Annotated in this window: 35 protein-coding genes (1 of these 35 running past the window's edge); 28 read left to right on the top strand and 7 right to left on the bottom strand. The window is 70.5% G+C overall.

The window, feature by feature from the left end:
* From ED92_RS17200 to ED92_RS17085, 24 genes are all read left to right on the top strand, one after another.
* Positions 1–15,397 carry the 3' portion of a non-ribosomal peptide synthetase gene (locus tag ED92_RS17200; RefSeq protein WP_255355337.1) on the top strand. Its footprint begins 2,291 nt before the window's first position, so the window shows 15,397 of its 17,688 coding nt (coding positions 2,292–17,688); its start codon lies off the left edge, out of view; the stop codon is at positions 15,395–15,397.
* Between the two features lie 10 nt (positions 15,398–15,407).
* Positions 15,408–30,242 (top strand): non-ribosomal peptide synthetase, encoded by a 14,835-nt coding sequence (locus tag ED92_RS17195; protein WP_037339130.1) that lies wholly within the window; start codon positions 15,408–15,410, stop codon positions 30,240–30,242.
* The gene (locus ED92_RS17190; protein ID WP_037339128.1) at positions 30,239–31,471 is read left to right on the top strand and encodes an MFS transporter; all 1,233 of its coding nucleotides are present in this window, start codon (positions 30,239–30,241) and stop codon (positions 31,469–31,471) included. Before ED92_RS17195 ends, ED92_RS17190 begins: the two co-directional genes overlap by 4 nt.
* Before the next feature lie 11 nt (positions 31,472–31,482).
* Positions 31,483–31,680, top strand: coding sequence for an MbtH family NRPS accessory protein (locus ED92_RS17185; RefSeq protein ID WP_037339126.1), 198 nt, complete (start codon positions 31,483–31,485; stop codon positions 31,678–31,680).
* A 434-nt stretch (positions 31,681–32,114) separates the two neighbouring features.
* On the top strand, positions 32,115–33,083 hold the full coding sequence (locus tag ED92_RS42500) for a BtrH N-terminal domain-containing protein (RefSeq protein WP_161791112.1): 969 nt from the start codon (positions 32,115–32,117) through the stop codon (positions 33,081–33,083).
* Positions 33,080–34,552 carry an amino acid adenylation domain-containing protein gene (locus ED92_RS17175; protein WP_052120629.1) on the top strand — a complete coding sequence of 491 codons (1,473 nt, stop codon included), beginning with the start codon at positions 33,080–33,082 and terminating at the stop codon, positions 34,550–34,552. The genes ED92_RS42500 and ED92_RS17175 overlap by 4 nt, the downstream gene beginning before the upstream one ends.
* On the top strand, positions 34,549–34,830 hold the full coding sequence (locus ED92_RS17170; protein ID WP_037339123.1) for an acyl carrier protein: 282 nt from the start codon (positions 34,549–34,551) through the stop codon (positions 34,828–34,830). The genes ED92_RS17175 and ED92_RS17170 overlap by 4 nt, the downstream gene beginning before the upstream one ends.
* Positions 34,827–36,290 (top strand): class I adenylate-forming enzyme family protein, encoded by a 1,464-nt coding sequence (locus tag ED92_RS17165; RefSeq protein ID WP_037339120.1) that lies wholly within the window; start codon positions 34,827–34,829, stop codon positions 36,288–36,290. Before ED92_RS17170 ends, ED92_RS17165 begins: the two co-directional genes overlap by 4 nt.
* On the top strand, positions 36,287–37,510 hold the full coding sequence (locus ED92_RS17160) for a hypothetical protein (protein ID WP_037339117.1): 1,224 nt from the start codon (positions 36,287–36,289) through the stop codon (positions 37,508–37,510). Before ED92_RS17165 ends, ED92_RS17160 begins: the two co-directional genes overlap by 4 nt.
* An 11-nt stretch (positions 37,511–37,521) precedes the next feature.
* Positions 37,522–37,776 (top strand): phosphopantetheine-binding protein, encoded by a 255-nt coding sequence (locus tag ED92_RS17155; protein WP_037339114.1) that lies wholly within the window; start codon positions 37,522–37,524, stop codon positions 37,774–37,776.
* Positions 37,776–38,954 carry an acyl-CoA dehydrogenase family protein gene (locus ED92_RS17150; RefSeq protein ID WP_081975822.1) on the top strand — a complete coding sequence of 393 codons (1,179 nt, stop codon included), beginning with the start codon at positions 37,776–37,778 and terminating at the stop codon, positions 38,952–38,954. The genes ED92_RS17155 and ED92_RS17150 overlap by 1 nt, the downstream gene beginning before the upstream one ends.
* A gap of 7 nt (positions 38,955–38,961) precedes the next feature.
* On the top strand, positions 38,962–39,447 hold the full coding sequence (locus tag ED92_RS17145; RefSeq protein ID WP_052120627.1) for a flavin reductase family protein: 486 nt from the start codon (positions 38,962–38,964) through the stop codon (positions 39,445–39,447).
* Positions 39,444–40,064, top strand: coding sequence for a 4'-phosphopantetheinyl transferase superfamily protein (locus ED92_RS17140; protein ID WP_052120625.1), 621 nt, complete (start codon positions 39,444–39,446; stop codon positions 40,062–40,064). The genes ED92_RS17145 and ED92_RS17140 overlap by 4 nt, the downstream gene beginning before the upstream one ends.
* Entirely contained in the window at positions 40,061–41,047 is a 987-nt protein-coding gene (locus tag ED92_RS17135) for a hypothetical protein (RefSeq protein WP_052120623.1), read from the top strand. Before ED92_RS17140 ends, ED92_RS17135 begins: the two co-directional genes overlap by 4 nt.
* Positions 41,048–41,067: 20 nt before the next feature.
* Positions 41,068–41,307, top strand: coding sequence for an acyl carrier protein (locus tag ED92_RS17130; protein WP_037339108.1), 240 nt, complete (start codon positions 41,068–41,070; stop codon positions 41,305–41,307).
* Entirely contained in the window at positions 41,304–42,083 is a 780-nt protein-coding gene (locus tag ED92_RS17125) for an enoyl-CoA hydratase-related protein (protein WP_037339105.1), read from the top strand. The genes ED92_RS17130 and ED92_RS17125 overlap by 4 nt, the downstream gene beginning before the upstream one ends.
* Positions 42,080–42,601, top strand: coding sequence for a diaminobutyrate acetyltransferase (gene ectA / locus ED92_RS17120; protein ID WP_052120621.1), 522 nt, complete (start codon positions 42,080–42,082; stop codon positions 42,599–42,601). The genes ED92_RS17125 and ectA overlap by 4 nt, the downstream gene beginning before the upstream one ends.
* A 120-nt stretch (positions 42,602–42,721) precedes the next feature.
* Positions 42,722–43,357, top strand: coding sequence for a LysE family translocator (locus ED92_RS17115; protein WP_037339102.1), 636 nt, complete (start codon positions 42,722–42,724; stop codon positions 43,355–43,357).
* A 72-nt stretch (positions 43,358–43,429) separates the two neighbouring features.
* Entirely contained in the window at positions 43,430–44,413 is a 984-nt protein-coding gene (locus tag ED92_RS17110; RefSeq protein WP_152610941.1) for an NAD(P)-dependent oxidoreductase, read from the top strand.
* Between the two features lie 9 nt (positions 44,414–44,422).
* Positions 44,423–45,661, top strand: coding sequence for a DegT/DnrJ/EryC1/StrS aminotransferase family protein (locus ED92_RS17105; protein ID WP_037339100.1), 1,239 nt, complete (start codon positions 44,423–44,425; stop codon positions 45,659–45,661).
* Positions 45,661–47,031: a serine hydrolase gene (locus tag ED92_RS41385; RefSeq protein WP_052120617.1), complete on the top strand. Its 1,371-nt coding sequence runs from the start codon at positions 45,661–45,663 to the stop codon at positions 47,029–47,031. The genes ED92_RS17105 and ED92_RS41385 overlap by 1 nt, the downstream gene beginning before the upstream one ends.
* A 4-nt stretch (positions 47,032–47,035) precedes the next feature.
* Positions 47,036–48,382 carry an MFS transporter gene (locus ED92_RS17095; RefSeq protein WP_152610940.1) on the top strand — a complete coding sequence of 449 codons (1,347 nt, stop codon included), beginning with the start codon at positions 47,036–47,038 and terminating at the stop codon, positions 48,380–48,382.
* Positions 48,383–48,524: 142 nt separating this feature from the next.
* Positions 48,525–48,842, top strand: coding sequence for a hypothetical protein (locus ED92_RS17090; protein WP_037340209.1), 318 nt, complete (start codon positions 48,525–48,527; stop codon positions 48,840–48,842).
* Between the two features lie 31 nt (positions 48,843–48,873).
* Complete coding sequence (locus ED92_RS17085) at positions 48,874–49,401, top strand: hypothetical protein (protein ID WP_052120732.1); 528 nt, start codon at positions 48,874–48,876, stop codon at positions 49,399–49,401.
* On the opposite strand, the gene ED92_RS17080 is transcribed toward ED92_RS17085, so the two are convergent.
* The 4 genes from ED92_RS17080 to ED92_RS17065 all read right to left on the bottom strand — a co-directional run bounded on the left by ED92_RS17080 (position 49,356) and on the right by ED92_RS17065 (position 50,860).
* The gene (locus ED92_RS17080; RefSeq protein WP_037339097.1) at positions 49,356–49,640 is read right to left on the bottom strand and encodes a J domain-containing protein; all 285 of its coding nucleotides are present in this window, start codon (positions 49,638–49,640) and stop codon (positions 49,356–49,358) included. The two genes, ED92_RS17085 and ED92_RS17080, sit on opposite strands and share 46 nt — an antisense overlap.
* A gap of 27 nt (positions 49,641–49,667) precedes the next feature.
* Positions 49,668–49,871, bottom strand: a complete 204-nt coding sequence (locus ED92_RS17075) for a hypothetical protein (RefSeq protein WP_037339096.1) — start codon at positions 49,869–49,871, stop codon at positions 49,668–49,670.
* Positions 49,872–49,951: 80 nt separating this feature from the next.
* The gene (locus tag ED92_RS17070) at positions 49,952–50,383 is read right to left on the bottom strand and encodes an Hsp20/alpha crystallin family protein (protein ID WP_037339093.1); all 432 of its coding nucleotides are present in this window, start codon (positions 50,381–50,383) and stop codon (positions 49,952–49,954) included.
* 63 nt (positions 50,384–50,446) lie between these two features.
* The gene (locus tag ED92_RS17065; protein WP_037339090.1) at positions 50,447–50,860 is read right to left on the bottom strand and encodes a hypothetical protein; all 414 of its coding nucleotides are present in this window, start codon (positions 50,858–50,860) and stop codon (positions 50,447–50,449) included.
* Positions 50,861–51,765: 905 nt separating this feature from the next.
* Here ED92_RS17065 and ED92_RS17060 point away from each other — a divergent pair.
* From ED92_RS17060 to ED92_RS17050, 3 genes are read left to right on the top strand one after another with little or no spacing between them, the layout of a single operon-like run.
* Positions 51,766–51,975 (top strand): hypothetical protein, encoded by a 210-nt coding sequence (locus tag ED92_RS17060; RefSeq protein ID WP_037340202.1) that lies wholly within the window; start codon positions 51,766–51,768, stop codon positions 51,973–51,975.
* Positions 51,962–53,254 carry a cupin domain-containing protein gene (locus ED92_RS17055; RefSeq protein ID WP_235213301.1) on the top strand — a complete coding sequence of 431 codons (1,293 nt, stop codon included), beginning with the start codon at positions 51,962–51,964 and terminating at the stop codon, positions 53,252–53,254. The genes ED92_RS17060 and ED92_RS17055 overlap by 14 nt, the downstream gene beginning before the upstream one ends.
* Positions 53,251–54,129 carry a sucrase ferredoxin gene (locus ED92_RS17050; RefSeq protein WP_037339087.1) on the top strand — a complete coding sequence of 293 codons (879 nt, stop codon included), beginning with the start codon at positions 53,251–53,253 and terminating at the stop codon, positions 54,127–54,129. Before ED92_RS17055 ends, ED92_RS17050 begins: the two co-directional genes overlap by 4 nt.
* 213 nt (positions 54,130–54,342) lie before the next feature.
* On the opposite strand, the gene ED92_RS17045 is transcribed toward ED92_RS17050, so the two are convergent.
* Both ED92_RS17045 and ED92_RS17040 read right to left on the bottom strand, forming a co-directional pair.
* On the bottom strand, positions 54,343–54,852 hold the full coding sequence (locus ED92_RS17045) for a hemerythrin domain-containing protein (protein WP_235213300.1): 510 nt from the start codon (positions 54,850–54,852) through the stop codon (positions 54,343–54,345).
* A 147-nt stretch (positions 54,853–54,999) separates the two neighbouring features.
* Entirely contained in the window at positions 55,000–55,344 is a 345-nt protein-coding gene (locus ED92_RS17040; RefSeq protein ID WP_200882711.1) for a hypothetical protein, read from the bottom strand.
* A 281-nt stretch (positions 55,345–55,625) separates the two neighbouring features.
* On the opposite strand from ED92_RS17040, the gene ED92_RS42785 reads away from it, so the two are divergent.
* Positions 55,626–57,218, top strand: coding sequence for a hypothetical protein (locus ED92_RS42785; protein WP_052120611.1), 1,593 nt, complete (start codon positions 55,626–55,628; stop codon positions 57,216–57,218).
* Positions 57,219–57,249: 31 nt separating this feature from the next.
* On the opposite strand, the gene ED92_RS17030 is transcribed toward ED92_RS42785, so the two are convergent.
* Positions 57,250–57,671: choice-of-anchor P family protein (locus ED92_RS17030; RefSeq protein WP_235213299.1), on the bottom strand; the 422-nt coding region annotated here is incomplete at its 5' end.

Below are 57,671 nucleotides of genomic sequence, written 5' to 3'. Positions count from 1 at the left end.
CACCGACGGCCGGTCGATCGGGATCCTGACCTGCGAGCTGCTCGACTTCTACGCCGGTGTGACCCCGCCGCCGCTGGAGTCGGGTTACCGCGATTACACGCACTGGCGCCGTCAGACCGACAACGACGCCCAGCTCGGCTACTGGCGTGCGGCGCTCGACGGACTCGAACCGCTGGCTTTCCCGACCGACCGCCCGAGGCCCGCCCGGCGCGGTACGGCAGGCGCGGTGCACCACCACGATCTGCCCTCGGAACTCGTCCGCGGCCTCACGGACGCGGGACGTCCGCACGGGGCGACGTTGTTCATGACCCTGACCGCGGCCGTGCAACTCCTCCTGTCGGCCTACGGCGGTCAGCGCGACATCGCGGTCGGCACCGCGGTCGCCGGGCGCGACCGGCCCGAATGGGAGCCGCTGACCGGGTTCTTCGTGAACACCCTCGTACTTCGCTCGCGAATCGATCCCGCTCGCCCTTTCCCCGCTTTCCTGGCCGGGTTCCGGGAGACGGCGCTGGAGGCGTTCGCGCACGCCGACGTCCCCTTCGACCGGGTCGTCGAAGCGGTGCAGCCGGAGCGCGATCCGTCGCGGACGCCGCTGGTTCAGGCGGTCGTCGTCCTGCAGAGCCCGCTGGTCCGCCCGCGTGAGGTCGCCGGTCTGCGGGTTTCGGAGTACGACCTGCCCCGGCCGTCGGCCAGGTTCGACCTCGTCGTCGAGTTCTGGCCGAGGGAAGACGGACTGAGGATCACCGTCGAGTACGCCACCGCGCTTTTCGACAGCGCGACGATCGAGCGGCTGGCCGCGAGCCTGGAAGCCCTCCTCACCGGGATCGCCGCCGATCCGGATCGCCCGGTGGGCGAGTTGCCGCTGCTCACCGAGGCCGACCACCGGCTCCTGCCGTCGCCGTACCCCGCTCCGTCGATGACCATCACGCGCCTGTTCGACCACCACGCCGAGCAGCATCCGCAGGCTCCCGCGGTGGTCTCCGGTGCGGACCGCCTCGACTACGGCGAGCTGCGCGCCCGGGCCGACCGCCTGGCGGGACGGCTGATCGAACTCGGTGTGCGTCCGGAAGACCGGGTCGGCGTGCTGATGGACCGCTCGGCGGACCTGGTGGTGGCGCTGCTGGCGATCCTCAAGGCCGGCGCCGCCTACCTGCCGCTGGACCTGCGTGCGCCGGCCGACCGCCTGCGCCTTCTGCTCGACGGCACGTCGCTTCTGCTCACCGACGAGACGTGGCACGGAACCGCCGCCACCGTCCACAACGGACGGATACTGACGCTGCCGTCCACCGGGGACGCGGCCACGGTCACGGTCGAGCCCGCGAACCTTGCCTATGTCGAGTACACCTCGGGCTCCACCGGCGTACCGAAAGGCGTGGCGGTCCGGCACGCCGACGTGGTCGCGCTGGCCACGGACCCGCGGTTCAGCGGCGGAGCGCACGAGCGGGTGCTGCTGCACTCGCCGCTGGCGTTCGACGCCTCCACCTACGAGCTGTGGGTCCCGCTCCTCAACGGCGGCACCGTGGTCGTCGCACCACCGGGGGACGTCGACGCGGAGGTGGTGCGCGAGCTGACCGAGCGACACGGTGTGACCGCCCTCTGGCTCACCGCCGGACTCTTCCGGCTCTTCGCCGGTGACACGCCCGAGTGTTTCCGCGGCCTCCGGGAAGTCTGGACCGGCGGCGACGTCGTCCCACCCGAAGCAGTGCGCCGCGTGCTCGGCAGCTGCCCCGGTGTCGCGGTCGTCGACGGCTACGGGCCGACCGAAACCACCACGTTCGCGACCTCGTTCCGCATGACGTCCGCGGACGCGGTCCCCGAAACAATCCCGATCGGGACTCCGCTGACCGGGATGCGCGTCTACCTGCTCGACGACGGACTGCGGCCGGTCCCACGCGGCGCGCTCGGCGAGATCTGCGTCGCCGGCCCGGGGCTCGCCCGCGGGTACGCTGGCCGGCCGGGCGCGACGGCCGACCGGTTCGTCGCCTGCCCGTACGGCGCCCCCGGCGAACGCATGTACCGCACCGGTGACCGCGGGCGGTGGCGTGCCGACGGGACCCTCGAATTCGCCGGCCGGGCCGACGACCAGCTCAAGATCCGCGGCTTCCGGGTCGAACCCGGTGAGGTGGAACGTGCCCTCACCGCCCGGCCCGAGGTCGCGGAGGCGGTGGTGACCGCGCGCACCGGGTCCGGCCGCAAACACCTGGTCGCCTACGTCGTGGCCGCGGACGGGTCCACAGTGGACACCGGGGCATTGCGCGAGAGCCTTGGCCGGACCCTGCCGGACTACCTCGTGCCGTCGGCGTTCGTTGTCCTCGACGCGCTTCCCCTCAACGCCAACGGGAAGGTCGATCGGCGCGCACTGCCGGAGCCGGGCTTCGAGCCCGCGTCGAGCGGGAGAACGGCGCCGCGGACCGAGCGGGAAGCGGTGCTCGCGGGGATCTGGGCCGACGTGCTGGGACTCGACCGGGTCGGGGTCGAGGACAACTTCTTCGCCCTCGGCGGCGACTCGATCCTCGGCATCCAGGTCAGCGCGCGGGCACGGAAGGCGGGGCTGTCGATCACGACGGCGGACCTGTTCCGGTATCAGACCATCGCCGCCCTCGCCCCGGCCTTGACCGACGTCTCCACGGTCCCGGATCGAGGTCCCGTCACCGGGGACGTCGTGCCGACGCCGATCCAGCGCTGGTTCTTCGACACGATCTCCGGGCCGGCCCGGTTCGATCAGGAGATCGAGGTCGAGCTGGCGAACGGCACCGACGAGGCCGCGCTCGCCGCGGCCATCGGCGCGCTGATCGAACACCACGACGCCTTGCGCACGACTTTCACCCGCGACGGAGACCAGTGGCGGCTGCGCATCGCCGGTGCCGAGGACGGGCATTCGCTGCTGCGCTGGAGGTTGTCCGGTCCTCCGGAGCGGCGTGTGCTGCATCTGTCCGCGCATCATCTCGCCGTCGACGGCGTGTCCTGGCGGATCCTGCTCGAAGATCTCGACCAGGCCTACCGGAAGGCCGATCTCGGCCCGAGGACGACCTCGTTCCAGGAGTGGGCGGCACGTCTGTCCGCCCATGCGGAAGAGGGTGGCTTCGACGACGAACTGGAGCATTGGCGCTCGATTCCCGAGGTCACTCCGATCCCGGTCGACGGGATCGGGGCGAACACAGTGGACCGGGCCCGCGCCGTGACGGTGCGGCTGACCGCCGGGGAGACGCGGTCACTGCTGCGGCAGGTCCCCGAGGTCTACCGGACCCAGGTCAACGACCTCCTGCTGGCCGCGCTCGGCCGCACGCTGCGGGACTGGACCGGCCGGGTTCCGGTGATCGACCTGGAGGGCCACGGCCGCGAGGACCTGTTCGACGGCGTGGACCTGTCGCGCACGGTGGGCTGGTTCACCAGCCTGTTCCCGGTGGCGCTGGACGTCCCGGACGACTGGGGCGCCGCGATCAAAGCGGTGAAGGAGCGGCTGCGTGCGGTCCCGCGCCGCGGCATCGGCTACGGCGCGCTGCGCTATCTGTCCGGCACCGCGCCCGCCATCGATCCCCAGATCAGCTTCAACTACCTCGGGCAGTTCGAGCTGACCGGTGAGCTCTACACGGGCTCGCCCGGCGAACTGTCCTTGGCCGCCGACCCCGGCGGCGTCCGTCCCCATCTGCTCGACGTGGTGGGCCAGGTCACCGGCGACACGCTGGAGTTCACCTGGCACTACGCGGAAGGCGTGCACGAAGAGGCCACCGTGACCCGGTTGGCCGAAGGCATGCTGGAGAACCTGCGTGGACTCCTCGGGCACTGCGCCGAACCCGGTGCGGGCGGGCGGACGCCGTCGGACTTCCCGCTGGCGGGGCTCGACCAGTCCACTGTGGACGAGCTGGTGGGCGACGGCCGGGACGTCGAGGACGTGTACCCGCTGACGCCGATGCAGGCGGGCATGGTGTTCCACAGCCTGGCCCGGCCCGGCGATCGCAACTACTTCGAACAGATCACCTTCACCGTCGACGACGTTCCCGATCCCCGTGCGCTCGTCGCGGCCTGGCGACGAGTGGTCGAGCGGACCCCGGTCCTGCGCAGCCGGATCGTCTGGGAAGGGGTACCGCGTCCGCTGCAGATCGTGCTGCGGACGGCGGAGATCCCGGTGAGCTGCCCGGACTGGTCCACAGTGGACGCCGAGGAGGCGCTGCGGCGGGAGCTGGCCGAAGACCTCGCCGAAGGGCTCGACCTGACCCGCGCCCCGCTGACACGGCTGGTCGTCGCCAAGGAGTCGGCGGCCTCGGTCCGGGTGATCTGGACGTTCCATCACGTGCTGCTGGACGGTTGGAGCGTCTTCGGTGTCCTGTCCGACGTCCTCGCCGTGCTGCGTGGTGAAGAGCCACCGGTGCGTCGTCCGTTCCGCGACTACGCCGGATGGCTCGCCGAGCAGGACGACGAAGCCGCCGAAGCCCATTGGCGGGCCGAACTCGCCGGGGTGACGCCGACCCCGCTGCCCGGTGATCGCGGCGCTCGCGCACACGCCGCCAGCTCGTCAGCCCGGGTACCGGTGGACTTCGACGACGCCACGACCGCCCGGATCCACGCGTTCGCGCGACGGCACCACCTGACACTCAACACGATCGTCCAGGGCGCCTGGGCGGCGCTGCTTTCCCGCTACAGCGGCGAATCCGAGGTGTGTTTCGGCGCGACGGTGTCGGGCAGGCCGGTCGAGCTGCCGGGAGCGGACGACATCGCGGGTCTGTTCATCAACACCCTGCCGGTGCGGGTCCGGCTCGACGCCGGGCACGGTCTCGTCGACTGGCTTCGCGAACTGCAGGCGGCGCAGGCGGAATCCCGCCGGTACGGCCATGTCGGCCTGCCGCGGTTGCAGTCCTGGAGCGACACCGGCGGCAGCCTGTTCGACAGCATCGTCGTCTTCGAGAACTATCCGGTGGCGGACGTCGCGGGGATGGCGGACGTCCGCGCGGCCGAACGCACCAACTACCCGCTCGGGGTCGTCGCGTATCCGGGCCGCCGGTTGTCGCTGATGCTGACCCACGACCCCGAGCTGATCGGACCGGATCTCGCCCGGCGGCTCGCCGGCCACCTCGAAACGTTGATCCGTGGCTTCGCGGACGCGCCGTACGAGCCCGTGACACGGGTGCCCATGTTGTCGGAGCGGGAGATCCGGCACCTGCTTCGCGAGCGCGATGCCACCGCCCGGCGGATACCGGAGGGGTCGGTACCGGAGCTGTTCGAGGCTCGCGCACGCCGGGATCCCGGCGCCGTGGCGCTGGTGACCGATGAGGAGACCGTCACCTACGGCGAACTCGAAGTCCGGGCGAACCGCCTGGCGAACCGGCTGCGGGAGCTCGGCGTCCGCGCCGAGAACCGGGTCGCGCTCCTGATGGACCGCTCGCCCGCGCTCGTGGTGGCCGAACTCGCGATCCTGAAGGCGGGCGGCGCCTACCTGCCGTTGGACCTGCGCGCGCCCAGCGAGCGGTTGCGGCTGCTGCTGAGCGAAGCCGGGGCGGACGTCCTCGTCGCCGACGAGGCTTGGCTGTCCACCGCCGAGGAGATCCACGACGGCGTGATCGTCACGGACGCGGGTGACGCCCCGGAGGCCGCGCCCGTGGTGCCGGTCGACCCCGAGCAGCTCGCCTACGTCATCTACACCTCTGGCTCGACGGGCAAACCGAAGGGTGTCGCCGCCCGGCATCGCGACGTCCTCGCTCTCGCGGCCGAGCAGCGCTTCGTGGCCCATGACCGGGTGCTGCTGCACTCACCGCAGGCCTTCGACGCGTCCACCTACGAGCTGTGGGTGCCGTTGCTGAACGGTGGCACGGTCGTCCTGGCGCCGCCGGGGGAACTCGACGTCCACACGCTCGGCCGGGTGATCACCGCGCACGCCGTGACAGGGGTCTTCATGACGACCGGGCTGTTCCGGCTCGTCGCGCAGGAGGCCCCGGAGATGTTCGCCGGCGTGCGCGAGGTCTGGACCGGCGGCGACGCCGTTCCCGCCGTCGCGCTGCGCCGGGTCCGGGCCGCTTGCCCGCGGACCCTGGTCGCCGACGTCTACGGCCCCACCGAGACCACGACCTTCGCCACCGTGCACCCGCTGCCGGGCGAGGTACCCGACGTCGTGCCGATCGGGGCACCGCTGGACAACACCCGTGCCTACGTCCTCGACGACGACTTGTGCCTGGTGCCGCCGGGTGCGCCCGGCGAACTGCATCTCGCCGGGGCAGGGCTCGCGCGGGGCTACCTCGGACGGCCCGGGCTGACCGCGGACCGGTTCGTCGCGGATCCGTTCGGCCCGCCGGGGGAGCGGATGTACCGCACCGGTGACGTGGTGCGCTGGAACGACGAGGAGGCCCTCGAATTCGTCGGCCGGGTGGACGAACAGGTCAAGATCCGCGGCTTCCGTGTCGAACCGAGCGAGATCGAGGCCGCGCTGGGCGAGCACCCCGGCGTCGAGCAGGCGGCCGTGCTGGCGCGCGCGGACGGCGGGGTGAAACGGCTGGTCGCCTACATCGTCGGCGAGACCGAAGGGCTCGGGGAATTCCTGGGGCGGACCCTGCCGGACTACATGGTCCCGGCGGCGTTCGTCCGGCTGGAGGAATTCCCGGTCAACGTCAACGGGAAGCTCGACCGCACCGCCCTGCCCGCTCCGGATTTCGGGGCGCGTGACCACGTCGCGCCACGCACCGATCGCGAGCTCGTGCTCGCCGGGATCTGGGCGGAGGTGCTGGGTGTCGAACGGGTCGGCGCGACCGACGACTTCTTCGAACTGGGCGGCGACTCGATCCTCAGCATCCAGGTGGTGTCGAGGGCCCGGCGTGCCGGGCTGGAACTGCTGCCCGGCGACCTGTTCGCCCATCGGACCCCGGCGGCGCTCGCCGCCGCGGCCCGCAGCGCCACCGAAGCCGTCCGCCGTGGCCCGGTCAGCGGCGAGGTGCCACTCACCCCGATCCAACGGTGGTTCTTCGCGACCCAGACGGCCGATCCGGAACATTTCCACCAGTTCGTCCATTTAGGACCTAAGCGGATCGACCGCGCCGCCGCGCGCAAGGCCGTGGACGCGCTGCTCGAACACCACGACGCGCTGCGGATGCGGTTCACCCGCGGCGACGGCTGGAAGCAGGAGAACGGTCCTGTCGGCGCCGAGACACCGCTGATCCGCCTCGACCTCTCCGAGCACGGTGTCACCCTCGCCGTGCACCACCTCGTCGTCGACGGTGTCTCGTGGCGGGTGCTCGCCGAGGACTTCGACCGCGGTTACGCCCAAGCGCTGCGGGGCGAGGCGATCGACCTCGGGCCGCGCCCCACCTCCTTCCGGGAGTGGGCGATCAGGCTCGCCGAGCACACCGCCGGCGGCGGATTCGACGACGAACTCGACCACTGGCACGGCCTGCCGACGGACACCTCGATCCCGGTCGACGGCGAGGGTGCGGCCACGGTCGCCTCGATGCGCGAGGTCACCGTGCGGCTCCCCGCGGCGGAGACCGAGGCGCTGCTGAGGGAAGTGCCCGCCGCCTATCGCACGCAGGTCAACGACGTGCTGCTCACCGCGCTGGGCCGGGTGCTGCGGGACTGGACGGGCAAGATGCCGGTCATCGACCTGGAAGGACACGGGCGCGAAGACCTGTTCGACGACGTCGATCTGTCCCGCACGGTGGGCTGGTTCACCAGCGTCTTCCCGGTCGCGCTGGACGTGCCCGAAGGCTGGGGTACGGCACTGAAGTCGGTGAAGGAGCAGCTCCGGGCCGTGCCACGGCGAGGGATCGGCTACGGCGCCCTGCGTCACCTGGCCGGGACCGTGCCGCCGATCGACCCCGCGGTGAGTTTCAACTACCTCGGCCGTTTCACCTCGGGCAGGCTGGAATCGGACGAGAGCGAGCTTTCGGCGCGAGCGCATCTGCTCGACGTCGTCGGCCGCGTCGAGTCCGGCGAACTCGAACTGACCTGGTACTACACCGAGGGCGTCCATCGCAGGTCCACAGTGGACAGGCTCGCCGAGGCGATGCTGACCGCCCTGCGGGAGATCATCGCGCATTGCACCGAACCGGAGGCCGGTGGGCGCACCCCGTCCGACTTCCCGCTGCTCGCGCTTGACCAATCCACAGTGGACGCCCTCGTCGGGGACGGCAGGGCGGTCGAAGACCTCTACCCGCTCACGCCGATGCAGGCGGGGATGGTGTTCCACTCGTTGTCACAGCCGGACGAGCGGCTCTACTTCCAGCAGGTCGGTTTTGTCGTCGAAGGCGTCGAGGACGTCGACGCGCTGGCCGAAGCCTGGCAGCACGTCGTCGATCGCACGCCCGTGCTGCGCACGACGATCGCCTGGGAGGGTGTGCCGGAGCCGGTGCAGGTGGTGCGGCGACGGGTGACCGTCCCGGTCAACCGGCTCGACTGGCGTGCCCACACGGCCGGAGGGCAGGAGCGGTTCTGGCAGGAGGTCTTGGCCGCGGACCGTGCCGAGGGGCTGGACCTGGACGGCGAAGCCTTGCTGCGGCTGACTCTGGCGCGGCTGTCGGACACGGAAGTCCGGGTGCTGTGGACGTTCCACCATGTCCTGCTCGACGGCTGGAGCGTCTTCGGAGTGCTGTCCGACGTCTTCGCCGCCTATGCCGGGGACGAACCGTCCGAACGGCCACCGTTCCGGGATTACGTCGCGTGGCTGGACCGCCAGGACGACACCGAGGCGGAACGCCACTGGCGTCGCGAACTCGGCGACTTCACCGCACGTGGCCGGCTCACGGCGCAGGACCACACGAGCCGGTCGGCCGAGTGGCTGCGGGTCCCGGTCGAAAGCTCGGCGCGGCTCGGGGAAGCCGCGCGCAAGGCGGGCCTCACGATGAACACCGTCCTGCAGGGCGCGTGGGCGCTGGTGCTGTCCCGGCTGACAGGGGAGCGTGACGTCTGTTTCGGCACCACCGTTTCCGGTCGCCCGGTCGACCTGACCGGCGCCGACGACATCACCGGGATCTTCATCAACACGCTCCCGGTCCGCGTCACCACCGATCGGTCGCCGGTCGCCCCATGGCTGGCGGCGTTGCAGGACCGCCAAGTGGAGTCCCGCAGGTACGGGCATCTGCCGCTGACGAAGCTGCAGGCGTGGAGCGGGACGGACGGCAGCCTCTTCGACAGCCTCGTCGTCTTCGAGAACTATCCGATCGCTTCGGCGACGCGCGACGGGCTGCGGTTGCGGGACGTCGACGCCGCCGAAACGACGAACTACCCGATTAGCGTCGTCGCGTCGCCGGGGGAACGGCTGAGCCTCGACGTCGGCTACGACCCCGATCTGTTCGACGCCGCGACGGCCGAGCGGATCACGGACCAGCTCGTGGGTGTGCTCGACGCCTTCGCCGAGGACCTGAACCGTCCGCTCGACACCATCGACCTGCTCACCGACGCCGAACGTCTCCAGATCCTCGGCGACTGGAACGACACCGCGCGTCCGCTGCCGGAAGGAAGTCTCGCCGAGCTCTTCGGACGGCAGGTCGCGCACGCGCCCGGCGCGATCGCCCTCGTCGGCGACGGAGTCCGCCTGACCTACGCGGACCTGGACGAGCGCGCGGACCGGCTCGCCCGCCGTCTGGTGTCACTCGGCGCCGGCCCCGAAACCGTCGTCGGCGTGCTCATGGACCGCTCGCCGGAGCTGGTCGTCGCCGAACTCGCCGTCGTCAAAGCCGGTGCGGCGTACCTCCCGCTGGACACGAGGGCGCCCGGGCCACGGTTGAAGACACTGCTGGACGGTGTGCCGATCCTCGTCACCGACCGGGTCCGCGCCGACGCGTCTGTCTACAGTGGACAGATTGTCGTCCCCGACGGCCGGACCGCGGACGTCGCGCTCCCCGAGGCGGCGCCGGACAACCTCGCGTACGTGATGTACACATCTGGTTCGACGGGCAGGCCGAAGGGCGTGGCCGTACGTCAGCGTGACGTCGTCGCCCTCGCCGCCGACCGGCGCTTCGCCGCGCACGAGCGGGTGCTGCTGCACGCTTCGCCCGCCTTCGACGCCTCCACCTACGAGCTGTGGGTCCCGCTGCTCAACGGCGGCACCGTCGTCGTGGCCCCTCCGGGAGACCTGGACGTGGACACCCTCCGCCGGATCATCGCCGAGTACGAGGTCCACGGGGCGTTCTTCACCGCCGGGCTGTTCCGGCTGCTCGCGCAGGAGGCTCCGGAGACCTTCCGCGGGATGCGCGAGGTGTGGGCAGGCGGCGACGTCGTCCCGGCCGCCGCGGTCCGCCGGGTACAGGAGGCGTGCCCGTGCACGGTCGTCGTCGACGGCTACGGTCCGACCGAGACGACGACCTTCGCCACCTCGCAGCCGATCCCGGACGACGTCGCCGGTGCCGTCCCGATCGGGAAACCGCTCGACAACATGCGGACCTACGTCCTCGACGCCGAACTACGGCTCGTGCCGCAAGGAGTGCCTGGTGAGCTGTACATCGCCGGGGCCGGGCTCGCTCGCGGGTATTTCGGTGATCCGGCGCTGACCGCCGACCGGTTCGTGCCCGACCCGTTCGGCCCGCCGGGGGAGCGGATGTACCGCACCGGCGACCTCGTCCGCTGGAACCCGCTCGGCGAACTGGAGTACACCGGGCGCGCCGACGAGCAGGTCAAGGTCCGCGGTTTCCGGATCGAACCGGCCGAGATCGAGGCCGCGCTGACCGCGCATCCGGGCGTCGGCCAGGCCGCGGTGCTGACCAGGGAGGACCACGGCGTCAAACGGCTCGTCGCCTACCACACGGGCGACGCGGACGGCCTCGCCGGATTCCTCGGCCGGACCCTGCCCGACTACATGGTGCCCGCCGCGTTCGTCCGGCTCGACCGCTTCCCGTTGACCGCCAACGGGAAGATCGACCGCCGCGCCCTGCCGGCGCCGGATTTCGGCGACAAGACGGCCCGGACCGCGCCCGCGACCGAGGCCGAACGCGCGCTCGCCGCGATCTGGTCCGACGTGCTCGGCGTCGCGGACGTCGGCGCCGAGGCCAACTTCTTCGCACTGGGCGGCGACTCGATCGTCAGCATCCAGGTCGTGTCGCGCGCCCGCCGCGCCGGGTTGAGCCTGCTGCCCCACGACGTCTTCCGGCATCCGACCCTCGCCGCGCTGGCCGCCCACGCCGGTGGCGACGCCGGGCCGCGCGCCGAACAGGGGCCGGTCACCGGGACGGCGCCGCTCACCCCGATCCAGCACTGGTACTTCGACGGTCTGCCGGACCGGTTCGACCAGCGAGTGGTGCTGGAGTTCACCGAGGACATCGATGAAGCCGCGCTTCGCCGCGCGCTGGAAGCCGTGTGGGCACAGCACGACGGGCTGCGACTGCGGTTCGAGCGTGACGGCGTCCAGTACGGCGAACCGGTGTGGCCGGCCGAACTGCTCACCGACGAGATCGCCTTCGACCTGGAGCGCGGTCCCTTGTTGGCCGCGGTGCTCGACGGGCGGCGGCTGACCCTGGCCGCGCACCACCTCGTCGTCGACGGCGTCTCCTGGCGGATCCTGCTGGAGGATCTGGAAACCGCCTACCGCGGTGGCGAACTCGGGCCGAAGACGACGTCGTACCTGGAGTGGGCCCGGCGGCTGGCCGAGCACGCCGAGTCCGGCGGATTCGACGACGAACTGGCGTACTGGCGTGGGATTCCGGCGCCGTCGGCCGATGATGAACCGGCCACGATCGCCGACACGGGCGAGGTGACGGTCCGGCTCACCGCCGAGGAGACCCGGGCACTTCTCCAGGACGTTCCCGAGGTCTATCGCACGCAGGTCAACGACGTGTTGCTCACCGCGCTGGGCCGGGTTCTCCGGGACTGGACCGGGCAGACCCCGGTGATCGACCTCGAGGGCCACGGACGCGAAGACCTGTTCGACGACGTCGACCTGTCCCGCACGGTCGGCTGGTTCACCAGCGTGTTCCCCGTGGCGCTCGACGTCCCGGACGGCTGGGGTGCCGCGCTCAAAGCGGTGAAGGAACAGCTCCGGGCGGTGCCGCGGCGGGGAATCGGGTACGGCGCCCTGCGGTATCTCACCGGTACCGCGCCGGCCATCGATCCCCGGATCGGCTTCAACTACCTCGGCCGGTTCGACGACACCGAGGCGGGCGCGTTCCGGACCGGCGCCCTCGACGCCGACGTCGACCCGGCCGCTCCCGCGAGCCACACGCTCGACATCGTCGGCCGCGTCGTGGCCGGGACACTGGAGCTGACCTGGGCGCACGTGGAGACCCGGCACGATCGCGGCACCGTCGAAGAGCTGGCGGAGCGGATGCTGACCGCCCTGCGCGAGATCATCGCGCACTGCGCGGCACCGGAGGCCGGTGGCCGCACGCCGTCGGATTTCCCGCTCGTCACCCTCGATCAGTCCACAGTGGACGCATTGGTCGGCGACGGCCGGGCGGTCGAAGACGTCTACCCGGTGACGCCCATGCAGGGTGGGATGCTGTTCCACGGCCTTTCCCAGACGGCGCAAGGCATGTACGTCGAACAGGCGATGTTCGTCCTCGAAGGCGTCACCGACCTCGACCGGCTCGCCGCGGCGTGGCAGCGGGTCGTGGACCGCACGCCGGTCCTGCGGACGGCGTTCGTATGGGCCGGCGTCGAGGAGCCGCTGCAGGTGGTACACCGCGAGGTACGGCTGCCGATCCGCGTGCTGGACGGGACCGGTCACGATCTCCAGCGGCTCCTGGCCGAGGACCGCGAACAAGGGCTCGATCTCGCGGAGGCGCCGCTGATGCGCGTGGCGTTCGTGCGGTTGTCGGAGACCGAGGTCCAGGTGCTGTGGACGTTCCACCACGCACTGCTCGACGGCTGGAGCGTCTTCCACGTCCTGTCCGACGTCTGTGGCGCGTACGCCGGGCAGACGCTGCCCACGAGGCCGCCGTTCCGGGACTACCTCGCGTGGCTGGGCGGCCTCGGCCGGGCCGACGCCGAACGCTTCTGGCGTCGCACGCTTTCCGGGATCGACGGGCCGACACCCGTTCCCGGCGACCGGGCGCCCGCGGCCGGGCATATCGCCTGTTCGTCCGAATGGCTGCCCGTCCGCCTGGACGAGGCGGCGACGAGCGGGCTCGACGAGTTCGTCAAACGCCACGGCCTCACGCACAACGCGGTCCTGCAAGGGGCATGGGCCTTGCTGCTGTCGGCGTACAACGGTCACGACGACGTCGTGTTCGGGTCCACCGTCTCCGGCCGTCCGCCCGAGGTGCCCGGCGTGGACGCGATCACCGGCATTTTCATCAACCCGCTGCCGGTCAGGGTCGGGATCGACCGGGGTGCCCGCGTCGCCGAGTGGCTCGCGGATCTTCAGGCGGGCCAGGCCGAAGCCCGCCGTCACGGACATCTTCCGCTCGCGCTGGTCCAAGGCTGGGCGGAGCTGCCGGGGGGAGTGAACCTCTGCGAGAGCCTGGTGGTGTTCGAGAACTATCCGATCACCGGCGCCGAGGCCGGGCACGGGTTGACCGTGCGCGATCTGTCGGCACGAGAGACGACGAACTTCCCGCTGACGGTCGTCGCGTCGCCCGGTCGTGAGCTGAACGTCGACCTCGGCTACGACCCGGCCTTGTTCGACGCGGAAACCGTGAGCCGGCTGGCCGGTCACCTGCTCACGCTGCTCCGGGAGCTGACCGTGGACGGCGCTCGGGCGATCACCGACGTGCCGATGCTGACTCCGGAGGACGAACTACTCCTGGCGGAATGGACGGAAACCGGTACGGTGGCCCCCGCCCGGTCGCTGCCGGACCTCTTCGCCGAGCAGGTCCGCACTCGGCCCGACGCGGTGGCTGCCGTTCTCGACGGTGAACAGGTCACCTATGCCGAGCTGAACCGGCGGGCGAACCGGCTGGCCAACCGCCTGATCGGGCTCGGCCTGCGCCCGGAGGAACCGGTCGGCCTCGCGACGAGCAGGGCGGGCACCGTGGTGGCGGAACTGGCCGTGGTCAAGGCGGGCGGCGCGTATCTGCCGATCGACACGCGAGCCCCGGCGGAACGACGGCGGGTATTGCTCGAAGGTGTGCGGCTCGTCGTGTCCGACACCGGGTACCCGGACGCCATCCGGCTGTCCTCTGTGGACGAAGAGCCGGACGGTGATCCCGCCGTCGTCGTCGATCCCGACCAGCTGGCGTACGTCATGTACACCTCGGGGTCCACCGGAACGCCGAAGGGCGTCGCCGTGCGGCACCGCGACGTCGCCGCCTTGGCTGGGGACAGCCGGTTCCGGAGCGGAGCACACGAAGTGGTCCTGCTGCATTCCCCGGCGGCCTTCGACGCGACCACCTACGAACTGTGGGTACCGCTGCTCACCGGAGGCCGTGTCGTCACCGCCCCGGACGGCGACCTCGACGCGCACCGGCTGCGGACCTTGATCCGCGAGCACGGGCTGACCGGGATGTGGGTCACGGCGGGCCTGTTCCGGGTGCTGGCGCAGGAAAGCCCGGACTGCTTCGCCGGACTGCGGGAGGTGTGGACCGGCGGTGACGTCGTGCCCGCCGAAGCGGTGCGGCGAGTGCTGAGTGCCTGCCCGGGCCTGCGGGTCGTGGACGGCTACGGCCCCACCGAGACGACGACGTTCGCCACCGCCCATCCGATGGACGAGACGGTTCCGGACCGGATCCCCATCGGCACGCCGCTGGACGGCATGGTCGCCCGCGTCCTCGATCCGGATCTGCGCCCGGTGCCGCCGGGAATGCCGGGCGAGCTGTACCTCGCCGGTGCCGGGCTCGCCCGCGGCTACCGCGACCGGCCGGGGCTGACCGCTGACCGGTTCCTCGCGGCCCCGGGCGGGCAACGGATGTATCGCACCGGCGACGTCGTCCGCTGGACCGGAGCGGGCACCCTCGAATTCCTCGGGCGGGCGGACGACCAGGTGAAGCTGCGCGGATTCCGCGTCGAACCCGGCGAGGTCGAGGCCGTGCTGGCCAGGCATCCCGCAGTGGCGCAGGCCGCGGTCGTCGTCCGCGAGGATCAGCCCGGCCTGAAGCAACTCGTCGCCTACGTCGTGTCGGAAGCCGGGCAGGACACGCTCCGGGACTTCCTGGCCGATCGGCTGCCGGACTATCTGGTGCCGTCGGCGTTCGTCGCGCTGGACCGGATCCCGGTCAGCGCCAACGGAAAGCTCGATCGCAAAGCCTTGCCCGCGCCCGCCGCGCCGGAGACCGGGTACGTCGAGCCGGAAACCGAAACCGAACAGGCGCTGGCCGCGATCTGGGCCGAAGTGCTCGGCGTGGAGCGGATCGGCGTCGAGGACAACTTCTTCGCCCTCGGCGGGGATTCGCTGCGAAGCCTGCACATCGCGGCCAAGGCAGGTGCCTTGTTCGCGGTCCGGCTCACCCCGGCCGACGTCCTGACCGCGCGCACCGTCGCGGGGCTGGCCGGAACGGTCGAAGAACTCATCTTGGGCGAGCTCGAAAGCCTCGCCTCCGAAACGGAAGCGTGAGGACGCCACCATGACCTCGTCCCGACAGGACCGCATCGCGGCACTGCCCGCCCACCTGCGGGAGGCGCTGCGCGCGCGGATGGCGGGAACGGCAGGACCGGCGCCGGAGATCCCGGCCGCCGCCGACCGTTCCCGCCCGATCCCGCTCTCGTCCGCTCAGCGGCGGCTCTGGTTCCTCAGCAGGCTGCGGCCGGACGATCCCGAGTACAACAGCGCGTTCGCCCTGCGCCTGACCGGACCGCTCGACCGCACCGCGCTGGCCACCGCGTTGCGGCTGCTGGTCGCTCGCCACGAGCCGTTGCGCACCACCTTCGAGGAGATCGACGGCGAGGGCTTCCAGATCGTCCGGCCGCCCGATGAGGTCGCGTTGCCCGTCGTGGACGTCGAGCCGGGCGACCTCGAGGACGTCCTGCGCGCCGAGTACACGCGGCCGTTCGACCTGGTCCACGGGCCCCTGCTGCGCGCGGTGCTGCTGCGGCTCACCGGGACCGAGCACGTGCTGCTCGTGTGCGTCCACCACATCGCCACCGACGGCGCGTCGATGGGCGTGCTGACCGGGGAACTCGGCCTGCTCTACCGCGACGGAGACCGCGCCCGGCTGCCCGCCCAGCCGGTGCAGTACGCGGATTTCGCCGTCTGGCAGCGAAACCGGCCGCTCCGGGGCGCGGGTCTCGACTACTGGAAATCGCACCTCGACGGCGTCGCCCCGCTTGAGCTGACCACCGACCGGCCGCGGCCACTCGTCCGGAGCACCGACGGTGCGACACGGGAGTTCACTGTGCCTGGGGAGGTCGCGGGACGGCTGGCCGAGCTGGCGCGCTCGTCGGAGACGACGCTGTTCACGGTGCTCGTCGCCGCGTGCCAGGCGCTGTTCGCCCGCTACACCGGGCAGGAGGACATCGCGCTCGGAACGGTCGTGCAGGGCCGCGAACGGCCGGAACTCGAACGGGTCGTCGGCTTCTTCGTCAACACCGTCGTGTTGCGCTCGGCCGTCGACCGGTCCGTGCCCTTCACCGAGCACCTGACCCACGCCCGCCAGACCGTTCTGGACGCCTTCGCCCACGACGACGTGCCGTTCGACGCGGTCGTCGACGCCGTGCGGGCGGACCGCGACGCCGGTCGGAACCCGCTGTTCGACGTCATGGTGCTGCTGCATTCCGCTTCCGGCGACGGTCCCGAATTCCCCGGCCTGACGGTGGAACCGGCGGACGTCGCGCGGGACGCGGCGAACTTCGACCTCTCGATCGAATTCGAGGAATCCCGGGGCGGGCTGGCCGGACTCGTCGAATACAGCACCGAACTGTTCGACGCCGCCACGATCGACGGCCTGATCGGACATCTGCTGCGGCTGCTGGCCGGGATCGCCGCCGAGCCCGGACGCCGGATCGCCGACCTGCCGCTCACCGACGACGGCGAAGAACGCCGCCTGCTGTCGTGGGGGAGCGACGAGCTGGAGGTCCCGGCGACGACCATCGTCGGCCTTCTGGACCACCAGGCGAAGACGCGGCCGGACGACACCGCGCTCGTCTGCGGCGACACCCGGCTGACCTTCGCCGAACTCGCCGCCCGCACCGACGGCCTCGCCGCGGAACTGGCCGCCCGCGGTGCCGGTCCCGACCGGATCGTCGCGGTGCTGCTGCCGCGTTCGGCCGAGGCGATCGTCGCGTTGTTCGCCGTGCTCAAAGCCGGTGCCGTGCACCAGTCGATCGACCCCGGCCTGCCGGCCGAGCGGATCCGGACCTTGCTGGCCGACACCCGGCCGGTCGTCGTCCTCGACGACACCTTCACGGTCACCACCGGTCAGCCGCGACCGGCGCCGCCGCAGCCGGAGGACGCCGCGTACGTCATCCACACCTCGGGTTCCACGGGCACGCCGAAGGGTGTCGTCGTCGGCCACGCGGCCCTGGTCAACCTGCTCGCCGACCATCGCACCGTGTTCGGCCGCGACCGGATGCGCGTCGCGCTGACCGCGACCCTGTCGTTCGACACGTCGTGGGAAGGCCCCCTGCTGCTGGCGGACGGCCACGAACTGCACGTCATCACCGAAGAGACCCGGCTCGACCCCGACGGGCTGACGCGCTACGTGCGGGACGAGCGCGTCGATTTCCTCGACGTCACTCCGTCGTACCTGCGGCAACTGCTGCCCGCCGGACTGCTGGAGGGAGAGCACCGGCCGAAGTTCCTCATGGTCGGTGGTGAGGCCCTCGACAGCGACCTTTGGCGCGCCCTCGCCGCTTCCGGAACGGAGGTCCACAACTACTACGGGCCCACAGAGTCCACTGTGGACGCGACCCGCGCGCCGGTGACCGGTGACCGTCCGGTGATCGGCAGGCCGCTCGGCAACGTGACCGCCTACGTCCTGGACGAACGGTCGAGGCTCGTGCCCGCCGGGGTGCCCGGCGAACTGTGTCTCGCCGGCGCCCAGCTCGCCCGGGGCTATCTGGGCAGGCCGGGACTGACCGCGGACCGCTTCACCGCCGACCCGTTCGGCCCGCCCGGCACCCGGCTCTACCGCACCGGCGACCGTGCCCGCTGGACCGCCGACGGGAGGCTGGAACACCTCGGCCGCCTCGACGACCAGCTCAAGGTCCGCGGCTTCCGGATCGAGCCCGGCGAGGTCGAGACGGCACTGCGCGCGCAACCGTCGGTCACCGACGCGGCCGTGGACGCGCGGGACGGCAAACTGGTCGCCTACGTCGTCGGCGACGCCGACCCCGCCTCGCTGCGGACGGCGTTGCACCGCGTCCTGCCCGCCCATCTCGTCCCCTCGGCCTTCGTCGGCGTGGACGCACTGCCGTTGACCAGACACGGAAAACTGGACCGGCGCGCCCTGCCCGATCCCGGACACACCACCTCGACGCCGTACGTGGCTCCCCGCGACGACCGCGAGCGGCTGGTGACCGCCATCTGGTCCGACGTCCTCGGTGTCGAACGCGTGGGCGTCGACGACGACTTCTTCGAACTCGGCGGCGACTCCCTCCTCGGTATCCGTGTGCTCGCGCGGCTCCGGGACACGCTCGGTGCCGACGTGCCCGCGCGGCTCGTCCTCACCGCGCCCACCCCGGCGCGGCTCGCCTTGCGGTTGCCCGAGATCACCGCACCGCAGGCGGCGATTCCCGTGCTGCCCAGGGACGGCGGCCGGTTCGAAGCACCGCTTTCCTTCGCGCAGCAGCGGTTGTGGTTCCTCGACGAATTCGAACCGGGCAGCACCGAATACGTGTCGCCGACGGCCTTGAGGCTGCGCGGTGAACTGGACACGGACGCGCTGAATCGCGCACTGACCACGTTGGTCGCCCGGCACGAATCCCTGCGGACCACCTTCGCGACCGTCGACGGCCGTGGGGTCCAGGTGATCCACCCGCCCTACGCGGTCGACGTGCCCGTCACCGAGGGCGACCTGGACGGCGCCCTCGCCGCCGCGACCGGCCCCGTCGACCTGCGCAGCGGGCCGTCGCTGCGGGTCGCGCTGACCAGGCTCGCGCCCGGCGACCACGTGCTCACGCTCGTGCTGCACCACATCGTCACCGACGGATGGTCCTCCGGCGTGCTGCTGGCGGAGCTGGCCACGTGCTACAGCGCGTTCCTCCGCGGCGAAGAGCCGGTCCTTCCACCGCTGCCGGCGCAGTACGCGGACTACGCCGTCTGGCAGCGGGAACGGCTGCGCGGTACCGACTTCGACGCCCAGCTCAGCTATTGGCGCAACCGCCTCGACGGCGTGCCCGCGCTCGATCTGCCCACCGACCGGCCCCGCCCGGCCGTGCGGACCAAGAACGGTGCCCTGTACGAATTCAGTGTGCCCGCCGGGACCACGGCGCGGCTCAAGGAGCTGTCACGGCATCAGGGCGGCACCCTGTTCATGACGCTGCTCGCCGCGAGCGAACTGCTGTTCGCCCGCTGGTCGGGGCAGGACGACATCGCCGTCGGCACCGTCGTCTCCGGCCGCGAGCGGACGGATCTCGAAGGCCTGATCGGGTTCTTCGTCAACACCCTCGTCCTGCGGTCCACAGTGGACTTGAAACTCGGGTTCGACGTCTTCCTCGACGACGTGCGGGACACCGTCCTGGACGCGTTCGCGCACCAGGACGTGCCTTTCGACCGGGTCGTCGACGACCTGCGGCCCGAACGCGACACCAGCCGCACACCGCTGTGCCAGGTGCTGGTGGTACTGCACAACACCCCGGACACCCGGCCGTCGATGGCGGGCCTGGAGGTCGAAGAGCTGGCCCCGCCCGTCGTGACCGCCGGTTTCGACCTCACGATCCACTTCCAGGAGACCGACGGCCGGCTCGACGCGCTCGTCAACTACAACACCGATCTGTTCGATCCCGCCACCATCGAGCGGCTGACCGGCTGGCTTCGCCGCCTGCTCGACGGCATCGCGACGGCTCCGGAACTGCCGCTCGGACAGCAGCCCTGGATCAGCCCGGCCGAACGCGACCGGGTGCTGCTGGAATGGAACGGCAAGGCGCAGGCGGAACCTTCGCCCGTCCTGCACGAACTCTTCGCCGAACGCGCCGCGCGTACTCCGGACGCCATCGCGGTGACGAGCGGGAGCACCGAGCTGACCTACGGCGAACTGGACCGGCGCGCCAACCGCCTCGCCCACCGGCTGATCGAGCAGGGCGCGGGACCGGAGCGGCTGGTGGCGCTGCGGCTACCGCGTTCGGCGGACCTCGTCGTCGCGGTGCTCGCCGTACTGAAGACGGGCGCCGCGTACCTGCCGATCGACCCGGCGTATCCGGCGGCGCGGATCGAGGCGACGCTGGCCGACGCGCGACCGGTGTGCGTGGTCGACTCCGTGGAGGCCGACGGCCGCCCGGACACCGCTCCGGAAGTGCGGGTCGAGCCGGACAACACCGCCTACGTCATCTACACCTCCGGCTCCACCGGCGTGCCCAAGGGCGTGCTGATCCCGCACTCCAACGTCACCCGACTGTTCTCGTCGACCGCGCACTGGTTCGGCTTCGACGAGAACGACGTCTGGACGCTCTTCCACTCCTACGCCTTCGACTTCTCGGTCTGGGAACTGTGGGGCGCCCTGCTGCACGGCGGCAGGCTCGTGGTCGTCCCGCAGGACGCGGTCCGCGAACCGGAGGAGTTCCTGGCGCTGCTCGCGGAGCAGCGGGTGACGGTCCTGAACCAGACCCCGTCGGCGTTCTACCGGTTGAGCACGCTGCCGACTCCGGAGCTCAGCCTGCGATACGTGATCTTCGGCGGCGAAGCCCTGGATCCGGCGCGGCTGGCGGAGTGGTACCGGCGGCATCCGGACGGCCCGCGGCTGGTGAACATGTACGGCATAACCGAGACCACGGTGCACGTCACGTACCGGGCGCTGGAGGCGGACGGGACGGCCACCGTCGGGGTCCCGATCCCGGACCTGCGGACCTACGTGCTCGACGCCGATCTCGCGCCCGTGCCCCCCGGAGTGACCGGTGAGCTGTACGTCGCCGGGGCGGGCCTGGCTCGCGGCTATCTCGACCGGCCCGGCCTCACCGCGTCGCGGTTCGTCGCGGACCCGTTCGGCGGATCCGGCACCCGGATGTACCGCACGGGCGATCTGCTGCGGTGGACCGGCGACGGCGAACTGGACTACCGCGGCCGCGCCGACCACCAGGTCAAGATCCGCGGATTCCGCATCGAACCCGGTGAGATCGAAGCGGCGCTCATCGCCCATCCCGACGTCGACGCGGCCGCCGTCGTCGCCCACGGGACCGGCGACGCGCGAAGGCTGGTCGCGTACCTGACCGGACCCGTTCCGGGGACGACGGCGCTGCGGGAGTTCCTCGGCCGCTCCCTGCCCGCGCACCTGGTGCCCGCGGTGTTCGTCCCGCTGGAGCGGTTGCCGCTCAACGCCAACGGGAAACTCGACACCCGTGCATTGCCGGAGCCCGGCGCCCGGACCGAGAACCGTTACGTGGCACCGCGCACCGACGTCGAGGCCGTACTGGCCGGGATCTGGTCCGAGGTGCTCGGCGTCGACCGGGTCGGGGTCGAGGACAACTTCTTCGGTCTCGGTGGAGATTCGATCCTCAGCATTCAGGTCGTCGCGGCGGCCCGGCAGGCGGGGTTGACGCTGTCGTCGAAGGACCTCTTCCGCAACCAGACCATCGCCGAGCTCGGTCTCGTCGTCCGCACCGAAGCGCCGGTGGAACAGGTCGAGGTGGACGACGCCGGACCCGCGCCGCTCGGCCCGATCCAGTCCTGGCTGTTCGAGCGGCTGGACGAGCCGTGGCGGCTGACCATGTCCGTGCACGTCGTCCTGTCCTCTGTGGACATACCTAAGCTGATCTCCGCCCTGAACCGCGTCAGCGAGCACCACGACGCGTTGCGCATGCGCTTCTCCCGCACGGACGAGGGCTGGGTACAGGAACCCGCCCCCGCCGAACCGGCCGACCTGCTGAGGCACGTCGATCTGTCCGAAGTGGACGATGTCTCCGCCGCCATGCGGACCGAGGCCGTGCGGGCACAGACGTCGCTCGACGTGGTCAGCGGGCCACTGTGGCGTGCGGTGCTGTTCACTTTCCGGGACCGGGCACCGCAGCTGTTCCTCACCGCCCACCATCTCGTCATGGACGGGGTGTCGTGGCGGATCCTGCTGGCCGACCTCGAACGCGCGTACCGGGGCGAAACCCTGACCCCGGTGCGAACAACATTCACGTATTGGGCGCGTTCTCTGCGCGAACACGCGAAAATGGGACAGCTCGACAAGGAAATCGGGTACTGGGAAACTGCGTTCCGCGGAGCTCGGACGGACATTCCGGTTGACCGCCCGGGTCGCAACACCGCGAAGTCGGAGCGCGGTGTCTCGGTGTCACTTGGCCGGGCCGAGACCACCGCGCTCCTCCGCGACGTACCCGGCGCGTACCGCACGGAGGTCAACGACGTGCTGGTGAGCGCGCTCGGCCGGGCGCTCGTCCAGTGGACGGGGCGGTCGCGAGTGGTGATCGCCATGGAGGGCCACGGCCGCGAGGAGATCGCCGGCCCGCTGGATCTTTCGCGCACGATCGGCTGGTTCACCGCGCAATACCCGCTCTCGCTCGCCGTGCCCGAAGGCGATTGGGGCGACGTGCTCAAATCCGTGAAGGAACAACTGCGCGCGGTCCCGTCGAAAGGCGCGGGATTCGGGGCGTTGCGCTACTCGAACGCCGGAGAAACGCCGGGTTCCGCTTTACGAGCGGCCCCCGAACCGCGGATTTCCTTCAATTACCACGGCCGCTGGGACATGGGGAGCCCTGACGGCGGATGGATCCGGGGCAGAGGCGAGACCCTCGGACACGACAGCGATCCGGAAAGCGTCCGCCCGTATCTGCTCGACGTCGTCGGCGTCGTCGAAAGCGGCGAATTACATCTCACCTGGCAGTATTCCGACGAGGTGCACGACGAGGACACCGTGCGCGGGATCGCCGGCGCCATGCTCGGCGCGTTACGCGGGATCATCGCGCACTGCGCCGAGAACGGTGGGCGCACGCCGTCGGACTTCCCGCTGGCGCGGCTCTCGCAGGCGGACGTCGACCGCTTCGCCGGTGACGGCCGGGACATCGAAGACATCTACCCGCTCACGCCGTTGCAGACGGGCATGCTGTTCCACAGCCTGGTCGACGCCGGATCGACGGCCTATTTCGACCAGTTCCGGCTTCGGCTGGCCGGGGTGAGCCGTCCGGACGCGCTCGCCGAGGCGTGGCAACGCGTGGTCGACCGCACGCCCATCCTGCGCAGCAGTACCGCCTGGGAGGGTATCGACGAGCCGGTCCAGCGGGTCCACCGCGAGGTCGTGGTCCCGGTCCGGCACCACGACTGGCGTGCGCTCACCCCGGACGAGCAGGACCGGGAACTGAAGAAGCTGCTCGCCGAGGACGTGGCGGCGGGAATGGAGCTGACCGAGCCACCGTTGATGCGGCTGGCGATCGCCCGGCTCACCGAGGACGAGGTGCAGCTGGTCTGGACCTCGCACCATGTCCTGCTCGACGGCTGGAGCACGGCGCAGGTCTTCGGCGAAGTGTGCGAACAGTACGCGGCCATCGTGGAAGGCCGCCCCGCGCGGCTGGTACCGCGACGCCCCTTCCGCGACTATCCGGCCTGGCTCGCCGCGCAGGACCGTGCCGCGGCGGAGGCGCACTGGCGCGCCGTCCTGGACGGGTTCGCCACCCCGACCCCGCTGCCCTTCGACCGGCGGCCGACGGAAGCGCACCGGGCGGAATCCGCGGAGGCGGTCCTGGTCGAGCTTTCCCCGGAGGAATCGGCGAAGCTGCACCAGACCGCCAAGGCCGCGGCGCTCACGGCCAACACGATCGTGCAAGGCGCCTGGGCGCTGCTGCTCGCGCGCTACAGCGGGGAAACCGACGTCCTGTTCGGGACGACCGTGTCCGGCCGCCCGGAGGAGATGCCGGGTGTCGAGTCGATGATCGGCATGTTCATCAACACCGTCCCGACCCGGGTGGAGGTCCGCGGCCGGGAACTCGCACTCGACTGGCTGCGCGAAACGCAGGCGGCGCAGGCCGACGCGCGCCGGTACGACTTCCTCGCCCTGTCCGAACTCCAGGCGTTCACGGCCGTTCCGGCCGGTACGGCGCTGTTCGACAGCGTGGTGGTGTTCGAGAACTACCCGATCGAGGACAGCGGACAGGCCGACGTGCGCGTGCTGGACGTCGAATCGCTCGACACGACGAACTTCCCGCTGAACCTCACCGCCTACCTGCACGACAAGCTCGGGCTCGAACTCTCCTACGACCCGCGGCTGTTCGACGCGGACACGGTTCGCCGTCTCGCGGATCGGCTCGCCGGTTTCGTCCGGGCCATCGCCGCGGACCCGAGGTGCCGTCTCGACGCGCTGTCCCCGCCGTCGACGTCCGAACGACGTGAACTGCTGTCCTTCGGCAGCGGCCCGCTGATCGACGTACCGTCCGGCACGGTTCTGGACGTCTTCGAGGCCACGGTCGCCCGGATACCGCACGAGAGCGCGCTGGTCTTCCGCGACACGGTGCTGGACTTCGCCGAGGTCGACGCCCGCGCCACACGGCTGGCGGGACACCTGGCCGCCCGCGGCGCGGGTCCGGAAACCGTGGTCGCCGTCGCGCTTCCCCGTTCGGCCGAAGCCGTCATCGCGATCCTCGCGATCTTCAAGACGGGCGCGACCTACCTGCCGATCGACCCGGGCCTTCCGGAGGAACGCAAACGGTTCCTGCTCCAGGACGCGCGACCGGTCGTCGTGCTGGACGGGACGGACCCCGGCCCCGCGACCTCGGCGGTGACCAGTGCGAGCGCGGACACCGCGGCGTACGTCATCTACACCTCCGGTTCGACGGGAACGCCGAAGGGCGTCGTCATCGAACACCGCGGCCTGATGAACATGCTCGCCGCGCACCGCCGCGTCTTCCTCACCGAGGAACGCCGCAAGGTGGCGCTCACCGCGTCGTTGTCGTTCGACACGTCCTGGGAAGCGCTCCTGGCCCTGATCGACGGGCACGAGCTGCACGTGCTCGACGACGACACCCGGCTCGATCCCCACGCCGTCGTCGGCTACGTCCGCGACCACCGGATCGATCTGATGGACCTGACGCCGGCCTATCTCCGGCAGCTGCTGGAGGCAGGACTGCTCAGCGGGGAACACCGGCCCGGCACGGTACTCGTCGGCGGTGAGGCGACCGGCGAGTGGCTGTGGCGCGAGCTGGTGGCGTCCGGTGTCACCTCGTACAACTACTACGGCCCCACCGAGGTGACGGTCGACGCCGTCCACACACCGGTCGCGGGGGACCGGCCGCTGATCGGCCGTCCGCTGCCCAACCTGCGGGCCTACGTCCTGGACGCGACGGGCACGCCGGTCCCCGCCGGGGTGCCGGGGGAGCTGTTCCTCGCCGGTGTCCAGCTAGCCCGCGGCTACCTCGGCCGCCCCGGATTGACCGCCGACCGTTTCGTCGCCGACCCGTTCGGCCCGCCGGGCACCCGGATGTACCGCACCGGCGACCGCGTGCGCTGGACCACCGACGGACGGCTCGACTACCTCGGCCGCGTCGACGACCAGGTCAAGATCCGCGGGTTCCGGGTCGAACCCGGCGAAGTGGAGGCCGTGCTGCGGCAGCATCCGGCGGTCACCGACACCACGGTCACCGCCCACGACGGACGCCTCGTCGCCTACGTCGTCGGTGACACGCAAGGGCTGCGGGACTGGTTGCGGGACCGCTTGCCGGACCATCTCGTCCCGTCGGCGCTCGTCGCGCTCGACGCCCTTCCCCTGACCCGTAACGGCAAGATCGACAAGCGAGCGCTGCCCGCACCCGCCCGCGACGCCGCGGCCGAGTACGTGGCGCCGCGGACCGAGACCGAACGCCGCCTCGCCGTCATCTGGGCGGAGGTGCTCAAACTCGACCGGGTCGGGGTGACGGACGGCTTCTTCGAACTCGGCGGGGACTCGATCCTCAGCATGCGGATCACGTCGCGGGTGCGCGCGGAACTGGGCGTCGACGTTTCGCCGCGCGCGCTGTTCACCGCACCGACTCTCGGCCGGTTCGCCGCGGCATTGCCGGATCGGCGGGCCGAAACGCGGCCGATCCCGATCGTGGCCCGCGACGGTGCCCTGCCGTTGTCCTTCGCCCAGCAGCGGTTGTGGTTCCTCGACGAGTTCGAGCCCGGCGGCGCCGATTACCTCTCGCCCACGGCGTTGCTGCTCCGCGGCGAACTCGACGTCGCGGTCCTCAAGCGGGCGCTGGATCTCCTGGTGGCCCGCCACGAAGCGCTGCGCACCACGTTCGACGCGATCGACGGCCGCGGCGTCCAGGTCGTGCACGAGCCCTACGACGTCGACCTCCCGGTCGAGGAGTTCGACGAAGACGTGCTGGCACGGGAAGCGTCGCGGCCGTTCGACCTGCGCACCGGACCGCTCCTGCGGGCACGGCTCTTCCGGCGGACGTCCGAAGAGCACGTGCTGCTGCTGGCGCTGCACCACATCGTCACCGACGGCTGGTCGTCGGGCGTGCTGGCCGCCGAACTCGACGAGGTCTACGCCGCCCTCGCGCGTGGCGAGGAGCCGGAACTGCCCGAGCTTCCCGTGCAGTACGCGGATTTCGCCTCCTGGCAACGCGAACTCCTCGACGGTCCCGAGCTCAGCGGGCAGCTGGACCACTGGCGGGACCGCCTCGCCGGGCTGGAACCGCTCGAGCTGCCCACCGACCGGCCCCGGCCGGCGGTGCGCACGACGGAGGGCGAATGGCTGGGGTTCGACCTTCCCGCCGACGTCGTCGCGAAGCTCCGGGCGCTGGCCACCGCCCAGGACGGCACCCTGTTCATGACCCTGGTGGCCGCCTGTCAGCTCCTGCTGGCCGGATGGTCGGGCCAGCGGGACGTCGCCGTCGGCACCGTGACCGCCGGACGGGAACGCGCCGAACTGCAACGTCTCGTCGGGTTCTTCGTCAACACCTTGACCCTTCGGTCCACAGTGGACATCGGACGCTCCTTCCGTGAGTTCCTGGCCCAGGTGCGGACCGTGGTGCTCGACGCCTTCGCCCACCAGGACGTCCCGTTCGAGCGCGTGGTGGACGCCGTGCAACCGGCCCGCGACCCGAGCCGGACGCCGTTGTTCCAGGCCATGGTCGTCCTGCAGAACACCGGTGACCGGCCGGGTTCCGGCACGGTCGTCGCGGGCGAGGTCGCGCTGCCCGCGGTGTCGGCCCCCTTCGACCTCCTCGTGCAGTTCGAACAGGACGGCGACACGGTGCACGGGGCGATCAACTACAGCACCGGGCTGTTCGACGCGGAGACCATCGAACGGCTGATCGCGCGGCTGCGGGCACTCCTGACCGTGCTCGCCGCCGAGCCGGACCAGCCGATGGCGGCCCTGCCGTCGTTGCCGCGCGGTGAACTCGACCGGTTGCGAGCCTGGAACGACACCGCGCGCGAAATCCCGGCGGCGTCCCTGGCCGAACTCGTCGAGGCACAGGCCCGCCGGACACCGGACGCGTCAGCTCTGGTGTCCGACACCGGCTCGCTGACCTTCGCGGAGCTGAACGCGAGGGCGAACCGGCTGGCCCGATGGCTCGCCGAGCAAGGTGCCGAGCCGGAACGGATCGTGGCCGTCCGCCTGCCGCGTTCGGTGGCGCTCGTGGTCACCGAACTGGCCGTGGCCAAGACCGGCGCCGCGTTCCTGCCCGTGGATCCCGGCTATCCGGCCGAACGGATCGAATACATGCTGAAGGACGCCGACCCCGTCCTGGTGGTGGACGGAGAAGTCGACGCGGCCGGGTACGACGACACCGACCTCGGTATTCGGATCGACCCGGCACAGCCCGCTTACGTGATCTACACGTCCGGCTCGACCGGGCGGCCCAAGGGGGTCGTCGTCACCCATTCCGGGCTCGCGTCGTTCTCCGCCGCCGAGATCGAGCACTGCGAGGTGCGGCCGGGTGATCGTGTACTCGCCTTCAGCTCGCCCAGCTTCGACGCCTCGATCCTGGAACTGTGCCTGTCCCTGCCCGCCGGCGCCGCGCTCGTCGTGCCGCCCGAGGGACCGCTGCTCGGTACCGGGCTGGCCGACGTCCTGCGACGGCGGCGGATCACCCACGCGCTGATCCCGCCGATCGCGCTGGCCACCGTGCCCGAGGTGGAACTGCCCGACTTCCACACGGTGATCGTCGGCGGGGACACCTGCCCGGCGTCGCTGGTGGACCGCTGGGCGCCCGGAAGGCGGATGATCAACGCGTACGGGCCCACGGAGTCCACTGTGGTCACTTCGTGGAGCGAGCCGCTGACCCCGGGCGTGCCACCGCCGATCGGCACCCCCATCCCGAACACCGAGGCCCACGTCCTCGACGCCGCGCTGCGGCCGGTACCGATCGGGGCCACCGGCGAGCTGTTCGTCTCCGGCGACGGCCTCGCCCGCGGCTATCTGCGCCGCCCGGGCCTGACCGCGGACCGGTTCGTGGCGAACCCCTTCGGCGACCGGGGGAGCCGGATGTACCGGACCGGCGACCTGGTCCGCTGGACGGCTCGGGGTGTGCTGGAATTCGTGGGCCGCGTGGACGAACAGGTCAAGATCCGCGGCTTCCGGGTGGAACTCGGCGAGATCGAGACGGCGCTGCGACGTCATCCCGAGGTGCGGGAGGCGGTGGTGGCCGCCCGGGAGATCGGTGGCCACAAACGGCTCGTCGCCTATGTGGTCGGCGAAGTGGCGGGGCTGCGGGCCTTCCTCGGCGAGACGTTGCCCGACTATCTCGTGCCGTCGATCTTCGTACCGGTGGCCGCGATCCCGATCACCGCCAACGGCAAGGCCGACCGTGCGGCGCTCCCGGTGCCGGACCCGTCCTCGGTACAGGGCGCGGACCACGTGGAGCCGCGCACCGAAACGGAAGCGGTGCTCGCGAAGCTGTGGGCCGAAGTCCTCGGCCTGGATCGGGTCGGTGTCACGGACAACTTCTTCGATCTCGGCGGTGACTCGATCCTCGGCATCCAGGTCGTCCACCGCGCCCGGCGGGCCGGGCTGTCGACGCGGTCGAAGGATCTGTTCACCCACCAGACGATCGCCGAGCTGGCGACGGTGGTGAAACCGGTGGACACCGCGGACGCGGACCGCGAGGTCGTCGTCGGAGATGTTCCGCTGACCCCGATCCAGCAGTGGTTCTTCGCCGGCGAACCGGCCAATCCCGCGCATTTCAACCAGTCGGTACTCGTCGAACTCGACGGGCCGGTGGAGGAGGAGTCGCTGCGGCTCGCGCTCGACGCCGTCATCACCCAGCACGACGCGCTGCGCCTGCGCTTCGAGCGGACCGAGGCGGGGTGGACGCAGTACAACGAGCCGCCGGAGCCGAGGCCGGCGCTGAAGACGGTGCCCGCGGCCGAGTTGGCGGAAGAGGCCGAGTACGCGCAGGCCGATTTCGACCTGGCACGGCCACCGCAGCTGCGCGCGGTGCTGACGGAACCGGACGGCGCGGAGAATCCCCGGTTGCTGCTCGCCGCGCATCATCTGGTCGTCGACGCGGTGTCGTGGGGCATCCTGCTCGAAGATCTCGAACGCGCGTATCGGCAGATCGAAGCCGGTGAGAAGACCGACCTCGGGACCAAGACGACGTCGTTCCGGGAGTGGGCGCACCGGCTGCGCGAGTTCGTGGAAGGCGGCGCACTGGACGCTGAACACGGACATTGGTCGCGTGAGCTGCCCGGCCGCACGATCCCGCGCGACCGCACCGGCGTCCCGCCCGCGCCATCGGAATCGGTGACCGTGGAGGTCGATGAAAACGACACCGACGCCCTGCTGCATTTGGCCCCCGGCGTCTACCGGACGCGGATCAACGACGTCCTGCTGACCGCGCTGGCCAGGGCGCTCACCCGCTGGACCGGGGAGTCCGCCGTCGCGGTCGATCTGGAGGGCCATGGCCGCGAAGAAATCCTCGACGACGTCGACCTTTCCCGGACCGTCGGCTGGTTCACCACGTTGTTCCCCGTCGGGCTCACGGTCGACGGCTCTGCGGGCTGGCGGCAACTGGTCAAGGCGACCCGGAAGCAGTTGCGTGCCTTGCCCGGCAACGGTTTCGGCTACGGAGCCCTGCGGCACTTCCGTTTCCCGGAACTCGGTGACACGGCACCGGAGGTCGCGTTCAACTACCTGGGCCAGGGCGACCACGCGAGCGAGGGGAGCGGGTTCTACCACCGGGCGCACGCACCACTCGGACGCGAGCAGGACCCCGAGAACCGCCCGGCGCATGTCCTCGAAGTGGTCGGCGGCGTGCGGGACGGCCGGCTGGAGTTCTCCTGGTACTACCAGCCACACCTGAACACGCGGGCCACGGTGGCCGCCGTCGCCGCGGACTTCGCCGGCGCCTTGCGCGCCATCGCGTCCGACTGCCGGGGTGACGAAACGTGAGCGGGCTGCGGAACAATCGCGACTACCGCCTCCTGTGGACCGGGCAGGTCGTTTCCGAGGCCGGTTTCAGTACCACGATGATCGCCTTTCCCTTGGTGGTGCTGGCGATCACCGGATCCGGCGTCCAATCAGGACTCGTGGTCGGCGCGGTGGCGATCGCCCAGCTGGCCGCCGGGCTGCCGGCCGGCGCGTTCGCGGACCGCTGGTCACGCAAGCGGATCATGCTCGGCTGCGAGGCCGCACAGGCGATCGCGGCCGCCGTGCTCGTCCTGGCGCTGTGGTCGGACGTGGCCGGAGTGGGGCTCCTGGTCGTCGTCGCGGTGGTGATGGGAGTGTGCCGCGCCTTGTTCGAACCGGCGGAGGAGGCGAGCCTGCCGCTGCTGGTCAAGCCGGACGAAGTACCGTCGGCGGTCTCGCTGAACGCCGCGAGAACGAGCGCGGGCCAGCTCTCGGGTACCGCGCTCGGCGGATTCCTGTTCTCCTTCGGCCGGTTCGTGCCGTTCGTCTTCGACGTCGTGGCGCACCTGTTCGCCTTCGTGTCGCTGTGGTTCGTGCGGCTGCCGGTCCGCCGGGACGGCGCCCGGCCGCCCGCTCATCTGGGCCGGGAGATCGTGGAAGGACTCGCCTGGGTGTGGCGGCAACCGCGGCTGCGCGTCACGACGTTCTGCGTCGTCAGCCTCAACCTGTTCTTCTCGGCCTACTACCTGGTGATCATCGTGCTGGCCGACGGCCGCGGTATGCCTTCCGGGGAGATCGGCGTCATGGCGGCGATGCTCGGCGCCGGCGGGGTGCTCGGTGCGCTGGCCGCGCCGGTCCTGTACCGCAAGGTCAGCCCGTACCTGTTGATCGCCGGGGTGTTCTGGGCGTTGACCGTACTGACACCGCTCGCGATCTTCGTGCACAGCGGATACCTCATGGGCCTGCTGTTCGCGGGGATCGCCTTCCTGCCGCCCGCCGCCAACACCGCCATCGGCACCTACCAGTTGCTCAACACCCCCGACGAACTGCGCGGTCGGCTCGGCGGCGTGCTGGGGGTGACCGGCGGCCTGGCCGCCGCGTTCGGTCCCGCGCTGGGCGGCTGGCTGGTCGAGACCCTGCCCGGCTCGGCCGCGGTGCTCGCGTGCGCGGGCGCCATCGCGGTCGTCACCGTGTTCACCACCCTCAACCCCACTCTGCGCGGGCTCCCCGCCACTTCCGCACCACTCGAAGCCGGAACCCATCAGAAATAAGGAGAGAACCGATGGACGACAACACCACGTTCCAGGTGCTGATCAACGACGAAGAGCAGTACTCCCTGTGGCCGGAGGGAAAAGAGATTCCCGAAGGCTGGCGTCCCGACGGCAAGACCGGGACCCGGCAGGAATGCATGGACCACGTGGACGAGGTCTGGACGGACATGCGTCCCCGAAGCCTCAGGGAGCGTATGGCGGCCGAATGACCCGATCGCGGTGCCCGGGGCGGTTCCGCCGTCCCGGGCACGTCCTGTGGGGTTCTCGTCAGGCCGGCGTCGCAGAGCTGTCTGCGGCGCCGGCCTGATTGTGCTTTTCGCTGGCTGCGAGCCCGCCCGTCGAAACCACCCGCGAGCGGCCGTACCATCGGCTGGAACGTGCTTCCGGCGGCCGATCGAGCGAACTTGGCGGCGACACTGAGCCGTTCGGAGCAAGGCGGCTACTCCGGCCGCCATCGATATTGCACCGGGTTGTCGCGTTTGCTTCTCTTTTTCCCGGCTAACCCCGCTCCATTTCCCATTGTCCCCGAATGGGATGTGTTGCAGCGGTATTGCGGTTGCGGTACAAATAAGTCACCGCAATCGATCAGTAAATGCAATTGAACTCGTTCTCGTCGAGGACGTGGGGGAAATCAATGCAGGAAATGCGTTCATTCGCTCCTTGTGCCCACCTGCTGGACCGTGTCGATTCGGCGTACCTGGACTGTGTTTGGGACACCGTCGCGCTGTTACTGGCGCAGGCCGGGGTCGTCGACATCCGTACTCCCTTCGCACATCAATGGACTTTCCGCACCATCGAGGACGTCGACACCGGCGTGATGGTCGATCTGCCGCCGAGTGAACGGGTGCGATCGGTCGGGCGGTTCACCGGCTTCCAGCCGGAGTGGCGGCGAATCGGGAGTGTCACCGAAGTGATCGAAGAATGGCGGGAAGAACTGCGCGCGGGTCGTGCCGTAGCGGTCACCGGCGACGCATTCCGGATGCCTTGGCTTCCGTATCACGAAAATGAGCATATGACACACGGATTCGTCGTCGAAGGCGTCGACGAAGGCCGCGAACCGCAAATACACGTCGTCGATCCCTACGAAAACGTGACCAAATGGGGTCGCGCCGAACCCCTGGCCACCAAGATCGCGCTCGGCGATCTCGGGCACGCGCTCGATCAGGGTTCGTGGGCGGCCTTGCGGCCTTCCGGAACCCCCGAGCCGGTCGACCCGGTCCGTGAGGTGCTCGCGAACTGCGAGGCGATCGACGGCGCTCATCGGGAGGGAGCGGTGGCCGCTTTCCTCGGCTCACACCAGACCTCGAGCGCGGAGGCGTTGCGGAGGCTGACACTCGAAACCTGGCTGCTCACCAGGGACCGGGAACTGCACGCGCTGTGGCTCGCCGACCAGGGGACCGCGGTGGCGGACTTCGCCGCCGCCGTGGCCGAGGAAGTCGTCACCAGGTGGCGCAAGCTGCGAGAACTGACCTATATCGCCGTCCGCCGTGCCGAAGCGGGCCGTTCCGTGCCCGCCACGGTGACCGACGCGCTGGCGGCGGCGCTCGACGCCGAAGCCCGCACGGCGCGATCCCATCTGAACGCCGACCGAAATCGGAGAGTGACGCAGTGACGGCCATCCATCACCGGTTCTTCACCCGCGCCGCCGAAGCCCCGCACCGACCCGCCCTGATCGACGGAGACGGCGTGGAGCTGACCTACGGCGAACTCGCCCACGCGTCCGGCGTCCTCGCGGCCCGGATCCGCGGTACCCGTGGCCGGATCGCGGTCGTGAGCCGCAAACGCGCCGACACCGTCGTCGCTTTCCTGGCCTGCCTTCGCGCGGGAATCCCGTACGTACCAGTCGATGCCGCGCTACCGGAGGAACGAAGGCAGTTCATCGTGGAGGACGCCGCCTGCGTCCTCGTGCTCGACGACATCGACCTCGTCGCTCTGCTCGGAGCTCCGGGCGAATCCGTCGCGTGGCCTGAACCGGCCTCGGCGGACGAGGCTTACGTGCTCTACACCTCCGGCTCCACCGGGACACCCAAGGGCGTGGTGATCACGCACGGGAACGCCACGGCGTTCGTCTCCTGGGCGGAACGCGCCTTCCCGCTCGATCCGTCCGATCAGGTCGCCGTGCACGCACCGCTGCATTTCGATCTGCCCGTCTACGATCTCTACGCCGGTCTCGGCGCGGGTGCCCGGCTTCATCTCGTTCCCGAGCGCGACGCGTTGTTCCCCCAGGCGTTCGGCCGGTTCCTCCGGGAACGCCGGATCACGCACCTCTACGCGGTGCCGACCGCGCTCAGCGCCTTGGCCCACCGCACGAACCTGCACGAGGAAGGACTGCCGCATCTGCGGCGGGTGCTGTTCGCGGGGGAGGAGTTCCGCGCCGCGCCGCTGGCCGAGCTCATGCGTGCTCTGCCCCATACGCGGATGGCGAACCTGTACGGCCCCATCGAAACCAACGTGGTCACCAGTCACCGGGTCGAAGTCCCACCGGAGCCCGACACCAGGATCCCGATCGGATCACCGGTCGACGGCGTCACGATCGGCCTGTGCACCGAAGACGGTCACCTCAGCCTGGAAGGCGCCGCCGAAGGGGAACTCGTCGTCGCCGGGGACTGCGTCACGCCGGGATACCTGAACCGTCCGGAGCTGACGGAGGCCGCGATGCTCCACAAGGGAGGTCACCGGTTCTATCGCACCGGAGATCTCGCCCGCCGCGACGAAGACGGGACACTGCGCCTGCTCGGCCGCAACGACGGATTGGTCAAGACGCGCGGCTACCGCGTCGAACTCGGCGACATCGAGACACACCTCGCCGCCCACCCCGACGTCGACTCCGTCGCCGTGGTGGCCGTACCGGATCCGGCGCTGACCAACGCCCTGCACGCGGCCGTGGTGCCGCGGGGCGCGGTCCGGCCGGAATCCCTGATCCCCGCGTTGCTGCGGCACTGCCGGGATCGCCTCCCGCACTACATGGTGCCCGCCCGCGTCCACGTGCTCGACGGGCTGCCAACCACCGGCACCGGGAAGACGTCCAAACGCGCGCTGATCGGCGCGCTCGACATCGACCGAGGAGCGCAGACCCGATGACTCCGGCCCCTTCACCGACCGCCGCGGCGCTGACCGATTCGATCACCGGCACCCTCGCCGACCTGCTCGGCCTCACCACGAAGGACGTACTCGCCGAACGGACGCTGTTCGATCTGCCGGGTTTCGACTCGGTCGCCATCGTCAGCGCGCTGGAACGCCTGGAAGACCACTGGCGCGTCGAGGTTCCCGCCGACCGCATCGTCCCCGAGGCCTTCGAAACCGTGGACTCCCTCGCCCGCCTGCTCGGCGCGGCCGGTGCGAAAGGAGGCCCGGCATGACCGCCCGAGTGCTGCACGACCTGGTCGACCACCGCGCGGCCGCCACGCCGGACGCGCCCGCCGTCGTCCGCGGCGAGCTGAGCTGGACCTACCGCGATCTCGCCCGGCGATCGCGGACGCTCGCGGCCTGGCTGACCGCGCAGGGCGTCGAACGAGGGGACCGCGTCCTCATCGCGGCGCCGCACGACGCGGACACCGTCGCGCTGCTCTACGCGACGTCGCGGATCGGTGCGGTCTATGTCGTGGTGAGCGATCAGACGCGGCCGTACCACCTCGAACACATCGTGCGGGACAGCGAACCGAAACTGGTGCTGGCCTCGGCCGAAGCCCAGGAGGCGTTCGCCGAACTCGCCTCCGCCGTCCGGAAGATCGACGAACTGCCCGACGAACACGACGGCGAACCCGCGTCCGTCACGGTGGCGGGCACCGACATCCTCAGCCTGATCTACACCTCGGGCAGCACCGCGAAACCGAAGGCCGTGGTGTCGACGCACCATCAGGCGCTCTTCGCCATCGACGCCATCACGGAGAAACTGGGCTATCTGCCGGAAGACCGGGTGTTCTGCTGCCTGCCGCTGTCCTTCGACTACGGCCTCTACCAGGTGTTCCTGGCCGCGTCGGCGGGCGCCTGCCTGGTACTCGGTGACGACGGCGACGCCGGGCCCGCGCTGCTGCGCACCCTGGAGGCCCGCCGGATCTCCGTCCTCCCGCTGGTCCCCGGCCTCGCCGCGACGCTGCTGCGGCTCGCCGGCCGGGCCGGGCGTCTTCCCGGGACACTCCGGCTGGTCACCAACACCGGAGCGGCGCTTTCCCCGGCGACGTCGGCGAAACTCCGCGAGTACGCGCCCGAACTCCTGGTGATCCCGATGTACGGGCTGACCGAATGCAAGAGGGTCTCCATCGAAAGCCCGAACGCCGACGTCGTCCGCCCCGGTTCGGTGGGGAAACCGTTGCCGGGCACCGAAGTCGTCATACTCGGCGAAGACGGCGAAGAGCTGCCCGCGGGCGAGGTCGGTCAGCTCGCCGTGCGCGGTCCGAACGTGATGGCCGGGTACTGGCGGGCGCCGGAGCTGACCGCGGCCCGCTTCCCCCGGGACGAATACGGCCGCGCCACGCTCCTCACCGGCGACCGGTGCCGCGTCGACGGCGAAGGCCACATCTATTTCGACGGCCGCGACGACGACATCTACAAGCAGAACGGTTTCCGGGTCAGCGCGATCGAGGTCGAAGGCGCCGCCGCCGACGTCGAGGGCGTCACCGAGGCCGCGGTGCTGCCCCCGCGCGAAGGCCGCCCCGCCGTACTGGCCGTCACCGGATCGCTCGACGAAGCGGAACTGCGCGCCGGGCTCAACCGGCGGCTGGAACCGCACAAGGTGCCCGACCGGCTGCTCGTCCTCGCCCGGATCCCGCACGGGGTCAACGGGAAGATCGACAAGCGGGAGCTGGAGGACGCGCTGTGACCACCTCGCCCGCCGCCGTCGCCGAACGGTTCGGCACGCCCGCCTTCGTCTACGACCTCGAAGCGATCGAACGAGCGCACGCGGACCTCGTGGCCGCGCTGCCTCGACCGTCCACTGTGTACTACTCGGTGAAGGCCAACCCCCATCCGAGGGTGATCGGGCTGCTCCACTCGCTCGGTTGCCGGGCCGAAGTCAGCTCCACCGGCGAAATCGACGCCGCGCTCGGGGCGGGCGTCGCTCCCGAAGCCGTCCTGCTGACCGGCCCGGCGAAGACCGAAGGGACCGTGGACCACGCACTGCGGCGCGGCGTGCGGCATTTCTCGGTGGAGTCGCCGGAAGATCTGGCGAGGGTGGACCGGCTTGCCGCCGGACACGGTGTCCACACCGAGTGCGCGTTGCGGGTCAACGCCGATCTGGCCGTACCGGGCGCCGGGTTGAGCATGACCGGCACGTCCTCGCAGTTCGGGGCCGACCTCTCCTGGGTGCTCGCCGAGACCCCGCTGTTCGCGGGCAGGCCGCACGCCGCGGTCTCGGGGCTGCATCTGTACATGGGCACGAACCTCACGGAGGAGAAGGATCTGCTCGCCCAGTTCGAGGTCGGCATCGGTATCGCCGCGAAACTGGCGACGGTGTTCCCCGGGCTGACCGAGGTCGACCTCGGCGGCGGGTTCGGCCTGCCGTTCGCCCGCGCCGGAACACGCCCGGTGTTCGGCGGGCTGGCCGCCGGCCTCGAAACCCTGCTGGACGACCGGCTCCCCGGCTGGCGTGACGGCTCGCCGTCGATCTCGTTCGAGTCCGGCCGGTACCTCGTCGGCGACTGCGGAGTGCTGGTCAGCCGGGTGGTGGACGTCAAGTCCTCCAAGGGAACGCGATACGCGATGCTCGACACGGGGGTGCACCACCTCGGCGGGATGTCCGGGCTGCGGCGGATCCCGGCCGTCTCGGCGTCCGTGATCGGCGCCGGCGGCGAGACCGGATCCGACGGCGAACCCACCACCGTGGCCGGGCCGCTGTGCACCCCGCTCGACGTCCTCGCCCGCGGCGCGGACCTTCCGCCGCTGGCCACCGGCGATCTGGTCACCATCCCCAACACCGGCGCCTACGGGCCCACGGCCAGCCTGCTGGCCTTCCTCGGCCATCCCGCGCCCGCCGAAATCGTCGTCGCGGGCGGCCGTTTCGAATCCGCGTCCCGCCTGACCGTCGGCCGGGACCCGCTCTGACTGGAGGAACCATGGACACCGAACGCTTCAACCTCGTCCTGCGCAAGCACCTCACGAACCTCGAGCCGGGACAGGACCTGACGGCCGACGCCAAACTCAAGGACCTCGGCCTGAACTCGATGCGCGCCATCGACCTGCTCTTCGATCTCGAAGACGAATTCGGCGTACAGCTTCCCGACGAAGCGATGACCGACAGCACTTTCGCGACGCAGGGCGCGCTGTACGACCGGGTCCGCCAGGCCCACGAGGCGGGGGTGAACAGCTGATGACCGCGACCGCGACGGAACCGGCCACCCTGGCCGAACGGACCGCGGAGGTCGTCCCGGTACTGCGGGAGCACGCCCGCGCGATCGACGAAACGGCGGAGTTCCCGGCGGAACAACTGGCGGCACTGCGCCGGTCCGGGCTGATGGGCCTGCTCGTCCCGCGCGAATTCGGCGGGCTCGGCGGCGGCCTGACCGACCTGGCCAGGACGTCGGTGGAACTGGGCGGCGCATGCGTGTCCACCGCGATGATCTGGGCGATGCACTGCCAGCAGGTCGCCGCGATCGTCGCCCACGGTGGTCGCGAACTGCGCGAGGACCTGCTGCCGAGGATCGCCGCGGGCGAGGTCTACCTCGCGTCGGTGACCAGCGAACGCGGCAAGGGCGGGCATCTGCTCACCGCGGAGGCGCCGCTGACGCCGTCCGGCCCCCGGCTGGCGATCCACCGTGACGCTCCGATCGTCACCGGCGGCGCCGTCGCCGACGGTTTCCTCGTGACGATGCGGAAAGGACCTGACGCGGGCTACGACGACGTTTCCCTGGTCTACGCCGACCGTGCCGAGCTCGAGGTGACCGTCGGGCGCGGCAGCTGGAATCCGATGGGGATGCGCGGCACGCACAGTGTCCCGCTCACCTTGGCCGGCGAGGTCGCCCCCCGGAACGTGGTGGGGCGGCCGGGAGAATTCCGCGAGGTCGCGATCCGGACGTTCGTGCCGGCCGGGCATATCGGCTGGGCCGCGTGCTGGCTCGGCGGCGCCCGCGGCGCGCTGGCCGCGGTGCTGGAGATGATCCGCGGGCCCCGTACCCGCGGTCAGTTCGACCCGGCGTCGGAACTGCTCCGCCGCCGGCTGGCGACCGCCCGGCTCGACCTGGACGCCATGGCCGCCCTGCTGGGGCAGGTGATCCGTGACGCCGAGACCGCGTCCGATCCGGAAGCCGTTCCGGTGCAGCTGCGGCTCAACGGCCTGAAGGTCTTCGCCGCCGAGCGCGCGCTGGCGGTGGTCGACGGCATGATCGAGCTCACCGGTCTTCGGCACGGGTACATGCGAGGATCGTCGATCCCGCTGGAACGGGTCTTCCGCGATCTGCGCGCGTCCAGCCTGAACTACGCCAACGACCGCCTGCTCGACGCGAACGGCGCGCTGGCTCTGTTCGACCGCGACGTCACGCTGGGCTGGTGAGGCGGCGATGACCCTTTCCCTCACCGAGGACCAGGCGGGTTTCCGGTCGCTGATGGCCCAGTGGCCCACCGGCGTCACCGTGGTCACGACCGCCGGACCGGACGGTCCGGCGGGGTGCACCGTCAACGCGCTCATGTCCTTGTCGGATTCCCCGCCGTTGATCGTGCTCGCCCTCTGCGCGGGGAGTTCGACACTGGGCCACCTCCGGCGCACGGGCCGGTTCGCGATCACCGTGCTCAGCTCCGGCCAGGGCGGCCTGTGCTCGGATTTCTCCGCCTTGCCCGCCGCGCGACGGTTCCACCGCACCGAGGTCCGCGACATCGACGGGCTCCCGGTCCCGGGCGGCGGTGTCGCGGCGCTCACCTGCGACGTCGCGGACGAACTCCCGTACGCCGACCACGTCCTGGTCGTCGGGGCGCCTCGCTGGAGCGAGATCCGGCACGAACTGAGCCCGTTGCTGGTGCATCGCCGGGAACTGAAGGCCGTGTTGTGATCGCGCGGACCGAAGCCGCGGAGGGCGTGCACGTCACCGTCGGCCCGATCGCGGACGTCCTCGACCACCTGCCGGTACCGGCCCAGGCCGTCACGGAGGCCCGTTCCTTGCCCGCCTGGCGGGCGAAGGAGTACTCGGCCGCGCGAGCCCTGCTGGCCCACGCGTTGTCCACTTTGGACATCGACGGCACCCGCGTCGGCAAGACCGCGCACGGAAAGCCCGTGCTGCCGGCCCGCCGCGACGTCGGGATCAGCCTGTCCCACTCGGCCGACACGGTCGCCGTCGCGGTCGCTCCCGGCCGGGACGTCGGCGTCGACGTCCAGGAAGCCTGGTTGCCCAGCCCCGGCATGATGCGGCGCTGCTGCGAGCCCCGGCTCGCTTCGGATCTCACCGCGGCCCCGCCGCCGGACCGCGCCCGGCGCTTCGCCCGCATCTGGGCGGCGCAGGAGGCCTGCGTCAAGGCGACCGGAGAGGGTATCGCCGGACGTCCCTGGACCATCCCCGTCCACCCCGCCGACCGCGCGGGTGCGTGGCGTGCCCTGCGGTGGCTGCACCTCCGGGACGCCGACAGCGCCGCCGCGGTGTGCTGCGCGTTCACGGAAAGGAGGAACCGATGACGGAGACCGCGCCGGGACTCAGCTGCTACACCGCCAATCTCGCGGCCTACCTCGAAGAAGGCGAGGCGGCGGGCAGCGCCGACTTCCTCGCCGCGTCCGTGCGGCTCGCGGTCGACCTCGACCGGCCCGACGGGCTGATCGCGATGTCGCACCACGACCGCCCGCTCAACCGGCTCGGTGACGGCTCCCGGCTGACCTACGAGGGTTTCGACGACTTCGAAGCGGCCCGGGAGGTGGCCCGGCACGAGATCGGCCGGTTCGGCCGCGCCCTGGTCGTCGGCTACAGCTCGCAGTTGCCGTGGTCGGCGGCTCCGGACGGGGCGGCGGCACCCCATTTCGTGCTCGTCGACGGCCACGAGGGCGGTCGCTGGCATGTTCACGACCGGTTCACCGGGCTGATGACCAGCGGGGCCGAACAGGAACCGTTCGACGGCTGGATCGACGACGCCCAGCTCCGCTCACTCATGCGCCGCGATCACGACGAACCCGCGAAGCACCGGCTGCGCAACACTTTCGCGTTCGGTTTCGAGGTAACGGTGCCTCGAAACCGCTACCTGCTGCTCCGGCGGAGTCTCCCTCGGATCCGGCCGTCCGTACTACCCGGCCGCTGGATCACCGACAGCGCCACCGCACTGGAACGGCTGGGGGAACGCCTGTCCGACGGCGACGCGCTGCTCGGCGATCCCGGCGTCGTCGACGACTGCTGGGCCGCGTCCCGGCACCATCTCTTCCGCTACCGGCGGCTGACCCGGCACATGGGCTACCGCACCACCGGCGCGGCGAGCCGGAAGGCTCTCGACTCCGCGGCCGACGGGTGGTCGAAACTGCCGCGCACCCTGCGGTTCGCGGTCGCCTCCGCCCACCGGGGCCGCGCCCGCCCGGCCCTCGTCCGCGGCGCGTTCGCCGAACTGGCCGACCTCGAACACGAGACCGGCCGCCGCGCCGCCGGCGCGCTCGCCGTACTCGACGGCCCCGGCGACTGACCAGAAAGGAGCTGACGGCCATGTCCGATTCCGTACCCGCGATCGCCGCGCTCGTCCGTGGACAACTCGACGAGACGCCCGGCGAAATCACCGCCGACTCCGCGCTCGAGCGCGACCTCCGGATGAACTCGGCGCAGGTGATCGACCTGCTTTCCCTGGTGGAGGACCACTTCGGCTGCACGATCGAGGACGAAGACCTCGGGAACATCCACCGGATCGGCGATCTGGCGTCCATCGTCGAACGGGGTGGCGCGACATGAACGCCCTGTCCGTCGAGCGGACCGACGCCGGCGACCTCGACGTCGTCGTGCGGGGGACCGGCGAGGGCAACGTGCTCGGCGGCGCGTTCTGGACCGAACTCGCCGATTTCACCGGCTCGCTCGCCGAGGAACGTGGCTGCGTGTTCCTGCGGGGAGCGGGGGACCTTTTCTCCCGCGGGCTGGACCTGCGGTGGTACCTCACCCGGCTCCGGCGCGCCGCGCGGCGGGGCGACACCACCGAGACGCTGTCGTCCGACATCCGGCGCCTGCAGCGGGCGATCACCGGTGTGGCGTCCTGCGCGCGCCCGGTCGTCGCGATCATCGACGGTGAATGCACCGGTGCCGCGTTCGAGCTGGTCAGCGCGTGCGATGTCCGGTTCGCCACCGAGCGGGCCTGGTTCTCGATGCCCGAGGCCGAATTGGGCGTGGTCGCCGATCTCGGCGGCCTGCAACGGCTGCCCCGGCTCGCCGGGGAAGGTGTCGTCCGGGAACTGGCCCTGGGCGGAGGCCGCTTCGAGGCCGCCCGCGCGCTGCGGGCCGGGCTGGTCAACGACGTGGCCGACTCGATGGCCGGGGCGCGGGACGCGGCCCACCGGTTCGCGGAGCTCGTCCGGGCCAAACCGCCGTCCGTGCTCGCCGAGGTCAAACGCGTGCTCGACCATCCGCACGGACCGGCGCTGACCGCCGGGTTGGACCGGGTCGCGACGTGGAACAGCGAGCACGCCCCAGCCCATCTCGCGAACGCCATGACCGAACGAATCGAGGCAGTGCGATGACTTCCGTACTCGGTGAACCGTCCGTGCGAGAGGTGACGCTGCGGTCTCCCGCCGTGGGGGACGCCGCCGCCGTGCACGATCTCGTCCGCCGGTCCGGGCGGCTCGACGTCAACACGCGGTACGCCTATCTGATCTGGTGCCGCGACTTCGCGTCGACCTCGCTGGTGGCCGAGCACGACGGCAGGATCCTCGGGTTCGTCACCGGGTACCGGCCGCCGCGCGATCCGGCCGTCTACTTCGCCTGGCAATCGGCGATCGACCAGGACCGGCCGGTACCGGGGCTCGCGTTCGCGATGATGGACGAGATCACCCGCCGGGTCCGCGCGGACGGCGCGCGGATCTTCGAAACGACGGTCAACCCCGGTAACCGGGCGATCATCATGCTGATCCGGAAACTCGCCGCGGAATACGCGGGCGAGCTGGAGATCAGCGAATTGTTCGGCGCCGCGGAACTCGGCGACGGGCACGACGTCGAGATGCTGTACCGGTTCTCCATCGAAAACCCTCGGCAAGGCTGAGCCGATGCCGAAACCCTGCTTTCGAGTGACACGGATCCGGGGGCCGCCACCGCGTGATTGGAACGGCCCATGATCGGGAACCCGGGGGAGCGGAAGCGTGCGGAGCGGAGAGGGAGGACGATGAGCGCGGGAACGCTGGCGGTGTTCATCGGCGTGGTCATGGTCGCCTACGTCGTCCCCGGCCCCGACTGGATGGTGATCCTGCGCTTTTCGGCGCGAAGGCGTTCCAGTGGATTCATCGCGGCGATCGGCGTGCAGTGCGGCCTGGCCGTGCACATGACGGCCGCGGCGCTCGGTGTCTCGACCGCTCTCCTGCACAGCTCGGTGGCGTTCACCGTGCTCAAACTCGTCGGAGCCGCTTACCTGGTCTACCTGGGGGCACAGGCACTCTGGAAGTCCTGGAAGACCGAGCCGGAGAGCGAGAAGCCCGGTGCGGATTCCGGCGAACCGGTGACCGGGCGCCCGTCGCGGATCTTCCGCCAGGCGTTCCTGTCCAACGTGCTCAATCCGAAGGCCGCGCTCTTCTTCGTGAGCGTGTTGCCCCAGTTCATCGACCGGGACGCCGCCGTGGCGCCCCAGGTGCTGCTGCTGGGCGGGCTCGACATCGCGCTGGGTGTCCTCTGGTGGGGACTGTTCGTGATGCTCACGGCGCGGTTGTCGGGCCTGATGCGACGCAGCGGGCCGCGCAAGGTGCTCGACCGGGTCACCGGGACGGCGCTCGTCGGCCTCGGCGGCGCGCTGGTGGTCAGCAGCTGAACGACTTTCACGAGGCAGCCGGGGTCCGTGCTGCCCGAAAAAGGCTTCATCGCGTTCGATAGGGGAACGAACATGTCGATCGAAGAAAACGGAATCACCGTCGTCACCGGCGGGCTCGGCTTCGTCGGCGGGCATCTGGTGCGGCATCTGCACGACGCCGGCGCCCGGGTGGTCGTCGCCGACATCGCCGATCCGGCGGCGGTGGTGCTGCCGCCGGGAATCGGCTACCGGCGCGCGGATCTGCGCGATCCGGGGCAGGCCGCGGCGGCGCTGGCCGGGGCGGCGACGGTGTTCCACCTCGCGGGCAACCCGAGCGGGACCCGATCGGTGGAGAACCCGCTGTTCGATTTCGGGATCAACGCCCTCGGCACGGCCAATCTGTGCGCGGGCGCGGTCTCGGCAGGCGTCTCCCGGCTCGTCTATCTCTCGTCGGCGATGGTCTACGGCAGACCGCGTGTGGTACCGATGCCGGAAACCCATGCCACCGAACCGTTTCTGCCCTACGGGGCGTCCAAACTGGCCGGTGAGCACGTGGTGCGCGCGTTCGGCGAGACGTTCGGCCTCGACACGGTCGTCGCCCGCGCGTTCACCCTGTACGGGCCTGGTGAGGATCCCCGGACGGCCGGGGGAGAGGTCTCGCAATACCTTCGCTGGCACCTCAACGGTCTTCCCGTCCAGGCGGCGGGCGACCTCGACCGGAAGACCCGCGACTTCGCCCACATCTCCGACGTCGTGCGCGCGCTGGAACTGGTGGCCCAGCGCGGGGAACGCGGCGCCACCTACAACCTGGGCACCGGGGCGGAGTACAGCCTGAGGCAGCTCGTGGACACGATCTCGTCGGCGACCGGGCGCGAGGTCGAACTCGTCGTGGACGCCTCCGTCACCGAAGACACCTATCGCCACGTTCCCGACATCGACCGCCTGCGAGGGCTGGGTTTCCGGCCGGAGATCGCTCTCGACGAGGGTGTCGCCCGGCTCGCCGCGGAACTGGGGCCGTCCCCGGAACTGCCCGCGGTGCCGACGTACTTCAAACCGGCGCGCCCGATCGCGAGCTGAGGGGAAACCATGACGACGTACCGAATCCCGCAGCACGGGCAGGGCAGTGGAGTGACCGAGGAAGACCTCGCGGCCGTGACGGCCGTGCTCACCTCCGGCGGACATCTCTCCGACGGCGCCGAGGTGGCGCGCTTCGAAGAGGAGTTCGCCCGGCGCACCGGCGCGGCCCACGCGGTGGCGGTGTCGAGCTGCACGATGGCACTGGAACTGGCCACACGTGTCCTCGAACTCGAACCGGGCGACGAGGTGGTCACGACACCGCTCACCTTCCAGGCGACCGCCGCGCCACTGCTGGGCCGCGACGTCACCGTCCGGTTCGCGGATATCGACGAGACCACGCTGTGCCTCGATCCGGCGTCCGCGGCCGACGCGCTCACGCCCCGAACGCGCGCGGTGTTCACCACCCACTACGGCGGTCTTTGCGGCGGGGTCGAAGAGTTGCGAGCGCTGACCGAGCGGGCCGGTGTGGCGCTCGTCGAGGACTGCGCGCACGCCATCGGAGCGTCCGCGGGCGGCCGCAGCGCGGGGACCTGGGGTGACATCGGCTGCTGGAGCTTCCACTCGCTGAAGAACATCTCGACCCTCGGCCAAGGTGGGATGCTCACCGTCCGCGACGCCGGAGTGGCCGATCGGCTGCGGGCGCTACGCGCGATCAACCCGGACGCCGAGTTCGTGCGCAGGGGCAAGCCACTCGAGTTCGGCCGCTACGGAACGGGAACGCCGCCCAGGCCGGTCACCCACGAGAAGAACGCGTACACCCACGACTGCGCCCGGATCAGGTCCGGCGGGCTGAACGCGCAACTCGCCGACCCCGCCGCGGCGATGGGCAGGTCCCAGCTGCGGCGGCTGGACAGCCTGATCGCGCGGCGCCACGCCGTGGCCGAGCGGCTCGACGCGGGGCTGCGTGAGCTCGGCGTCCAGGTGCTGGAGACGCCGGAGGGATATGCCCACGCCCACCACCTGTACGCGTTTCTCCTGCGGGACGAGGAGATCGACCGGGACGAACTCGTCCGGGACCTGGAGCGGGAGGGCATCGAGGTCGTGCTGCGGTACTTCCCGGTCCACCTGCTGCCGGAGTGGCGCCGGCGCGGCGGTGTCTTCGGTTCGGTGCCGGTCGCGGAGGACGTCTGGTTCCGGCGCCTGGTGAATCTGCCGCTCTCACCGCAACTCGGTCTCCACGACGCGGACTACGTCGTCGAGGCCGTCGGACGGGCGCTGGCGCGGCAGCGGGTGGAGGCGGTGGCGTGATGGATGCCGACATCCGAGAGTGCCTGAGCCGGTTCCGCCGCGAGCACGACGTTCCCGGTGTCGCCGTCTGCTCCTTCACCGCGGCCGGACCCGGCGTCGCGGTGGCCGACGGGGTCACCAGCGTCGAGACCGGGCACGCGATGACGCCGGACACCGTGTTCCGGATCTACTCGATCACGAAGATGCTCACCGCGACCGTTCTGGTCACCCTGGCCGACGAGGGCGTACTGGACCTCGATCGGCCGGTCGACGACTACGTTCCCGGCCTCCGCCGCCGCACCGGCGAGGGGACCGGCGGCGCGACCTTGCGGCATCTGCTCAGTCACCGTTCCGGGCTCCTGCCCGATGCGGTGACGCACGAAGGCCTCAGCCGCGACCCCGCGGGCCTCGCCGAGGCGGTCCGCCGCGACTACGCGCGGACGCCCGTGCTCACCGGACCGGGCCAGTTCTACGGCTACAGCAACCTCGGCGTCAGCCTGGCCGGGCTCGTCGCGCAGGAGGTCACCGGCACGCCGTTCGCGGAGTTGATGCGGCAGCGGCTGTTCGAACCGGCGGAGATGACCCGGAGCACGCACGACCCGATGGTCGCGATGACGCATTCCCTCGCCCAGCACCATGTCCGGTCCGGCGCGGCGCTGCGGGTCGAACACGATGCCAGGGCGGGGACGAAACACGAACCTTCGTCGCTGTGCTATTCGACCGTGGTGGACATGGCCCGATTCGGCGCGCTGCACCTGCGCGGGGGACTGGAAACCATGCACACACCGCATTCCGATCCCCGGCTGGACATCGACCTGCGCTACGGCCTCGGCTGCTATCTCACCCCGGAAACCGGAGGTGTCCGGCAGATCGGCCACGAAGGTTTTCTCGGCGGGATGTGGGCCAAGCTGATCCTCGACCCCGCGCGCGGACGCGGCGTGGTGTGGATGGACAACCGGGGAGAGGAACTGCGGGAGCGGCGCTACGAGGTGATGGCGTCGCTGTTCGACGGTCTGGGCCGGATCGAGGACTCCGACACCGATCCGAGGCCGGACGCCGTCGCCGCGCGCGCCTTGCCCGGCGAGTACGTCCGGGCGGGAGCGCCGACGCTGAACGTGTCCAGAGGCGGCGACGAGGACCTGGAATTGCGGTCACAGGAGGAATGCGCGCGGCTGGCACCGCATCTCGGCGGGGTGTGGCGGAGCCCGGCTCGGTTCGACCCCGGCGCGCCGCCGTGGGGTCCGCACGCCGGTACGCGGCGGATCGCGTTGGGCGCGACGGTGTCCGGCGACGGGAGTGTGCCGGTGGTGCATCTCAACGGCCTGCCCTACGTCCGGCGTGAGTGGCGGGATCGGCTGCGGGATCGCAGGATGGACAGCGTGATGGGGTGATGTGATGCGCGAGCGGGCGGCGGTCCTGCTGCTGTGTGCGGCTCAGTTCGTGGACGTGCTCGGGGTGACGATCGCGGTGATCGGCCTGCCGGAGATCGGCCGCCGGTTCCCCGGTGCGGAGGCCTCCACGCAATGGGTGGTCAGCGGCTACGCGTTGCTGTTCGGGGGTTTCCTGGTGTCGGCGGGGCGGGTCGCGGACCGCTACGGGCACCGGAGGACGTTCGTCTGGGGAATGACCGCGTTCCTGGCCGCGAGCCTCGCGGGTGGCTTGGCGCCCGGGATCGAGGTGCTGATCACCGCTCGCGCGATCCAGGGACTGGCCGCCGCGTTCGTCGTCCCGGCGGCGTTCGCCCTGGTGTTGTCCCTGACCGCCGAAGGCCGGGAGCGGGTGGTCGCGGTCGGCTGGTGGACGGCCACGGCGGCTGCCGGGGGAGCGGCCGGGTTCCTTTTCGGCGGACTGCTGGTGCACTACGCGGGCTGGCGCTCGATCTTCCTGCTCAACGTGCCGATCTGCCTGGCGGTGTTGCTGTTCGCGCGTTCCCTGCTGCCCGCACGTACCGAACGCGCCGGACGCGGTTCGCTGGACCTGCCGGGCGCCATGCTGGTGACCGGTGGGTTGCTCGCCGCGATCTACGGTGTCAGCGCGGCGACCGGAACCGTCCGGGTGGTCGCTCTCGCGGGCGCTGTCGCCTTGCTCGCGGCCTTCGTCGTGGTGGAGCGGCGGACCGCCGACCCGCTGGTCCCGGCACGTCTGGTCGGCACGCCGCGCTTCGACGCCGCGCTCGTGGTGGCGTTCGCGCTGACCTTCGCCACCACCCCGGCCAGTGTGCTGGGAACGGTGTTCTTCCAGCAGCAGCAAGGCTTGTCGGCCGGGACCACCGGATTCCTGTTCGCTCCCTTCAGCATCGGCGTCGTGGGCGGAAGCTGGCTGGGCACCCGGCTGCTGGACCGGCTCAGCGGCCGATGGGTCGCCTTCGGGGCGTTCGGTGTCGTCGCGGCGGCGCTGGTGATCGGGTTGATCGCGCTGCGCACCGGCTCGACGGCGGGCTTCGCGGTGTCGCTCGCGATCTCGGGAACCGGGCTCGGCGCGGCGTCGGTCGCGGCGACGAACGCCGGGACCTCCGTGGTGGGGGAGACGGACCGCGGTATCGCGTCCGGTCTGCTCAACACCGCGCCGCAGCTGGGCTCCGCGCTCGGCACGGCGGTGATCAGTACCGTCGCGCTGGGGAGCGGCGCGACCGATCTGCCGTCCGGGATCTTCGTGGCTTTGGGGGCCGCCGTCCTCGGTACGGCCGCGACCCTCGGACTGGGCGGGCCACGGGTCACAGCGGGGACCAACGGGGTGCGGTGAGCACTTCGCGCGGGCGTTCGAGGTCCGGCGAGACCGACATCACCGATCGACTCGTGCGTTGTGGTCTGTTCGACCGACAGCAGGGGAACACGCCTGCCGGTAGCTTGTGGCCGACCCCGATCGGACACTGGAGAAAGCCACCATGACGACTACCCGGCGCGCACTTGCCGTTCTGGCCACCACAGGGCTGGCCGTCTCGGTCCTCGGCACAGGCTCCGCCTCGGCCGCGACCAAGGGCAAGATCTACATCTCGAACAACTGCGGCAGCTCGGTCTCCACGACGATCCACCGCACCGACGGTGCGATGATCGCGGGCACCGGGGCCGCTCCGGCGGGCAGCTATTTCGGATACCCGGTCAATCCGGGTACCTATGAGGTTCGCGTGCCTGCGGGGAACCGGAACGTGAAGATCCTCGACCTCGGCAGCAAGGCGCACTCGGTCATCGTCAAGGCCTGCTGACGACCGTCGACACCATCCGTTGTTCGCCGCGATGTCGCAGCCGAAAAGCTCGACCGGGATCGCTGCCGGGGTTCTGGCGATTCTCGGCGGTCTCGGTTTCCTGGCAGCTGCCGCGCTCCACACCGTCGAGTTCGCCTATTCCCTTATCCTGCTCGCCGTCGGAGTCGTCGCCCCCGACATCGATCTCTCCGTCGCCGTTCCCGTCTTCCTGGGGATCGCCGCGGTGACCGATCTGTTCACCACAGCGCTGCTGGCGAGCGGTGGGATCATGCTGCTCCGGCGCAAAAGGCCTGGGCGGGTACTCGCCGCGGCCGGAGCGTCGATCGCATGCGGATTCGCCGGCCTGGTCCTGCTCGTGCCGTGGATAGGCTCGCGTTTCGCTGTCTCGTACAGCGGTTTCACCCCGCGCATCGGCTCCGGCTGGCCGTTCGCGGTGGTCCTGGTCGCGGCGGCCGCGACGCTCCTGTTGGCGCTGATGCCGCAAACGGCGCGCTGGCTCGGCCGTAGGCCCGATCACGGCTTCTCGCCGTCATCGGAACCCGGACGCCACCGGAGGTAGGGCGACGAGCTCCGTCGCTTGCGGACACGGACGGGAATGGCGACACCGCGCGATCCGGTCGTCCGCGGCGCTTGGTCGCGAAGCGTCCGATAAGCGGCCAGGACGGCGGCGAGGCGCTCGGGATCCGGGAACCGGCCATCGGGATGCAGCCTGCGAACGAGACGGCGATACGCCGTCGCGATATCGGCCGGGGTCGCGTCGCGAGCCACCCCGAGCACCGTGTACGGATCGGCCGTCATGCTCCATCACCTGCCCCGAAAACCCGGTCAGTGCCAGGGTTCCCGGTCCGCGAGCGCGGGAACATCACGTCGCTGGTCGGCCACGTCGGCGGGATCGGCCTCCGGTATCCGATTCGCGTCGAACGCCGTGGCCATTTCCTCGTCGAAGTGTTCGCCGGGGTCACCGTCCACCGCGTGGGCGAGCCGGTGCTGGTCGGCCACGTCCGCCACGGGCTTTTCGTCGTCGAGCATCGCGGTACTCCTGCGCTGAGGGGGCGCGGCCCGCACCGCGGAGGGCAGGCCGCGCCGCGTCGAGTGGTGCTCGGGAACGGTCAGGGGTTGATCTGCTTGGCCTTTTCGCCACCGGTGACGGCGATCTTGCGTGGCTTGGCCTGTTCGGCGATCGGGATGCGCAGGGTGAGCACCCCGGCGTCGTACTCCGCGCCGATGTCGTCGGTCTTCAGCGTGTCTCCCAGGAACAGCTGACGGCTGAACGCCCCGCGAGGCCTCTCGGCCACCTGGACCTCGATGTCCCCGCCCGGTTCGAGGGTGCGTTCGGCCTTGACCGTCAGCACGTTGCGTTCCACGTCGATTTCGATCGAATCCGGCGAGACCCCGGGCAGGTCGAACGCCACCACGTACTCGTTGCCGGACCGGTAGGCGTCCATCGGCATCATCACTTGGCGGGAAGCGGTGCCGTTGGCGCCCAGGAACTGCTGGGTGAGCCTGTCCAGCTCACGGAACGGATCGGTTCGCATCAACATCACAATTGCCTCCTTCCTCGTATCGCCACCTCTTCGCGGCGAAAGCGTGTGCCTTCGTTCTTTTCAACGGCGGCTCGCCGCTTCGTGTTCCTGTTCCGCCGCCGTGGTGTCCGGCGAGGAATCGCCGAAGGAGCTGAAGCGGAAACGAATCCGGCCGGCGCCGTCCGCGATCCGGTCGGCCATCGGTTCGATGATCCCGGCCGTGCCCGGCTCGTCGAGACGGGCCAGCAGGCGGGCGAGCTCGTCGGGTGCCTCGACCGGTTCGACGGGTGTCTGGATCAGTGTGCGATGCAGGATGCCGACGTCCCAGCCGCTGGTGTTGCCGCTGCCGGCGGGGACCGCGACGGTGGCGTCGAACAGCCAGCGTGGGGATTTGCCGGGAATCGACGGGGTGGCGTGCGCGGTCAGCCCGATGACCTGGTCGGCACGGAGAAGACCATCGCTGAGCGTGCGTATCCAGACTTTGTTCAACCCCATGAATGCTCCATCGGTTCGTGAGCGGGAGTCCGTGGTCAGTCGCGGGTGAGATCGTCCAGGTGGTATCTGCGGGCGGCCACGGTGACCATCGCGACGATGCCCGTGACCACGGTGCTGAAAACGATCACAGCTGCCATGCTTTTCCGTCCTTGTGGAGAGGTGTGGCCCGTTAGCACTCTCGACCCCCGAGTGCTAATTCTCTGATAGCACGTCGGGCGCGGGGCCGCAAGTGTGCGGGGCTTGACATCCTCGGCAAGGCGAGTTACATAGTTTTTCAGAGATGACTTGACCTGGCTTCGGTCCCGACGACGTTCCGGGGAGTGATCGAGATGCGGCACGGTACCCGCCGTACAGCGGTGAACGAAGCGTTCGCCGAGCTGGTGTACGCGGACCGGGTGTGGCTGCGCACCGAGTTCGAGTCGATCATCGCGGCCTCTTTCGCCGATGTCTCACGTATTCCCCCTCGGCGTCCGCGGGGCGTGGCCCCGTCCGAGCGATCACGGGCCGCTCGGACCGCACGGCCGGCCCGTTCACCGGCAGCGCGACCGTGTCCCGCGGTCCACGTCGGTGAGCGCTGGATGCGGCAGCGTTCACCTCCGGTACCGGTTCGTGGAGTCCGGCACGGCTGAGTGAAAGGCAGGTGATGTCATCGAGCGCGACTTTCAGGACTGTGACACTCCGGCGACCCCGCCGCGCGCCGCGGCGGGGTCCTTACCAGTGGCCGTTGGCCGCTTGTAAGAAGTCCATCCCGCTGCGGGTTGAACCACACGTGCACTCACCGTACGCCGCGAGGACGCTCCCGCAGAGCGCGGGACAAGTCGCGAATCGGTCTCCGCAGGTGTGTCCCGGGCGGAACCGGGGTAACCGGCCCCTGATTCATCCGGATCATGGGAAAGGGAATCGACATGAGCCTGAACGACGACGACATCTCCACCACCTCGGACAAGGACAAGGAAGGACCGGCCGACGCCGGGGCGGGCCAGGGGACTTCCGGCGAGCACGACGGTGGGGCGGACGGTGGCGCCGAAGGGCCTGCCGATTCCGGCGCCGGCGAAGGCACCCCCGGCCAGCACGACGGCGGAGCCGACGGCGGCGCGGACAGTGGCGCGAGCTGATCTGAGCGAGCCGTCCACCGATACCGGGCCAAGGCGCGAAAGCGTCCCGGTGCCGGTGGACGGCCGCGCGTCAAAAACTGTCCTGTCGCGCCTGGTCGGTTCCGACATCGAGGAGTTCGCCGCCCGGCATTGGGGCAGGAAACCGTTGTTGCGGCGAACCGGCGGCGACTTCGGTGATCTGCTCGATCTGGACGGCGTCGACGAAATCCTTTCCCGCCGCGGGCTGCGGACGCCGTTCCTGCGGCTGGCTCGCGACGGCGCGGTGGTCGATTCCCGCTCGTTCACCGGCGGGGGCGGTGTGGGTGCGGAGATCGGCGACCAGGTCCGCGACGACCGGGTCGCCGCTCTTTTCGCCGACGGCAGCACCATCGTGCTCCAGGGGCTGCACCGCATCTGGCCGGCCGTCATCGACTTCACCACGCGCCTGGCCGACGAGCTCGGCCATCCCGCGCAGGTGAACGCCTACGTCACCCCGCCGTCGTCGCAAGGCTTCTCGGCGCATTACGACGTGCACGACGTCTTCGTGCTCCAGGTGGCAGGCCGCAAACGATGGAAGGTGCACGCGCCCGTCCACCCGTCGCCGCTGCGTGATCAGCCGTGGAGCGAGCACGCCGATGCCGTGGCCGCGCGGGCCCGTGACGACGCTGCGGTCATCGACGAAGTCCTCGAACCGGGCGACATGATGTATCTGCCCCGCGGCTGGCTCCATTCGGCGACGGCGCTCGGTGACGTTTCCGCGCATCTGACCGTCGGCGTCCACGTGATCACCGCGTTCGCTCTGGTGGAGGCGCTCACCGCGCTCGTCGGTTCCGAGGAAGGGCTGCGCGCGTCGCTCCCGCTCGGGATGGACGTCGGCGACCCGGACCGGCTGGAAACGTATGTCGAGTCCGTCCGGGAAACTCTGATCGCCGCGCTGCGGGCGGTGCCCGGCGACGCCCTCGCCCGGCATGTCCGGGACAAGGTGTGGCAAGGGAATCGTCCGGAACCGCTGGCACCGGTCGCCACGGCCAGGTTCGCGCTCGGCCTTGGCGACGGGGATGCCGTGCGGCGTCGCGACGGTTTGCGTTTCCGCATCGGCGACACAGCGGACGGCAGGATCGTTCTCGAACTCCCGGATCGTCGCCTTTCGTTGCCGGCAGCCACCTCGACCGCCTTGACGGTGCTACTGGACGGAAGGGTGTGGCGGCTGGGGGAGATCCCGGGAATGGATCGAAGCGATCAGTTCGTGCTCGTGCGCCGCCTGCTCAGGGAAGGCGTGCTGATGGCCGCGACGGCATGATCGCGACACCGGCGCAACGGTGCGCGGACCTGGCCGAAGCCGCGGGCGATCCCAGGGAGGGAACGGCCCCGCCCGCGGAGCACTGGCTCTTGGTCGAGCATCCGGGCCCCTGGGGCCGCTTCGCGCTCAGGGAATCCGGGATGGATCCGGGCGCGGTCGCCTCGCTCGTTTCGTGGGCGGCGCGGGTCAATGGCCGGATCGCTCTGGTGCGCCGTGTCGCTCGGCGTCCGGCCATCCGCGATCGGCCGTTCCGCTGGTTCCGCGTCGACGCCCGCCCCGGCCACGAGCAGATCCGCACCGGGGAATTCAGCGACGCCGCGGAACTCGGCCGCAGCACCTTCGCCGAGGGACGCGTGTGGCCGGAACCCCTCGCGCTCGTGTGCGTCCATGGCAGACACGACACCTGCTGCGCGGTGCGCGGCCGTTCGCTCGCGACCACGCTGGCCGCGGAGTTCTCCGAGTCCACTTGGGAATGCAGCCATCTCGGCGGCTGCCGGTTCGCTCCCTCGATGGTGTTGCTGCCACACGGCTTCACCTTCGGCGGCCTGCGTCCGGCCGACGCGAGCGGTCTTTTCCGACGGTACCTTGACGGGGTCGTCGACGGCCGGTTCCTGCGTGGCCGTTCCTCGCACCTACCGGTCGTCCAAGCGGCGCACCATCACGCCCGCGCCGCCACCGGCGTCGTCGGCATCGACGATCTCCGGCTGACGAAGACCACACGAACCGGTGATACCGACTGGCAGGTGGTCTTCGCCGAACCCGACTGCATCGTGCGGCTGCGCGAAGGCCGGATCCCGGCAGGCCGACGGCTCACGTGCGCGACCGAGCCCGTGCGGACGATACGGGTGTTCGAACTGCTGGATTTCCGGTACTGATCGTGGCTGACCGTATGGGGGATCAGTGGTGGTAGGGCGCGATCGGCGCCGTGATGGTCGTCATGTTCGTGATCAAGCCTCTGGTTCCGGCGAATGCCCTCGGCGTCACGATTCCGGTCGTGATCGTCCTGGGTGTCCTCGCGGTCAAAGGTGATCGCCCGGCTCGCACGCCCGCTCGCGCTCAGCGCACGCTGCATCGTCGATTCGGAGCGGTCATTTGTCGTCGTCGGAGGAAAGCAGGCCCGACTTCTCGGCTCGGGCCACCACCTTTTTGACGAACTCGATTGAACCGCAGTCCTGGTCGAGCAGGGCGTTGCGGCGTTGGGCCCACGCCGTGCCCAGGTCCTGGCGGATTTTCTCGCTCACTTCGGTGCGCGCTGGGTTGAGGATCGTCTGCTCTTCCTCGCCGATGTGGTGCATGAGCGCCTCAGCCAGCTTCTCGACCGCGTCGTCGAATTTCTGTGTGTCGGTGCCTTTGCATTCCAGCAGGTCCAACAGCGCCTGGTTGCCTTCGGCGTGTTCTTCCTCGCCGTGTTCCTGCTCGTGCTTGTCGATGGCGTCCTTGCGCCGCAGGGCGGGGTAGACATCCTGTTCTTCGGCTTCACCGTGCGCTATCAGTGCCGCCGACAACGCGGCTCGGGCACCTTCCCGGTCCGCGGTCGCGTCCCGCAGGTCACGGAGGAGCTGTTCGAACAGGCGGTGGTCGTCCAGGATGAGGTCCACGACGTCACCAGCAACTGGACGGGGAATCGTCACGGCAGTCATATGCCGACAATTCCTGGGCAGCGGCCGTCCTGCAACTCGAAGCACGGCCGAAGGACGAGGCGGCCCGCCCCACGACAAGGGAACGGGCCGCCGTCCAGATCACTGTCAGCCGTCGTACCAGCCGTAGTTGACGATGCGGCCGTGGTTGTAGCAGTCGCCGCCCCACAGCCAGGTGCCCGGTCCCACCAACGGTCCGTGGGTTTCGTGGCCGTCCGAGCACTTGGTCCAGGCGCCGCTGCGGCCGTAGTCCACGAACACGGTGGCGTTCCACGCGACGCCGTCGTAGTAGGTGGTCGTCCACCTGGCCACGTGGCTGGTGCCGACCTCCCCGCCGATCGCCGAGTGATGCTTCCCCTCGGTGTCGGCGGACGCCGAGCCGGCGCCTGCCAGCAGGACACCCCCGGTCAGCGCCACGGCCCCCGCCGCCACCGCGATTCTGCGGATCGTCACGTTATCCATTTCCCCTCCGGTGATCGTTTCCGGTTTTCGAGCACGAGCGCCGTGTAAAGCGCGGCCCCCGCTGTCACCTGTCTAGTGCGGCGGGAGCGTTCTGTGCCGGGGAGTGGACAGCGAACGACAAACTTCCGGACAATGGAGAAAAGCAGACACCTGGGGGGTGGCTGATGCCACGGTATGAACGTCCCTTTGTTACGGACGAAGATTCGTTGTCACAGTTCGCGGGGGATCTACGACGATTACGCGAGAACGCCGGAAGCCCGCCGTATCGCGAATTGAGCAAGCGGGCCCACTACGCGGCGAGCACCTTGTCCGACGCGGCGGGCGGCCGGAAACTGCCGACTCTGGCGGTGACCTTGGCCTATGTCCGGGCCTGTGAAGGCGACCTCGCCGAGTGGGAGGAGCGCTGGTACGCGATCACCACGATGAACCGTGCCCCGGAGCCCGAGGAAATCGACGAAGAGATCCCCTATCCGGGTCTCGCCGCATTCGGGGCGCATCAGGCAGGCTATTTCTTCGGTCGCGAGCACCTCGTCGAAGAATTGTCGCGCCAAGTCACCGAACGGCGACTCGTCGCGGTTTCCGGCGCATCGGGATCCGGCAAGTCCTCCTTGCTGGAGGCGGGGCTGATCGCGGCTGTCCGGAGATCCGGCCGGGATCGGACGATCGTGCGACTCACTCCCGGACCACATCCGCTCCGGGAAAGCGCGATCCAGCTGGCCGCGGTGAGCGGCGGATCGGCGGTCCGGCTGCACGGGGAGCTGACGGCGGATCCGGCGGGACTGCATCTGCGGGTCCGTCAGCTCCTGGCGAGGCGGCACGCGGACGCGGAACTGCTACTCGTCGTCGATCAGTTCGAAGAGGTCTTCACCCGCTGCCGGACTGCGGAGGAGCGTGACGCCTTCGTCGCGGTGCTCCTGCACGCCGTCCAGGAACCGGACAGCCGGACCCGGCTCGTGGTGGGTGTGCGTTCGGACTTCATCGGACACTGCGACAGGTACCCGGCGCTCGCCGCGGCGCTGAGCCCCGAGAACCGGGTCGACACCGGGCCGATGACCGCAGAGCAGCTACGCTCGGCGATCATGCGACCGGCGATCGCCACCGGACACCAGCTGGAAGGCGCGCTGGTCGCCACGATCATGGCCGAGACGGCGGGCGGGCACGGTGTTCTCCCGCTCGTCTCCCAGGCGATGCGCCGGACCTGGCGACGCCCTCACGGCGCCACGCTCACCCTCGCGGCGTACCAGGCGTCCGGCGGGATAACGCGTGCCCTGGCCGACACGGCCGAGAAGGTCTTCGGCGAGTTCGACCGAATCGGGCAGCGGCAAGCACGGGACGTGTTCCTCCGGCTGACCACGCTGGGATTCGATGGTTACGACACCCGGCGGCGCGTCCCCGCGCACGAACTCGACCCGGCCGCCGCCCCGGTGGTCGCCCGGCTGGTCGATGCCCGGCTCGTGACCGCCGGCGCCGACGGGCTGGAGTTCGCGCACGACGCGCTCATCCGCGAGTGGCCGCGGCTGCGGAACTGGCTGTCCACCGGTCGCGGCCGTCTGTACCTGCACCGGCGGCTGACCGAGGCCGCAGGGGTGTGGGAACGCGCGAACCGCGACCCGGCGCCGCTCTACCGGGGCAGCCAGCTCGACGAAGCGATCACGTTGGCCGGATCGACGAGACTGACCCTCCGGGAACACCAGTTCCTCGCCGCGAGCATCCAGACCCGCGAAGAAGAGACGGCCCAGGCGGACCGATCCGCGTGGCGGCTCCGACGGCTGGCGGCCGCGACGGTGGTCATGAGCGGGCTGGCCGCGGCCTCGGTCGCGCTGGCCGTCCGGGAACGGAGGCAGACACTGGCGCTTTGCTGGTGACCGCGTGCCACTACTCGGCCGGCTGCTGAGATCAGCCGGTGACGTCCAGATGCGCGGGAACCGGGGTGGGTTTGGGCGCTTTGCCGCTGGGCTGGGGTTTGTCGGCGGCGGGCTTGGTCGTCGGTTCCGGTGAAGTACCTGCCTTGGCACAGGTGGCCGAAGCGATGTCCACGGTCTGGGTCTGGCCGAGCAGCCTGGCCGATACCGCGGTCACGGTGAGGGTGCCGTCGTTGTTCTTGGTCTGCTTGTTCACCACGAGTTCGATCAGTTGGGCCACCGGGACGGTGGTGTTCGGCGGCACCCGGTCGAGGTCGAGGACCTTGCCGCCGGCCTTCAGCTTCGCGATCGACACCGAACCTTTGCCGTCGCGGCATTCTGCCCTGATCGCTTCAGCGCTCAGCCCGGGTAGCGGGAGCGTGGCGGGTAGGAGGCCGAGGTTGAGCGCGAGGCCGG

It is taken from the genome of Amycolatopsis sp. MJM2582 (assembly GCF_000754115.1).
Lineage (GTDB): Bacteria > Actinomycetota > Actinomycetes > Mycobacteriales > Pseudonocardiaceae > Amycolatopsis > Amycolatopsis japonica.
This window is presented reverse-complemented; position numbering and strand designations above follow the sequence as displayed.

Coding starts and splice junctions, on each gene's coding strand:
- ED92_RS17195 (WP_037339130.1), top strand. CDS start 15,408: ATGACCTCGTCCCGACAGGACCGCATCGCGGCACTGCCCGCCCACCTG.
- ED92_RS17185 (WP_037339126.1), top strand. CDS start 31,483: ATGGACGACAACACCACGTTCCAGGTGCTGATCAACGACGAAGAGCAG.
- ED92_RS42500 (WP_161791112.1), top strand. CDS start 32,115: ATGCGTTCATTCGCTCCTTGTGCCCACCTGCTGGACCGTGTCGATTCG.
- ED92_RS17170 (WP_037339123.1), top strand. CDS start 34,549: ATGACTCCGGCCCCTTCACCGACCGCCGCGGCGCTGACCGATTCGATC.
- ED92_RS17165 (WP_037339120.1), top strand. CDS start 34,827: ATGACCGCCCGAGTGCTGCACGACCTGGTCGACCACCGCGCGGCCGCC.
- ED92_RS17155 (WP_037339114.1), top strand. CDS start 37,522: ATGGACACCGAACGCTTCAACCTCGTCCTGCGCAAGCACCTCACGAAC.
- ED92_RS17150 (WP_081975822.1), top strand. CDS start 37,776: ATGACCGCGACCGCGACGGAACCGGCCACCCTGGCCGAACGGACCGCG.
- ED92_RS17145 (WP_052120627.1), top strand. CDS start 38,962: ATGACCCTTTCCCTCACCGAGGACCAGGCGGGTTTCCGGTCGCTGATG.
- ED92_RS17135 (WP_052120623.1), top strand. CDS start 40,061: ATGACGGAGACCGCGCCGGGACTCAGCTGCTACACCGCCAATCTCGCG.
- ED92_RS17130 (WP_037339108.1), top strand. CDS start 41,068: ATGTCCGATTCCGTACCCGCGATCGCCGCGCTCGTCCGTGGACAACTC.
- ED92_RS17125 (WP_037339105.1), top strand. CDS start 41,304: ATGAACGCCCTGTCCGTCGAGCGGACCGACGCCGGCGACCTCGACGTC.
- ectA (WP_052120621.1), top strand. CDS start 42,080: ATGACTTCCGTACTCGGTGAACCGTCCGTGCGAGAGGTGACGCTGCGG.
- ED92_RS17115 (WP_037339102.1), top strand. CDS start 42,722: ATGAGCGCGGGAACGCTGGCGGTGTTCATCGGCGTGGTCATGGTCGCC.
- ED92_RS17110 (WP_152610941.1), top strand. CDS start 43,430: ATGTCGATCGAAGAAAACGGAATCACCGTCGTCACCGGCGGGCTCGGC.
- ED92_RS17105 (WP_037339100.1), top strand. CDS start 44,423: ATGACGACGTACCGAATCCCGCAGCACGGGCAGGGCAGTGGAGTGACC.
- ED92_RS41385 (WP_052120617.1), top strand. CDS start 45,661: ATGGATGCCGACATCCGAGAGTGCCTGAGCCGGTTCCGCCGCGAGCAC.
- ED92_RS17095 (WP_152610940.1), top strand. CDS start 47,036: ATGCGCGAGCGGGCGGCGGTCCTGCTGCTGTGTGCGGCTCAGTTCGTG.
- ED92_RS17090 (WP_037340209.1), top strand. CDS start 48,525: ATGACGACTACCCGGCGCGCACTTGCCGTTCTGGCCACCACAGGGCTG.
- ED92_RS17085 (WP_052120732.1), top strand. CDS start 48,874: ATGTCGCAGCCGAAAAGCTCGACCGGGATCGCTGCCGGGGTTCTGGCG.
- ED92_RS17080 (WP_037339097.1), bottom strand. CDS start 49,640: ATGACGGCCGATCCGTACACGGTGCTCGGGGTGGCTCGCGACGCGACC.
- ED92_RS17075 (WP_037339096.1), bottom strand. CDS start 49,871: ATGCTCGACGACGAAAAGCCCGTGGCGGACGTGGCCGACCAGCACCGG.
- ED92_RS17070 (WP_037339093.1), bottom strand. CDS start 50,383: ATGTTGATGCGAACCGATCCGTTCCGTGAGCTGGACAGGCTCACCCAG.
- ED92_RS17065 (WP_037339090.1), bottom strand. CDS start 50,860: ATGGGGTTGAACAAAGTCTGGATACGCACGCTCAGCGATGGTCTTCTC.
- ED92_RS17060 (WP_037340202.1), top strand. CDS start 51,766: ATGAGCCTGAACGACGACGACATCTCCACCACCTCGGACAAGGACAAG.
- ED92_RS17050 (WP_037339087.1), top strand. CDS start 53,251: ATGATCGCGACACCGGCGCAACGGTGCGCGGACCTGGCCGAAGCCGCG.